The organism is Shewanella waksmanii, from assembly GCF_043643685.1.
Taxonomy (GTDB): Bacteria; Pseudomonadota; Gammaproteobacteria; order Enterobacterales; family Shewanellaceae; genus Shewanella; species Shewanella waksmanii_A.
Window position 1 is genome coordinate 115344 of sequence record NZ_JBHZSN010000011.1, and the last position, 57671, is coordinate 173014.

The 57671-nt window shown below is 44.7% G+C and carries 51 protein-coding genes (2 of these 51 cut by a window edge); 23 read left to right on the forward strand and 28 right to left on the reverse strand.

The annotated features are described in order from the left end of the window. The 3 genes from ACHUFW_RS16530 to ACHUFW_RS16540 all read left to right on the forward strand — a co-directional run. On the forward strand, window positions 1-69 hold the final stretch of the coding sequence (locus ACHUFW_RS16530) for a winged helix-turn-helix domain-containing protein (RefSeq protein ID WP_394204501.1). The gene continues 2166 nt to the left of window position 1, outside the view; only the last 69 of its 2235 coding nucleotides appear in the window; the start codon falls outside the window, past its left edge; its stop codon occupies window positions 67-69. A gap of 345 nt (window positions 70-414) precedes the next feature. Then, on the forward strand, window positions 415-1392 hold the full coding sequence (locus ACHUFW_RS16535) for a DUF1852 domain-containing protein (RefSeq protein ID WP_394204503.1): 978 nt from the start codon (window positions 415-417) through the stop codon (window positions 1390-1392). Between the two features lie 24 nt (window positions 1393-1416). After that, window positions 1417-2457 carry a methionine synthase gene (locus ACHUFW_RS16540; protein ID WP_394204505.1) on the forward strand — a complete coding sequence of 347 codons (1041 nt, stop codon included), beginning with the start codon at window positions 1417-1419 and terminating at the stop codon, window positions 2455-2457. Window positions 2458-2529: 72 nt separating this feature from the next. Here the strand turns inward: ACHUFW_RS16540 and ACHUFW_RS16545 are convergent, their stop codons facing one another. Beyond that, complete coding sequence (locus ACHUFW_RS16545) at window positions 2530-3351, reverse strand: sulfite exporter TauE/SafE family protein (protein WP_394204597.1); 822 nt, start codon at window positions 3349-3351, stop codon at window positions 2530-2532. Window positions 3352-3573: 222 nt separating this feature from the next. Here ACHUFW_RS16545 and ACHUFW_RS16550 point away from each other — a divergent pair, with 222 nt between their 5' ends. Both ACHUFW_RS16550 and ACHUFW_RS16555 read left to right on the forward strand, forming a co-directional pair. Further along, the gene (locus tag ACHUFW_RS16550) at window positions 3574-4458 is read left to right on the forward strand and encodes a LysR family transcriptional regulator (RefSeq protein ID WP_394204507.1); all 885 of its coding nucleotides are present in this window, start codon (window positions 3574-3576) and stop codon (window positions 4456-4458) included. A gap of 155 nt (window positions 4459-4613) precedes the next feature. After that, entirely contained in the window at window positions 4614-6299 is a 1686-nt protein-coding gene (locus ACHUFW_RS16555) for a SulP family inorganic anion transporter (RefSeq protein ID WP_394204508.1), read from the forward strand. A gap of 365 nt (window positions 6300-6664) precedes the next feature. Here the strand turns inward: ACHUFW_RS16555 and ACHUFW_RS16560 are convergent, their stop codons facing one another. The 3 genes from ACHUFW_RS16560 to ACHUFW_RS16570 are packed head-to-tail and all read right to left on the reverse strand — an operon-like array spanning window position 6665 to window position 8805. Further along, a complete protein-coding gene (locus ACHUFW_RS16560; protein ID WP_394204509.1) occupies window positions 6665-7267 on the reverse strand; it encodes a DUF1240 domain-containing protein in 603 nt (200 codons plus the stop codon). A gap of 12 nt (window positions 7268-7279) precedes the next feature. Beyond that, on the reverse strand, window positions 7280-7894 hold the full coding sequence (locus tag ACHUFW_RS16565) for a hypothetical protein (RefSeq protein ID WP_394204511.1): 615 nt from the start codon (window positions 7892-7894) through the stop codon (window positions 7280-7282). Then, entirely contained in the window at window positions 7891-8805 is a 915-nt protein-coding gene (locus ACHUFW_RS16570; RefSeq protein ID WP_394204512.1) for a hypothetical protein, read from the reverse strand. Before ACHUFW_RS16570 ends, ACHUFW_RS16565 begins: the two co-directional genes overlap by 4 nt. A gap of 331 nt (window positions 8806-9136) precedes the next feature. Here ACHUFW_RS16570 and ACHUFW_RS16575 point away from each other — a divergent pair, with 331 nt between their 5' ends. Both ACHUFW_RS16575 and ACHUFW_RS16580 read left to right on the forward strand, forming a co-directional pair. Continuing rightward, window positions 9137-10057 carry a hypothetical protein gene (locus ACHUFW_RS16575; protein WP_394204513.1) on the forward strand — a complete coding sequence of 307 codons (921 nt, stop codon included), beginning with the start codon at window positions 9137-9139 and terminating at the stop codon, window positions 10055-10057. Then, the gene (locus ACHUFW_RS16580; protein WP_394204515.1) at window positions 10057-10689 is read left to right on the forward strand and encodes a hypothetical protein; all 633 of its coding nucleotides are present in this window, start codon (window positions 10057-10059) and stop codon (window positions 10687-10689) included. Before ACHUFW_RS16575 ends, ACHUFW_RS16580 begins: the two co-directional genes overlap by 1 nt. A gap of 116 nt (window positions 10690-10805) precedes the next feature. On the opposite strand, the gene ACHUFW_RS16585 is transcribed toward ACHUFW_RS16580, so the two are convergent. The 5 genes from ACHUFW_RS16585 to ACHUFW_RS16605 form a co-directional block, all read right to left on the reverse strand. After that, the gene (locus ACHUFW_RS16585) at window positions 10806-11204 is read right to left on the reverse strand and encodes a hypothetical protein (protein ID WP_394204516.1); all 399 of its coding nucleotides are present in this window, start codon (window positions 11202-11204) and stop codon (window positions 10806-10808) included. A 280-nt stretch (window positions 11205-11484) separates the two neighbouring features. After that, window positions 11485-12174: a zinc metallopeptidase gene (locus ACHUFW_RS16590; RefSeq protein ID WP_394204518.1), complete on the reverse strand. Its 690-nt coding sequence runs from the start codon at window positions 12172-12174 to the stop codon at window positions 11485-11487. A 208-nt stretch (window positions 12175-12382) separates the two neighbouring features. After that, complete coding sequence (locus ACHUFW_RS16595; protein ID WP_394204520.1) at window positions 12383-12892, reverse strand: hypothetical protein; 510 nt, start codon at window positions 12890-12892, stop codon at window positions 12383-12385. A gap of 316 nt (window positions 12893-13208) precedes the next feature. Next, window positions 13209-13811, reverse strand: a complete 603-nt coding sequence (locus ACHUFW_RS16600) for a DUF1240 domain-containing protein (RefSeq protein WP_394204522.1) — start codon at window positions 13809-13811, stop codon at window positions 13209-13211. Between the two features lie 5 nt (window positions 13812-13816). Further along, complete coding sequence (locus tag ACHUFW_RS16605; RefSeq protein ID WP_394204524.1) at window positions 13817-14740, reverse strand: hypothetical protein; 924 nt, start codon at window positions 14738-14740, stop codon at window positions 13817-13819. Between the two features lie 265 nt (window positions 14741-15005). Between ACHUFW_RS16605 and ACHUFW_RS16610 the strand changes: the two genes are divergently transcribed. From ACHUFW_RS16610 to ACHUFW_RS16620, 3 genes are read left to right on the forward strand one after another with little or no spacing between them, the layout of a single operon-like run. Next, the gene (locus ACHUFW_RS16610) at window positions 15006-16049 is read left to right on the forward strand and encodes a nuclease-related domain-containing protein (protein WP_394204526.1); all 1044 of its coding nucleotides are present in this window, start codon (window positions 15006-15008) and stop codon (window positions 16047-16049) included. 54 nt (window positions 16050-16103) lie between these two features. Then, window positions 16104-17297 (forward strand): hypothetical protein, encoded by a 1194-nt coding sequence (locus ACHUFW_RS16615; RefSeq protein WP_394204527.1) that lies wholly within the window; start codon window positions 16104-16106, stop codon window positions 17295-17297. Then, window positions 17298-19097 carry an ATP-binding protein gene (locus ACHUFW_RS16620; protein WP_394204528.1) on the forward strand — a complete coding sequence of 600 codons (1800 nt, stop codon included), beginning with the start codon at window positions 17298-17300 and terminating at the stop codon, window positions 19095-19097. It begins immediately after the preceding gene. 361 nt (window positions 19098-19458) lie between these two features. Here ACHUFW_RS16620 and groL read toward each other — a convergent pair whose 3' ends face one another. Beyond that, window positions 19459-21114, reverse strand: coding sequence for a chaperonin GroEL (gene groL / locus ACHUFW_RS16625; RefSeq protein WP_394204530.1), 1656 nt, complete (start codon window positions 21112-21114; stop codon window positions 19459-19461). Window positions 21115-21163: 49 nt separating this feature from the next. Continuing rightward, window positions 21164-21454, reverse strand: a complete 291-nt coding sequence (locus tag ACHUFW_RS16630; RefSeq protein WP_394204531.1) for a co-chaperone GroES — start codon at window positions 21452-21454, stop codon at window positions 21164-21166. A gap of 231 nt (window positions 21455-21685) precedes the next feature. Here ACHUFW_RS16630 and ACHUFW_RS16635 point away from each other — a divergent pair, with 231 nt between their 5' ends. Together ACHUFW_RS16635 and ACHUFW_RS16640 are read left to right on the forward strand one after the other, a co-directional pair. Beyond that, window positions 21686-23044, forward strand: a complete 1359-nt coding sequence (locus tag ACHUFW_RS16635; protein WP_394204533.1) for an MATE family efflux transporter — start codon at window positions 21686-21688, stop codon at window positions 23042-23044. 8 nt (window positions 23045-23052) lie between these two features. Beyond that, a complete protein-coding gene (locus ACHUFW_RS16640; RefSeq protein WP_394204535.1) occupies window positions 23053-23706 on the forward strand; it encodes a Qnr family pentapeptide repeat protein in 654 nt (217 codons plus the stop codon). Between the two features lie 200 nt (window positions 23707-23906). Here ACHUFW_RS16640 and ACHUFW_RS16645 read toward each other — a convergent pair whose 3' ends face one another. Then, the gene (locus ACHUFW_RS16645) at window positions 23907-24758 is read right to left on the reverse strand and encodes a polysaccharide deacetylase family protein (protein WP_394204536.1); all 852 of its coding nucleotides are present in this window, start codon (window positions 24756-24758) and stop codon (window positions 23907-23909) included. Window positions 24759-24847: 89 nt separating this feature from the next. Continuing rightward, window positions 24848-25792, reverse strand: a complete 945-nt coding sequence (locus tag ACHUFW_RS16650; RefSeq protein WP_394204538.1) for a LysR family transcriptional regulator — start codon at window positions 25790-25792, stop codon at window positions 24848-24850. A 199-nt stretch (window positions 25793-25991) separates the two neighbouring features. Between ACHUFW_RS16650 and ACHUFW_RS16655 the strand changes: the two genes are divergently transcribed. The 3 genes from ACHUFW_RS16655 to ACHUFW_RS16665 all read left to right on the forward strand — a co-directional run bounded on the left by ACHUFW_RS16655 (window position 25992) and on the right by ACHUFW_RS16665 (window position 31108). Continuing rightward, window positions 25992-27074: an efflux RND transporter periplasmic adaptor subunit gene (locus ACHUFW_RS16655; RefSeq protein ID WP_394204540.1), complete on the forward strand. Its 1083-nt coding sequence runs from the start codon at window positions 25992-25994 to the stop codon at window positions 27072-27074. A gap of 127 nt (window positions 27075-27201) precedes the next feature. Then, the gene (locus tag ACHUFW_RS16660) at window positions 27202-30273 is read left to right on the forward strand and encodes an efflux RND transporter permease subunit (RefSeq protein ID WP_394204542.1); all 3072 of its coding nucleotides are present in this window, start codon (window positions 27202-27204) and stop codon (window positions 30271-30273) included. A 478-nt stretch (window positions 30274-30751) separates the two neighbouring features. Beyond that, a complete protein-coding gene (locus tag ACHUFW_RS16665; RefSeq protein ID WP_394204543.1) occupies window positions 30752-31108 on the forward strand; it encodes a DUF6677 family protein in 357 nt (118 codons plus the stop codon). Window positions 31109-31159: 51 nt separating this feature from the next. Here ACHUFW_RS16665 and ACHUFW_RS16670 read toward each other — a convergent pair whose 3' ends face one another. From ACHUFW_RS16670 to ACHUFW_RS16685, 4 genes are all read right to left on the reverse strand, one after another. Then, window positions 31160-31462, reverse strand: coding sequence for a hypothetical protein (locus ACHUFW_RS16670; protein WP_394204544.1), 303 nt, complete (start codon window positions 31460-31462; stop codon window positions 31160-31162). A gap of 351 nt (window positions 31463-31813) precedes the next feature. Beyond that, window positions 31814-34216, reverse strand: a complete 2403-nt coding sequence (locus ACHUFW_RS16675) for a zinc-dependent metalloprotease (RefSeq protein ID WP_394204546.1) — start codon at window positions 34214-34216, stop codon at window positions 31814-31816. 217 nt (window positions 34217-34433) lie between these two features. Further along, window positions 34434-38129, reverse strand: a complete 3696-nt coding sequence (locus tag ACHUFW_RS16680; protein ID WP_394204547.1) for a response regulator — start codon at window positions 38127-38129, stop codon at window positions 34434-34436. Window positions 38130-38495: 366 nt separating this feature from the next. Beyond that, window positions 38496-39890: a PhoH family protein gene (locus ACHUFW_RS16685; RefSeq protein WP_394204549.1), complete on the reverse strand. Its 1395-nt coding sequence runs from the start codon at window positions 39888-39890 to the stop codon at window positions 38496-38498. A 418-nt stretch (window positions 39891-40308) separates the two neighbouring features. Here ACHUFW_RS16685 and rapA point away from each other — a divergent pair, with 418 nt between their 5' ends. Both rapA and ACHUFW_RS16695 read left to right on the forward strand, forming a co-directional pair. Next, window positions 40309-43215, forward strand: coding sequence for an RNA polymerase-associated protein RapA (gene rapA / locus ACHUFW_RS16690; RefSeq protein ID WP_394204551.1), 2907 nt, complete (start codon window positions 40309-40311; stop codon window positions 43213-43215). Window positions 43216-43342: 127 nt separating this feature from the next. Then, entirely contained in the window at window positions 43343-44194 is an 852-nt protein-coding gene (locus ACHUFW_RS16695; RefSeq protein ID WP_394204553.1) for a DUF3530 family protein, read from the forward strand. A 42-nt stretch (window positions 44195-44236) separates the two neighbouring features. Here the strand turns inward: ACHUFW_RS16695 and ACHUFW_RS16700 are convergent, their stop codons facing one another. Both ACHUFW_RS16700 and ACHUFW_RS16705 read right to left on the reverse strand, forming a co-directional pair. Beyond that, entirely contained in the window at window positions 44237-44737 is a 501-nt protein-coding gene (locus tag ACHUFW_RS16700) for a YqhA family protein (RefSeq protein ID WP_394204555.1), read from the reverse strand. Between the two features lie 70 nt (window positions 44738-44807). Then, a complete protein-coding gene (locus ACHUFW_RS16705; protein ID WP_394204557.1) occupies window positions 44808-45614 on the reverse strand; it encodes a crotonase/enoyl-CoA hydratase family protein in 807 nt (268 codons plus the stop codon). Between the two features lie 363 nt (window positions 45615-45977). Between ACHUFW_RS16705 and ACHUFW_RS16710 the strand changes: the two genes are divergently transcribed. Continuing rightward, the gene (locus ACHUFW_RS16710) at window positions 45978-46973 is read left to right on the forward strand and encodes a response regulator (protein WP_394204558.1); all 996 of its coding nucleotides are present in this window, start codon (window positions 45978-45980) and stop codon (window positions 46971-46973) included. Window positions 46974-46986: 13 nt separating this feature from the next. Then, window positions 46987-47952 (forward strand): GGDEF domain-containing protein, encoded by a 966-nt coding sequence (locus ACHUFW_RS16715; protein ID WP_394204560.1) that lies wholly within the window; start codon window positions 46987-46989, stop codon window positions 47950-47952. A gap of 25 nt (window positions 47953-47977) precedes the next feature. Here the strand turns inward: ACHUFW_RS16715 and rraB are convergent, their stop codons facing one another. The 6 genes from rraB to ACHUFW_RS16745 form a co-directional block, all read right to left on the reverse strand. Next, window positions 47978-48385, reverse strand: a complete 408-nt coding sequence (gene rraB, locus ACHUFW_RS16720; protein WP_394204562.1) for a ribonuclease E inhibitor RraB — start codon at window positions 48383-48385, stop codon at window positions 47978-47980. A gap of 22 nt (window positions 48386-48407) precedes the next feature. Next, on the reverse strand, window positions 48408-49139 hold the full coding sequence (locus ACHUFW_RS16725; protein ID WP_394204563.1) for a 1-acylglycerol-3-phosphate O-acyltransferase: 732 nt from the start codon (window positions 49137-49139) through the stop codon (window positions 48408-48410). 184 nt (window positions 49140-49323) lie between these two features. Next, complete coding sequence (locus ACHUFW_RS16730; RefSeq protein ID WP_394204565.1) at window positions 49324-50115, reverse strand: metal ABC transporter permease; 792 nt, start codon at window positions 50113-50115, stop codon at window positions 49324-49326. Window positions 50116-50168: 53 nt separating this feature from the next. Further along, on the reverse strand, window positions 50169-51083 hold the full coding sequence (locus ACHUFW_RS16735) for a metal ABC transporter solute-binding protein, Zn/Mn family (protein ID WP_394204566.1): 915 nt from the start codon (window positions 51081-51083) through the stop codon (window positions 50169-50171). Continuing rightward, window positions 51067-52272 (reverse strand): hypothetical protein, encoded by a 1206-nt coding sequence (locus tag ACHUFW_RS16740; RefSeq protein ID WP_394204568.1) that lies wholly within the window; start codon window positions 52270-52272, stop codon window positions 51067-51069. Before ACHUFW_RS16740 ends, ACHUFW_RS16735 begins: the two co-directional genes overlap by 17 nt. Before the next feature lie 87 nt (window positions 52273-52359). Further along, a complete protein-coding gene (locus tag ACHUFW_RS16745; RefSeq protein ID WP_394204570.1) occupies window positions 52360-52647 on the reverse strand; it encodes an ABC-type zinc uptake system zinc chaperone in 288 nt (95 codons plus the stop codon). A 286-nt stretch (window positions 52648-52933) separates the two neighbouring features. Between ACHUFW_RS16745 and ACHUFW_RS16750 the strand changes: the two genes are divergently transcribed. Further along, on the forward strand, window positions 52934-53059 hold the full coding sequence (locus ACHUFW_RS16750) for a hypothetical protein (protein WP_256870983.1): 126 nt from the start codon (window positions 52934-52936) through the stop codon (window positions 53057-53059). Between the two features lie 62 nt (window positions 53060-53121). On the opposite strand, the gene ACHUFW_RS16755 is transcribed toward ACHUFW_RS16750, so the two are convergent. Further along, window positions 53122-53271, reverse strand: a complete 150-nt coding sequence (locus ACHUFW_RS16755) for a hypothetical protein (RefSeq protein ID WP_394204572.1) — start codon at window positions 53269-53271, stop codon at window positions 53122-53124. 30 nt (window positions 53272-53301) lie between these two features. Beyond that, the gene (locus ACHUFW_RS16760; RefSeq protein ID WP_394204599.1) at window positions 53302-53637 is read right to left on the reverse strand and encodes a hypothetical protein; all 336 of its coding nucleotides are present in this window, start codon (window positions 53635-53637) and stop codon (window positions 53302-53304) included. 286 nt (window positions 53638-53923) lie between these two features. On the opposite strand from ACHUFW_RS16760, the gene ACHUFW_RS16765 reads away from it, so the two are divergent. Further along, window positions 53924-55528, forward strand: coding sequence for a mechanosensitive ion channel family protein (locus ACHUFW_RS16765; protein WP_394204574.1), 1605 nt, complete (start codon window positions 53924-53926; stop codon window positions 55526-55528). 87 nt (window positions 55529-55615) lie between these two features. Further along, window positions 55616-56503 carry an aldo/keto reductase gene (locus ACHUFW_RS16770; RefSeq protein ID WP_394204576.1) on the forward strand — a complete coding sequence of 296 codons (888 nt, stop codon included), beginning with the start codon at window positions 55616-55618 and terminating at the stop codon, window positions 56501-56503. Between the two features lie 54 nt (window positions 56504-56557). Here ACHUFW_RS16770 and ACHUFW_RS16775 read toward each other — a convergent pair whose 3' ends face one another. Further along, window positions 56558-57394, reverse strand: a complete 837-nt coding sequence (locus tag ACHUFW_RS16775) for a MaoC/PaaZ C-terminal domain-containing protein (protein WP_394204601.1) — start codon at window positions 57392-57394, stop codon at window positions 56558-56560. Window positions 57395-57613: 219 nt separating this feature from the next. On the opposite strand from ACHUFW_RS16775, the gene ACHUFW_RS16780 reads away from it, so the two are divergent. Then, window positions 57614-57671: the start of a methyltransferase domain-containing protein gene (locus tag ACHUFW_RS16780; protein WP_394204577.1), read on the forward strand. Its footprint extends 725 nt past the window's final position; 58 of the gene's 783 nt are visible here — the first part of the coding sequence; the start codon lies at window positions 57614-57616; its stop codon lies beyond the right edge, outside the window.

The window sequence follows — 57671 nt, forward strand, 5'->3', positions numbered from 1 at the left end:
CAACATACCCTGTTAATGACCATGCGAGTAGCAGCGAGAAAAGATGTGGTAGAGCTATCGCTAAAATAAGCTTTAGCGAAAATAAGCTGCGCTGGCCTTCTATTCCTGTACTGCGCTGCCCATCACTTTCTAATCAAAAAAGCCCTAATCCTAAGACCGCCTAAGCCAGCAATAGCCTAAGTCTGGATAGACTAAGCCTAGATAGCCTAACTACAAGATACCCTTCCCTTTTTGGCAGGTTTCGCCTTTATGGCAACATCTGCTAAAAAAGTAATTGATGAACTTTACTCATCAATTGATGAAGTAATATCAATTTTATTCATCTAATTATCCCAGTATAAATTCCCTAAGACGTTTTGTTAGCAGCAAAGCATGAATCTAGATTATATCTAACGGAATTGGATACTGAGCACTATGAATAAAGACTTCAAATTTACTATTAACAACATCTGTTTCGATGAAAACTATCAACCATCAAACAACACTAGAGCCACAACCAATTTCGCCAATTTAGCCAGAGGTGACAGTCGTCAGCAAAACCTGCGCAATGCGTTAAAAATGATTGATAACAGCTTCAATGCCCTCGCCCATTGGGACAACCCCAACGGCGACCGTTATTCTGTAGAGCTAGAAATTATTTCAGTCGATATGAATATAGAAGCACAAGGTCAGTCATTTCCGTCAATTGAGATCCTAAAGACCCACATAGTGGATCATAAAACCAACAAGCGCATTGAAGGCATTGTCGGTAACAACTTCTCATCTTATGTTCGAGATTATGACTTTAGTGTACGTCTATTGGGTCACAACAAAGGCCAGTCATCATTTAGTATCCCAGAAGGATTTGGTGATTTGCATGGCAAGCTGTTTAAGTACTTCGTCAACTCAGAGACTTATCAACAACACTTTAAAAAGTTGCCGGTGATCTGTTTAAGCGTGTCTGATAATAAAATCTACCACCGTACTGAGAACCAACATCCAGTATTGGGCGTAGAGTACCTACCCAATGAGTCATCATTGACTGAGCAATACTTCCAGAAAATGGGCTTGCAGGTACGTTACTTTATGCCACCAAACAGTGTGGCGCCCTTAGCCTTTTATTTCTTTGGTGATCTGCTCGCTGACTACACCAACTTAGAGCTGATAAGCACCATTAGTACCATGGAAACGTTCCAGAAAATCTATCGCCCAGAGATATACAACGCTAATGCCGTGGCTGGGAAGCGCTATCAGCCTAACCTTAAAAACCTCGACCACTCGCTAACACATATCGTGTATGACCGTGAAGAGCGTAGCCAATTAGCCATCGAGCAAGGCAAGTTCGCCGAAGAGCATTTTATCAAACCCCACCAAGCCGTTTTGGAACAGTGGGCAGCAAGCTATAGCGCTTAATGCAATAAATAAACGGAATTGAACATGACAACAGCACTAAAATTACTCCCGACTTCAACCGCAGGTAGCTTGCCTAAACCGACTTGGTTAGCCGAGCCTGAAACCTTGTGGTCACCTTGGAAACTGCAAGCTGACGCACTAGCCTCTGGCAAACAAGATGCGCTACGCATTGCTTTGCAAGAGCAGCAACATGCCAATATCGATATCGTCAGTGACGGAGAGCAAACACGCCAGCACTTTGTCACCACCTTTATTGAGCACCTTAGCGGTGTTGATTTTGAAAACCGCCACACAGTAAGAATTAGAAACCGCTATGACGCCAGCGTGCCGACGGTTGTGGGGCCAGTAAGCCGTCAAAAGCCGGTGTTTGTCGATGATGTAAAGTTTCTCCGCCAGCAAACAAACCAACCAATAAAATGGGCCTTGCCGGGACCGATGACCATGATCGACACCCTTTATGATGCCTATTATCAAAGCCGAGAAAAACTCGCCTGGGAGTTTGCCAAAATTCTTAATCAAGAAGCCAAAGAACTAGAAGCAGCTGGCGTTGATATCATCCAATTTGATGAACCGGCCTTTAACGTCTTTTTTGATGATGTTAATGACTGGGGCATAGCCTGCTTAGAAAGAGCCATAGAGGGACTCAAATGTGAGACCGCGGTACATATCTGTTACGGCTATGGCATTCAAGCCAATACTGATTGGAAAAAGACACTAGGCAGTGAGTGGCGCCAATATGAACAAGTCTTTCCTAAGCTGCAACAATCGAATATCGATATTATCTCACTGGAATGCCACAACTCGCAGGTCCCCATTGAACTGCTTAAGCTAATCCGCGGTAAGAAAGTGATGGTCGGAGCCATCGACGTGGCTAACCACAACATAGAAACCGCCGATGAAGTCGCCAATACCCTAAGAAAAGCCCTACAGTTTGTTGATGCCGACAAGCTTTACCCTTGCACCAACTGTGGCATGGCACCGCTACCAAGGGAAGTTGCTCGCGCTAAGTTAGCCGCGTTAAGTGCAGGTGCAGCGCTGGTTAGGCAGGAACTCTCGCAGCGATAAATTGAAGATAAAACAAAGGGCAAGCACGGTGCTTGCCCTTTGTTTGGGGCCACCAGCGAGACATCATGTTAGCTACAGCACAAATTGCCCCAGCATACGCAGGCCTGTGAATAACAACACACAAGCAAACACTTTTTTCAGTTTAGCGGCATCCAACTTTGATGCTAAAGCCGCACCAACAGGAGCAAACATCACCGTTAATGGCACAATACACACAAAACCAATCACATTAATTAGCCCAATCGTACCAACTGGTGCATCAGTTGGCGTATTGCCCAGCACTAACATGGTCAACGCCCCAGGCACTGAGATAATCAAGCCAATGGCCGCAGCACTGCCCACCGCTTTGTGAGCTGGGTAGTTAAATAATGTCAGCAGAGGCACCGAAATGGTGCCACCACCAATACCGACCATTGCACTAAAAAAACCGGTCGATGTTGCCATGACTCCTTGCCACTTCATGGCTGGTAACTGTGAGAACAGTGCTGACTTGGCCGTTCTAAACAACATATTTAATGCTGATAAAGTGGCGATAATGCCAAACAACATGGCCAACCAACGGCCATCTACCTGCGTCACTAAGCTACTACCTAGCAACACTCCCACAAAAATGAATCCAGCCCAGCGTTTGAGTAATGTCTCATCGACATTGCCTTTAGCCCTATGGGAGCGAATGGCACTCACTGAGGTAGGAATAATCGTCGCAAGCGAGGTTGCAGTGGCAACCAGCATGGCCGACTCTGCCGACACGCCAAAGCCTTGAAATAAGAAAAATAGCACCGGCACAATGACGATTCCGCCGCCAACGCCAAGTAATCCTGCCAAGATTCCGGCAAACACGCCGCTTGCCGCCAGTACCAAGATGGTCTGCAGGTGATTAACGATAAAATCGATGATATGACTATACTCCTGTAGCTAAATTAAACTTGTTTCTAAAGCATCTGCCTTCACCGTTTTGACGATAGCTAATCAACTAATCCGCTAATTTATATAATATTTTAATGCCTCAGATAGCGAAACGTTATTGTAATGACAGTTATTTGATGAATAAAAATGATATAATTTCATTATTTTATGAACACAACTCATCAATAACACTGACGATTGGAGCTGCGGGTGCTAGAACGGATTCACTTGGAAATACTCACCGCCATTAAAGAACATGGCACCCTAACCAAAGCCGCTGATTCATTGCATTTATCCCAATCAGCACTCAGCCACAGTATCAAAAAGCTCGAGGGTCAAGTCGGTACCCCAATTTGGCAAAAAGAAGGCCGTAATTTACGGTTAACCAGTGCCGGCGAGCGCATTCAGACCCTAGCCAGCCGTGTCCTGCCGCAATTTGCGCATACCGAACTCTTGCTCAATCAGATCGCTAAAGGCGAGATGGGCTCGTTACGGATTGGCATGGAATGTCACCCTTGCTACCAATGGTTACTTAGAGTCATTGCCCCCTACCTTGAGCAATGGCGCGATGTCGATATTGACGTTAAACAGGAGTTTCAATTTGGCGCTCTAGGGGCGTTACTCAGTTATGAAATTGATGTGCTGATCACCCCTGACCCACTATTTAAACCCAAAATCGATTACATCCCTGTTTTTAATTACGAACACAGGCTGGTTGTGGCAAGTACTCACCCACTGGCAAACCAGGCATTCGTACTGCCAGAGCAACTTAGCAACGACGTGTTATTCAGCTACCCCGTAGAGCCGATGCGGCTGGACATCTTCAGCCAGTTTCTTAACCCCGCAAAATGTTCGGTAAAACAACATAAGATTATTGAAACCACTGAGATCATGTTGCAAATGGTCGCTGCTGGACGCGGCGTTTGCGCGTTGCCGGGCTGGTTGGTGGATGAATACGCCAAAACCATGCCGGTTAAAAGCCTAGCTTTTGGTGAGCAAGGTATTAATAAACAAATATTTATTGGTATTCGTCGTGGCGAGCAGCAAATTGATTACTTAAACGATTTCATCGAACAAGCAAAGAAAACTAAGTAAACAAACTCGCTCGTTATTCACGACCCAAGCGCCATGGGCGGCAGTAAATACACAGTTAACAAACACAACTGCATTTGTGACATTGATCCCACCCATATAAGCGCTATACAATGCAGCAAATTTTGTGTTGCAAACGTTTTAAGGTGGTAATCGCTTTGTTTAAACAACGCTTTCAAGATGTCAGTCTCAAGGGAGACATATTTGGTGGTGTCACTACTGCCATTATTTCACTACCACTGGCGCTGGCTTTTGGTGTGGCATCTGGTGCCGGAGCTGAAGCGGGTTTATGGGGCGCGATATTAGTCGGTTTTTTTGCAGCACTGTTTGGCGGTTCATCAACACTCATTTCTGAACCCACCGGCCCTATGACGGTGATCATGACGGCCATTTTAACCACCATGGTGGCCAAATACCCAGAATCAGGCGTGGCCATTTCATTCACCATTGTGATGATGGCAGGGGCATTCCAGTTTTTACTCGGCATGCTCAAACTCGGTAAATATGTCACCTTAATGCCCTATAGCGTTGTGTCAGGCTTTATGTCGGGCATTGGTATCATCCTAATTATTCTACAGTTGTCACCACTTTTGGGGCATGCAGCGCCAGCAGGCGGCGTGATGGGTACCCTCAGCGCTTTGCCAGAAACCTTAGCCGATATCGACTTTAAAGAACTGTTTTTGGGCATACTTACGCTGATCACGCTGTTTTTGTTCCCGAAAAAATACCGTAAATATGTGCCCGCACAATTGGTGGCTTTGATCGCCGTTACCCTATTGTCGGTGCTGTTTTTTGACAATGATAGCATTCGCCGTATTGGTGAAATTCCCGCAGGTTTACCATCGCTGGTTGTGCCACACATCAACCTAGAGATCTTCACCACCATGATTATCGATGCGCTGGTGCTAGGAACGCTCGGTTGTATCGATACACTGCTTACCGCTGTGATTGGTGATTCGTTAACTCGAAAAGAGCACGACTCAGACAAAGAGTTACGCGGCCAAGGCCTAGCAAACATGATATCGGGTCTGTTTGGCGCATTACCTGGCGCGGGCGCCACCATGGGGACAGTCACCAACATTCAAGTGGGCGCTCGCTCGCCAGTATCTGGCATGACCCGAGCACTAGTATTAGCGCTAGTGGTATTGGTCGCAGGCGGCTTAACTGAGCCTATTCCTATGGCGGTGCTTGCAGGTATTGCGGTATATGTTGGCTTTAATATTTTGGATTGGAGCTTTATCCAGCGCGCCCATAAAGTCAGCGTGGCAGGCATGGCCATTATGTACGGCGTTATGCTGCTTACAGTATTTGTGGATCTGATTGTTGCCGTTGGTTTAGGGGTGTTTATCTCCAACATCATCATTATTGAACGCCTCAGCCGCGAGCAAGCTCGTCAGGTGAAGGCCATCAGTGATGCCGACCAAAACACGGTACCGCTAACCCAAAGTGAAAGTGACCTGCTGGATCAAGCCAAAGGTAAAGTGTTGTTCTTTTATTTATCTGGGCCAATGATTTTCAGCGTATCAAAAGCAATCTCACGTCAGCACAATAGTATCAATGAATATGAAGCGATGATTTTAGATCTAACCGACGTACCTATGATTGATGTCACCGTTGGCTTAGCGCTAGAAAACGCCATTAAAGATGCCCAAGATGCTCACTGCGAAGTGTTTTTACTCTGCCCTAACCAGCAAACGAAAGAGCAGCTGAAGAAATTCCATGTGATTGACTCATTGCCACAAGAGAACACTTTCTTGTTCCGTTATGAAGCCCTACAAGCAGCCCTTAAACATGTGGGGCAAAGTAAACATCCCACCACTGACCAGCCGTTACTGCGCCAATAATACAGCAGAAATAACAACGCATGCCAACACAACGGGTTGGGTATCAACTAGTCAGGATAGCTTGCTGCTGATTGCGTATCATTTTTACTGCATCGCTCTATCGTCCAGTAAATCATCAACAGATAAAGCCCAACTAAAGTTAACCATTTAACGCTATAAAAAACCGCTGCAGATATTGCCATCATTTACCTCCTTTGCTAGCGCATGGGCCTTACCATGCTGCCACTTATTACAGGTAAACATGCTAAGTGAAATGAACCGATAAACCGATGAATAAGAGATATTCAGATGTGAAAACAAAGCCCTACCTTCACTAAAGTAGCAACCAACTATCATAGTGATTAAATAGGGCCAGTATCGGCGTTTCAACGACCGTGAATGTAATTTTCCCGAACTTGTTTGGTATCAGCAATAAAGGTTTCAAGCTCTTGCAGTGAAGGCTCTATACCTTGTTGGTTATAGCCTTCAAAGAAGTCTTCAATATCACTACGTATTAATGAGCCTGACTGCAAACATAAGCTCTCATTTTTAAGCCATACATCAGGAGCTCGAATTGACGCCCCTGTATACCAGTTACAATAGCTATATCCTGTTTGTTTCAATTTATGCTCAACATAAAGATTCGTAATGAAAATGCCGAGAAAAAACAGCGGCAGCATCAAAGCTGCGCCTTTGATAAAGTACTCGGTAGCAAGTTTAGGACAGAAGTTAATTAACCTCTGAATCGATGCTAGTAAGAAAAAACTGAAAGGGAAAAAAAGAAAAATCAACGGGATTCTTCCACTGTTCTCCTTAATATAAACAACCTCGCCAATACTCTTAAATACACCTAGCTCATTTAGAAATACGTAGACAATAGCAACGCAAAAAGATGCAGGTAACAAAGGAGCCAAAACACATACAGCCAGTTCTTTAAGCTCAAGCTCTAGAAGTTTTTTATCGGCTTGGTTCCATTCAACAATTTTCATCTAATGATACTTCTATCGCTTACCACTTATATAGCCTTCCCTTGCCTGTTTAACGTCAGCAATGAAGGTCTTTAATTCAGTTAAGGTTGGCGAAGTGCCTGACTGATTGTGCTGCTCAAAAAAATCATCAATATCACTGCGAATTAATGAGCCTGACTGCAAACATAAGCTCTCATCTTTAAGCCATACATCAGGAGCGCGAAATGACGCCCCTGTAAACCAGTTACAATAGCTATAGCCTTTAAGCGCTAGATTTGACTGAACAGCCAAATTAACAGGAATTACACCGACAACGAAAACCACAGCAGCAATGATAAAACTCTTTGTCATTTTTTTTATGGACAAGTCTGACTGATAACCAACTAAACGTTGGAAAAAAGCCAATGAGAAATACCCCCATCCGAACACAAAGAGAACTGAAAATAGCCGCCCGCTATTTTCTTTAACATAAATAAAGTCGCCTACATTAAAAAAAAGTAAGTAAAACTCTTCAAGGAAGAAGTAGAGCGATAGGTAAGAAAAAGCTATCCCCATCAAAAAGCAAAGTATAATTGTTGCAACTTCTTTAATTGAAAATTCTTTAATACTTTTCTCTGCTCGATTCCACTTTCCAAATATAGAGATCATCTTATTTCTACCTGCAAATTGGGTATCCCTAAAACTCGCTTAATCTGTCCCATTGGATCTTTTTGGAACTCATACTTGAACTTGCTGACATCTTTTTGAACAACGTCAATTTGGTTAACTAAACTATGCTCGAAATCTTTAAGAATTTTAGCTACTACAGCGAGATATTCGCTTGTATCCTCAAAATACCATGCTGAAAACGCCCCAACAGCTACAACAACTGCCAAAGGAGCAAGAGCTGTTCCAGCAACAATCATACTAATCCCTGCAATGCCAAGTTTCATAGCTGCAAATGTCACACCAACTACTGCCATATCTACTGCTACCCCTGCAACAAAGTGATGCCAAGTGACATCATCATTAAGCACCTGCTCAGCAAAATGAAACGAAGCAGAAAATATAATGCTAACGACAAAGCCGCCTTTCATGGCTTTATTGGCGCTAAGCTTGCCAACGCCAATGGTAAACAGTTTGGGATTACTAGCGAGATAACGTGTGCCGTTTAGATGGGCCTTTAAGCCTGGATAACTGTTAATAATCACCGCTGGGGCATTGCCATATACTTTGACTTTAAATTTGCCAAACACATTGCCCTGTCGCTTCATTTCTACGGCCAATAACGTCAGCGCCTTCACGTCATCTAACACTGGGAACCAGCTGCCCAGAGTTTTAAGACCTTCTTTATGCCGATTCCAGCTAGCTGGAAGGCAGTCATTCTGTGCTAGCAGCTCATCAATTGAATCAACGACCTCAACCCGTGTCATCCCCTGCTTCATTTTCACTGAGATGATGTAATCGACAAACTCCGCAGAGCTCATTTGAACTAGAGTGTGGTTATTGCCTGACAATAGGCTTTTGATCTGATGCTGACGTTGCCGCTCGGCAATCGCCCGACGGGCATAGGCTGACATAATAAAATCCTTTTATATATTCATTCCTTTGAATCAAGGACTCTATTTTACCGTGCTAACCGCATTTGTATATTATCTATAAGAGTAGTTTTTAAACAAGCTACTACCCATAGTAGAAGTCTCGAAATTGCGGTATAAATACCAAATACATGGTAACCCTTTTTATTCCGTCACTAATTTCAGTCAGAAAGTAGTTACGCTAGTTCCTCGATATCCCTGAGTATAAAAACTGTCACTTCACTACTATTTTAGGCATATTGCATATATGGATAATAAAGATACAATCATGCTTCTTTAATGGATTAAATTGCGACGAAAATAAGGATATTTCATGTCAGCATATGCCAACCGGGCTATAAAAGCCTATCAACGAAAAAAACAGATCTCTCAAGCGCTTTCTGAAAATGAACACACCTTAGTGCAAATGAATTCAGAGGAGTTTACCGAGCTTGTGATTAGTCACAAACAGAAGCAAGGCTTAACGAAACAACAAGCGATACGTCAAATCGGCGAACTCATTGCCAACGCATCACCGGCAGCGAAGCAGTACTGGGATAACAACCGAGACGACATAAAAACCGTTAGTGGTTTGATTCCTGTATTTGGTGATGGCATAGCCCTAAGTGCACTCGCCATAGAGATGCAACGTGGTGGTAATGTTTTTAGTCGCTATAAAATCGTTAACTATTCAGGCAAAGCCAACATTATCTTCCAAGGTTATGCGGGGTTAAGAAAAGATCTAACCGGCACCCGATACCTAGCCAGCAACCCTAAAGTTATATCAATGGGGATCGGAAAACTTGGTGCACTCAAGAGCATTACAAAAGGTGGCGTCATTACCTTGCTAATTTCTGCTGGATTCCATGGCTTTGATCAACTGATGAACGATAAAAAAACTTGGCATCACTTTGTTGGTGGCATGGCTGTAGATACCTTAATTGCAGCAGGCGGCATGGTAGCTTCTTGGTCTGCAATAGCTATAGCAGGAGGCATATCAACGGCCGTAATTAGCGGAATGATAATTGTCGTTCTAGCAGGAGCCGTAATAGGTGGCTTAGCATACTTTCTAATTGACACTAAATACTGGTCAGAAAGAATGGCTGAAGCCTTAATGAAAATGGAAGTTCGCTTAGCAAAGGATTGGTCGCAAGCCAAAAGCCAAATTCAAAAAGCAAACCGGCAATACCATGATGACCCTATCTTGTTCTTACACAGACTATTCAACATCCCTTACTATGGAGCAGGTTTCTAATGCCCGGCATCGAGAACTCGGCAGTAGAACAACCACTAAGCAAGTTAAAGCTATATAGCCTTGGTAGCTTTCTGCTTTGTGCGACCGTTTTTGGTCTTTATGCTGCTGTGACCATCTTTATGAGAGAACTGCAAAATATCGACAAAATCGAAAATGGATTTATTTATATTGCCAATAAGGATATGGCGGTTGGTTTTATATTTTCTATTCCGTTTTTAGTCATTTTTGGCTACATGATCTTATTCATTGTCATCGGTAAATTCAGAGAGGAGATAATGAAACTCCTCATAAAAACAGCGGTTGTATGCATGCCTTTGATAATCATTAGCACCATCATGTATAGCTTTTGGATTGGCTCGGAATTGAGGGCACATGGCTATTCACATTGCACTTGGTATGACTCTCCAACCCGCGGTACTCCCGTCATTTGGGTTAAATCTGATAGGTATTGCCAAGAGCGTGCTGTGTATGTTGAATATGATTTACTAAAACAGTTAGATCACTACGACAACATAGGAACTGAGCCCTCGGATGAAGAGCTAGACACCATGATTATTGAGCTACTCGAAAACGACCCCTTTTACCGGCGTGAGCATGGTATATCTGACCTTAAGAAAAGGCAGCCGTTATAGAATCGCAAAAATATGCTAACTAAACTCCATAAAGACCCGAATCGATAAGTCGATTCGGGCTCAGTTTTAGCTGATGAACATAAGAACAACAGTCATGGGCGAAGCGAGTGTCATTGCTAGTGTTCGGTTTGTGCTGCATTCACCTCTTCAAGGACTTCAATCATGTCATGTCTAACCTCCACCAACATAGCAAACCCGCGTCGCTCTCGGTTTGTTAGTTCATCTTGATTAAAGGTCATAAAATAAGTGCCTTTATCAACTAAATACTTTTTCACTTCAGTATGAGAGGCGTTACTAAAAAACACCGTATATTCGCGTAAACCACTCTGCGAGCAAACCTCAGGAGCAACATTATCAGGACAATTTCGGTACTTGAACATCGCTCTTAATGTACTCTCCATCTGCTTCTGTGAGCATTGTTCGCAATACTCCACAAACACCTCTCTTGCGAGGGATACATTTGTATAAAGTAAAGCTGTCATAAAAAGTGAGTAAACGGCGGCTCTAATCCACACAACAAATTCCTTTTCATTATAAAAACCATGACTTCAATAGCCGAAGCTATTAACCGCTCTCTAAACTATCACCCTATCCAGAAGACAACAAAATCATTACCAATTGATTTTTAATATAAAATTTTAAAAAGACGCAAAAAAGAGAACAAATAGATATGTACAAAAACGAAAGGAAACCTACATGCTTAATTGTTTGGGGTGTGGGTGTGGGTGTGGGCAACAGCTAACATAGGGACAGAAAAAAATTAACTCCGCCCCCATTTTTATCAGCGAAAGCTGATTAACGACGCAGCACCGCTATCCAGCGCCCAAGATTGAGCAAGCTTGCAAGCGAACCAGCTACGTAGGTTAGTGCAGCCGCCTTGAGGATCTTTTCTGCGTGTTTAAGATCGCCGTCGTGCAGGTAATGACCGTCTTTAAGCATAGGCAACGCCTTGCCATAACTCGCATCGAACTCTACTGGCAATGTCACCAGGTGCACTAGGGTGCTAAGCCCCATCGACAGCACCCCAATAAAAATGATCAACACGCCAGCCTGTGGTATGCGTGTAAGCATTAGCACTATCGGCGCCGCGACCATCATAATTCCAGCGATACGCTCACCGGCCATTGCAGCTCTCGCAAGCTTCTGCCGCGCGATAAATAAAGATTCACCGCGAGAATCCTGTAACGCATGCCCAACTTCATGGGCGGCTACCGTCACTGCCGTTAGCGAGTAACCTGAAAAGTTATCCGGCGAGAGGCGAACAGCCTTAGCCGCTGGGTCATAATGATCACCGCCGTTAGTCTCTTCAACCTTAACGTCTTTCAGCTCAAAACGATCCAGAAGGTGACGCGCAAGTTCACTACCGTTACCTTGTTGACGATAACGATCAGCAGGCTGGTGATACTTGCGCATAACGTGGTTAACCCACCAACTAGGCAGGAATACACAGCAAGCAATTACGAGAATTAGAATTATCCAAAGCATGACACCAGTATGCCATAAACGGGGAGTTAGCTCGCATACAATAATTATAAGGCCTGAGAATCTAGCGTTCTAACGGACCCCAAGTACTTCTTCAGCAACTGTCTTAAAATTGTTTCTAGTTATAGTTTGTTTAAATCAAAAACCATCAAAAAACATAGAGCAACAAACATAGCCAGCCATTATTAATCACACTTAACCCGAAAAGGTTCTACAGTCCCCATACCCTGTCTACAGCATCGATCAGATTAAATGGCGACTTTAATTCGTCTATTGACTGTAGTTGTGACAAATACTCTTCAGGTAGCTCAGTCACCTCTTTTTCGATAAACAAACTCATATCTGCCACCAACAACGGGCGAATGCGGTCAATCTCATCTCGCAACCGACTATTAGTGGCTAATTCAGAATGACTTTCTATCGACACCAATGTTCTTAACACTTCACTGTACTCATAAAGCGCGCAGCGCTGCAGCGACTTATGATTGACCGCAGCTAGAACCAGCGCAGCCTCTGATGGAAGTGTCTTTAATTGCAGTACGGTATCTTCCGCCAAAACAGTACTACGAGCTAAGTCATCACACTGCGTCATTTTATTCGAGAATTGACTATATCGCTGCTGTAATAGCTCATATCCAAAATCTAAGATAGTTGAATTACTACCTGCAACCACGTTTGAGGCAAAAAACAGAAAAGTTGAAAATATGAAGAGTTTCATCACTGACCTACCTTACATCCGTTATAAATGGCCCCCCAAAACGTTCTCTGTTTTGGGCTGTTACCACTACGTAAATATTGTAAGAACGCAATCTTACTAATTTGGTTGTTAGTGTGGGATTCAATTGCCGAGAAAGTTAAATTCGTAACTTATTTATGAGGTGAAACATTACCTCATGTATAAATGAACTTTGCAGTATGGTATTCGCTATAATCTACAAACCATTGTACAAAGAACCCGGTTAAAACGAACAGTTCAGCCAGTACTCCGCCAATTCATAATGCATAATCCACATAAACACTGCTTCATTTACCATGCGTCAAAGACCATTAATAGCATCCTCACCCACTTGTTTAGTCTCAGTAATAAAACGTTCGAGTTCAGCTAGAGTGGGTTCAGTACCTTGTTGATTGTAGCCTTCGAAAAAATCTTCGATATCACTGCGTATTAATGAGCCAGACTGCAAACATAAGTTCTCATCTTTAAGCCATACATCAGGAGAGCGAAATGACGCCCCTGTATACCAGTTACAATAGCTATATCCTGTTTGTTTCAATTTATGCTCAACATAAAGATTCGTAATGAAAATGCCGATAAAAAACATCGGCAGCATCAAAGCAGCCCCTTTGATAAAGTACTCTGTAGCAAGTTTAGGGCAGAAATTAATTAATCTTTGAATCGATGCCAGTAAGAAAAAACTGAAAGGGAAAAAAAGAAAAATCAACGGGATTCCTCCGCTGTTCTCCTTAATATAAATCGCCTCACCAATACTTGAGGCTACTTTAATTTCATTCACAAAAACGTTAGCTATAGCAATACAAATGAAAGCCACTAAAAACGGAAGTCCAATACACAAAGCAATTTCTTTAGGTAATAGCTCTGAAAGTTTTTTATCGGCTTGCTTCCACTCCATCAGTTTCATATGAACTAGTTCCCTATATTTACCTGTGGAATATTAAAAAATCGGCTCAAGACGCCGTAAGGATCTTTTTGGTATTCTTTAGTAATTTTTATCCACTCATTTCTCTTTCTAGCAAAATCACTATTCAAGTTCTGCTCAATTTGAACCAACTCACCTACAAGAGCATTTTGATATTGCGAGGTATCGGAATAAACATAAGCGAAAGCCCCACCAACCAAGACAACAACAAGTAGAGGCGTAATTGCGGCAGTAGCTAAAGCACTTCCCGTAAAAATTCCAATCCCAGTCATGATGGCTTTACTTGTCACGATAGCTGCACCAACTACTGCCATATCCACCGCTACGCCAGCAACGAAGTGATGCCAAGTGACATCATCATTAAGCACCTGCTCAGCAAAATGAAACCCAACGGAAAACACAATACTAACAACAAAACCGCCTTTAATGGCTTTGTTAGCGCTTAGCTTACCAACGCCAATAGTAAAAATTTTGGGGTTACTGGCAAGATAACGTGTACCGTTTAAATGGGCCTTTAAGCTTGGATAACTGTTAATAATCACCGCTGGGGCATTGCCATAGACTTTAACTTTAAACTTACCAAACACATTGCCCTGTCGCTGCATTTCTGCTGCCAGCACTGTCAATGCAACAACATCGTCCAGCACTGGATAAAGTCCGCCTGCAGTTTTCAACTTATCTTTATGGCGAGCCCACATAGCAGGGCGTGAATTGTGCTGTGCCAATAACTCGTCAATTGAATCGACGGCCTCGACTCGTGTCATTCCCTGCTTCATTTTCACTGAGATGATGTAATCGACAAACTCCGCAGAGCTCATTTGAATTAAAGTGTGATTATTGCCTGACAATAGGCTTTTGATTTGGTGCTGGCGTTGCCGCTCGGCAATCGCCCGACGGGCATAGGCTGACATAATAAAATCCTTTTATATATTCATTCCTTTGATTCAAGGACTTTATTTTACCGTGCTAAACGCATTTGTATATTATCTATAAGAGTAGTTTTTGGTCGAGAATAACTCGATTAGCTGATTCGAAGCCTACAACTTATGTTGAATAACCCCCATAAGTATAATGCTTTACCTAAGCGGTATTTAACTATTATGATTACTAAGACTTTTATCAAACTGCTAGCTTGGCAAAATAACCAAACTAACAGCGAATGGATGCGACTGATAGATGATTCTCAAGACTAAATCCCGCAAAAGTCAGCAGGCACACGCCGCTGACACACCGCAAGCCAAAGCTGGCCTTAAACAGGAACAAGACGTCGCCTTCTTTTTACGTCGCGCTTATAAAGATCATGACGAAGTTATGGTCATCAACGACTTAAAATTCCGATTTAATGATGAAGTCGCCCAAATCGATCATTTGATCGTCTACACCTACGGTTTTGTACTGATTGAATCGAAAAGCATTAAAGGTCACGTCAAAGTTAATCAGCAAGGCGAATGGACCCGTAGTCTGGGGGCTTATCAAGGTAAGCCCAAATGGCAAGGCATGGCATCACCGCTCAAACAAGTTGAACTACAGCAAGCCTTACTGCTTGAACTATTAATGCATCACCGCAGCGAAATACTAGGCAAACTATTGGGCATCAAACAGCAAGGGTTTAAAGGTCGGTGCTGGCACCACCTATGCGCGGTATCTAGCGATTCGGTTATTGACAGAAAAACCATGCCTAAACAGGTTTCAGATAAACTGATCAAAACTGAATTTCTCACCGACAAGCTCGATGAGATCATGAACCTGAAAAGCAAATTCAGCCGCTTCATCAGCACCACAGATACTCGCCCAGACTTCAGGCCTGCCGAGCTTGAATCGGTATGCAACTTTATGATGGAGCAAGACATTGCATCTACTGACGAATCAGCATCCACGAATTCAACCACAGCCAAATACCCAACAACGCCAAGCGACCCACAGCAGATACAAGTACCCACCGCTATCTACCAAGACGAACAGCTAAGCGCAACATCAACATCGATATCAAGTACAGAAAAAGCACCGCGACTTAGCTGCAAACATTGCGGAGAATCAACGAATTACACGCCAATGTATGGCAAATATGGTTATTACATACATTGCAATCAATGCACGAAGAACACACCAATGAAACAACCGTGTCCACAGTGCCAAAGCAAGCAAACCAAGGTACAAAAACGAAAGGAAACCTACACTCTGAATTGTTTGGAATGTGGCAATATCAATCAGGTGATATAGAGCTTAGAGGAAGTATAACCTAATCCATTTATTAACTAGAGGAAACGCCTTCACATGGCAAAGATACCTTTAAACGAAATCTACCAACACAAACTAAATTTTCTTATCGGTGCAGGGGCCTCTAGTGGTCTATTTCCTACCCTATGGCTTCCCCTCAAAGACTCTGATGATGAAGAAAAGAACGAAACAATTGAAACACTCGCAACTAAGCTAGATCATCTTGGAGAACAGTATAAGGATCATCACGCTTTGCTGTTTATGTACTATTACGAAAACATTATCGAACCCGTGTGTAAATTTCAGCTTAGTGATGCCCATATTCCTCATGATGAAGAATGTACAAACAACGATCAGTGTAAGGTCTGTAAAAAAATAGCGCTAAGAAAAGAGACTATCAAAAATTATGAAATCTTCATTGACTCTATTGTAAGGCTGTTACAGCAGAAGAATGACTTTCAAAGACGTTGTAACCTTTTCACTACTAACTACGATGGCTGTGTACCATTAGTAGCTGACAAGCTGATTAAGAAAGGGAGTCTTGAGTTTTGCATCAATGACGGTTCTAGTGGCTTCCTCGAAAGAACTCTATCAGCACGCAACTTCAATAATTATGTGTGTCAATCAGGCGTATTCGAACGAAATTCATCTGATATTCCACAAATCAACTTTATCAATCTGCATGGCTCTGCTTATTGGCGTAAACTAAAAGACACTATCAAGGTAGATTATAATTTCCTTGATATTGCGGTGGTAATTCCAGAAGAAGCCCGTAATAGCCTTAAACAGCTAAGTGATATTCTCAGCGATAAAACTAAAACAACACAAGATTTACTCGCCCTTAACGTGGAACTTAATAAGGACATTCGAACAGAATTTTGGGAATCCTATGACAAACTCCCTATTGTCAACCCAACCAAGTGGAAGTTTCATGAAACTGTCTTTGAAGAGCATTATTACCAAATGCTTCGCTTACTCAGCTATCGCTTGGAAGAGCAAAATTCGATTCTAATTAGTTTCGCTTTTTCGTTTGCTGACGAGCACATCCGCAACTTGATTAAGCGTTCACTGTCCAACTACAAACTACAAGTGTTCATTTGCTGCTTTAATGACAAAGAGCATGACACAATGCATGGGCACTTTGGTGGTTACAAAAACGTCACATTAATCAAATTAGACGGTGAAAATTTAGACTTCACTAAGTTCAACAAAGAAGTATTCAATGCTGATTTACTTAGGGGTGACGACTAAATGAGTATTAATGTTGGTGAAGTCGTTGCGGTTCGAGGTACTCAGGTCACTCTACGCATATATGATGAATCAAGCTTAGAAACTATGTTTCACGATGGAAAGAAGTACAGGGGTGTTTCTATACGTGAATATATTGGCGTTAAGCGTGGTTTTTGCACAATTGTTTGCATCATTGAAGGTGAATATCTGGATGAGAAGCGATTTGAACTAGAAGACAACAAAATTCAATATATCCGCAAGGTAGAAGCCAAACCCATCGGTTACTTTGAACAAAGTAAGTTCAAAGACGGTATTAAGCTAATGCCGATGATCAAAGACAAAGCTTACCTACTCAACGAGAACCAAGTAATTACCGTTTTCAGTCAGGGTATAGATAGAGCATTTAAAATCGGAAAAATGCTAAAAGAGGATCTAACTGTATCACTTCCATGGAACAAGATTTTTAATAGCCACATTGGTATTTTTGGCAACACTGGTAGTGGTAAATCCAACACGCTCACTAGGCTGTATGCGGAGTTATTTTCCAATTTTGAAGAAAAACTTAAAGGTAAAAGTCAGTTTCTCTTGATTGATTTTAACGGTGAATACACTGGTAACCAGCTTATCAAGAACCCTGAAAACAAAAAGTCATTCAACCTAAGCACGGGTAAAAAGGCAGGTGAAAAGTTGCCGTTAGCAAGTGAGCAGCTTTGGAATACTGAAATATTAGCTCTGTTATTTCAGGCAACCGCGAACACGCAGATACCATTTATCAATCGTGTTGTTGAGAAAAGAAAGAAAGATGGTGGTGATGCTGACAAATTAAAAGATAACGTAATTGGGACGTTTTACACATGCCTAGTAAAACTAACGAACAAAGAGTGCTTGATTAAACTTGAGGTGATTGCCGAACACCTCAAAAATGCTCCGCTTATAAACAAACTCTCCAAATTAGAATGGTACGATAGAGATCCAAACAAACCACAATATGTCGTTAAATCCCCACAAAACTGGGAGTTTTTTGGTTCTAAGGAAGGGTTTGATCAGAATCTTAGGCCAATTCTAAATAGACTGGATATAGCCCAGATAGATGCGTTTGACGAATTAATTGTTCGCATTAACATTCAGCTACTTTGGGATCTTTCACAGGGGCATATCCAATTTGAACATATTCAGCCTCTATTGAAGAGGGTTGAAAGTGCTGTGAATGACCTACGAAAAATCTTTAGCGTCAAAGAAAATGTAAATGATGAGTTCAAGCTACTGAATGTTGTTTCATTGAGAGGATGCAATCAAGCGACCAAGAAAATTGTGCCTTTGCTGCTGGCGAAGATGTTTTATCAAGAACACAGAGATAATGTCGATACGCCTCCTCAAAATACGTTGCACTTCATTATTGATGAAGCACATAACATTTTGTCGCAGCAGTCTAATCGTGAGCACGAAATCTGGAAAGATTACAGGCTAGAGATGTTCGAAGAGATCATCAAAGAGGGTCGTAAGTTTGGGATGTTTCTTACACTATCAAGCCAGAGACCAGCAGACATTTCACCAACGATAATGTCTCAGCTTCACAACTTCTTTATCCATAGGCTTGTAAATGACAAGGATTTGTTCTTAATCGACAATACGATTAGTACGTTAGATCGAATGTCGAAAAGCTTGATACCGAACTTATCGAAAGGCGCATGTGTCGTAACTGGCACAGCTTTCGATTTGCCAATTGTGATGCAGGTAGATTACATAGAAAATAAAGACAGTCGTCCCGATAGTGATGACGTAGACCTTGCTAAGCTATGGAACATCAATGATCAAGAATGAATTAGGTCAGATAGGATAAAGAGAGCAAATGTACAAAGCGACAGTGACCATTCACCTCAAAGCCTTTGGATTCCAGCCCATAAGCATTACAGAGTCGACGGTAACCCCCAACCGGGCTCAAACATTGCGGCCGTATTGGTGTAGCTAGCCTCTCATCAAACTCCAGACATAAAAAAGCCGATACGTTAAGTATCGGCTTTCATATTCTTTTTCAAGAAATGGTTCTAAGCTTTTGAGCTAAGACCAGCATCTGTACATAGCGCAGGAAAAATTCCTTTAGAGCAAGGCGCTGCGAGCGACGTGTAGTACGCCTACACGAGCGAGCAGCAACACCGCTATAAAGAATTTTAACCAGCTAAGATTACATCATGCCGCCCATACCGCCCATTCCACCCATACCACCCATACCACCCATATCAGGTGCGCCAGCTGGTGCTTCTTGTGGAATCTCGCCAACCATTGCTTCGGTAGTGATCATTAGACCAGCTACTGATGCGGCAAATTGTAGTGCGCTACGGGTGACTTTAGTTGGGTCTAGGATACCCATCTCTAGCATGTCACCGTAAGTGTCGTTACCTGCGTTGTAACCGTAGTTACCAGAACCGTTCTTGACGTTGTTAGCTACAACTGACGCTTCTTCACCGGCGTTAGTTGAGATTTGACGTAGCGGCGCTTCCATTGCACGTAGTGCGATAGTCACACCGTGCTTTTGGTCTTCGTTGATCACTTCAACATCGCTAATTTTGCTTGCTACGCGAACCAGTGCAACACCACCACCGGCAACCACACCTTCTTCAACCGCTGCGCGAGTTGCATGTAGTGCATCTTCTACGCGAGCTTTTTTCTCTTTCATTTCAACTTCAGTCGCTGCACCTACTTTGATCACTGCAACACCGCCGGCCAATTTAGCCATACGCTCTTGTAGTTTCTCTTTGTCGTAGTCAGAAGTTGACTCTTCAGCTTGCACTTTGATTTGCGCAACGCGTGCTTCAATCTGTGCTTGCTCACCAGTACCGTCGATGATGGTAGTGTCATCTTTAGTGATAACAACGCGCTTAGCTGTACCTAGATCTTCCAGTGTGGCTTTTTCAAGCTCTAGACCAATCTCTTCAGCAATCACAGTACCGCCAGTTAGGATAGCGATATCTTGTAGCATCGCTTTACGACGGTCACCGAAACCTGGTGCTTTAACAGCAGCCACTTTAACGATACCGCGCATGTTGTTCACAACTAGGGTCGCTAGTGCTTCACCTTCAACATCTTCTGCGATAATAAGTAGTGGCTTACCGGTTTTCGCTAGACCTTCAAGGATAGGTAGCAATTCACGGATGTTAGACACTTTCTTGTCAACAAGTAGGATGAATGGGCTTTCTAGCTCAACACTGCCAGTTTCTGGCTTGTTGATGAAGTATGGAGATAGGTAACCACGGTCGAACTGCATACCTTCAACAACATCAAGTTCGTTTTCTAGTGCTTGACCTTCTTCAACAGTGATAACGCCTTCTTTACCTACGCGCTCCATCGCAGTTGCGATGATTTCACCGATTGACTCGTCAGAGTTAGCAGAGATAGTACCCACTTGAGCAATCGCTTTAGTGTCGCTGCACTCTTGAGATAGGGTTTTAAGCTCTGCAACAGCAGCAGTCACGGCTTTGTCGATACCGCGCTTAAGATCCATTGGGTTCATACCCGCAGCAACGGCTTTTAGGCCTTCGTTAACGATAGCTTGAGCAAGTACTGTTGCAGTGGTAGTACCGTCACCGGCGGCATCATTGGCTTTAGAAGCAACTTCTTTCACCATTTGTGCGCCCATGTTTTCGAACTTGTCTTCAAGCTCGATCTCTTTAGCTACTGACACACCATCTTTAGTGATAAGTGGCGCACCAAAGCTTTTGTCTAGTACTACGTTACGACCCTTAGGGCCTAAGGTGACTTTAACTGCATTAGCAAGTACGTTAACGCCCGCAAGCATTTTTACGCGAGCGTCATTTCCAAATAGGACTTCTTTAGCTGACATGTTCTTTTATCCTTTAAATTTAAAATGAAAAATGAATTGCGGTGGACAGTTATTCCACGACAGCCATCAAATCTGACTCAGAAAGGATCAACACTTCTTCACCGTCGATCTTCTCTTTCTTCACACCGTAACCTTCATTAAAAATAACTGTGTCGCCTACTTTTACGTCTAGTGGCTGCACAGTACCATTTTCAAGAATTCGGCCATTGCCTACGGCTAATACTTCTCCGCGAGTTGATTGCTCTGCCGCACTACCAGTAAGTACGATGCCACCGGCAGACTTTGATTCAACTTCTGAACGCTTAACGATGACGCGGTCATGTAATGGACGAATATTCATCTATGGATTCTCCTAATGATTTTCTGGTCCAACAAACGTTGGCGGTTTATCAATGAATGCGACTGGCGATATATGCCAATTTTGCCGCAAGATGTTCGATATATGGGGGTCGGACCGCGGAGATCCAAGGGCTTTACAAAAAAAATCTAAAAAATTTTAACTGTGCTTAAAAATTATGGGGCGAATCCTGCTAGAATTGCCGTCCCGCAGTAGACTAGGCATCACATTCCCATGAAAGACAGACACGGGCTGCTAACCCAGCCAATTGGTCGTGTACTGCTAAATATGAGCCTCCCAAACCTGATTGGTATCTTAACCATTCTTGGGTTCAGTCTCGTTGACACTTTTTTTATTAGCCAGCTAGGTACCGAAGCCTTAGCGGCGATTAGTTTTACCTTTCCGGTGACATTAATTATTTCCAGTGTCGCCATTGGTATTGGCGCTGGGGTTTCCACTAATCTAGGCCGGCTCATTGGTGGCGGCCATGCGCCCAAAGCCAAAGTATTCTTGCATGACGCGCTGCTACTGACGTTTTTGTTAATCGCACTACTGGCGATACTTGGCAGCCTGTTTATTAACCCACTATTTAGCTTACTGGGGGCCAACAGCAGCAGTTTACCGCTGATTAGCGACTATATGCTGGTGTGGTATCTCGGTGCGCCCATCTTGGTATTACTGATGGTAGGCAACCAAGGACTGCGCGCCACTGGCGATACGCGCTCGCCCGCGAAAATTATGGCGTTGGCAGCAATTATTAATGTGATTCTCGATCCGCTACTTATCTTTGGTCTCGGCCCGTTTCCGCGGCTTGAGATCCAAGGCGCCGCCATTGCCAGTGTGATTTCATGGCTTGTGGCATTATCGCTTTCAAGCTACTTGCTGATCGTGAAACGTCACTTAGTTGAGTTTGCGGGTATTTGCCGTAAACGATTAATTTGTAATTGGAAGCAACTTGCTCATATTGCCCAACCTGCGGCATTAATGAACCTACTTAATCCGCTAGCCAATGCCATGATTATGGCGATGCTGGCCCGTATCGATCACAGTGCAGTTGCCGCCTTCGGCGCTGGGATCCGCCTAGAGTCAGTGCTGCTTATTCCGGTAATGGCACTGTCATCGAGCTTAGTGCCTTTTGTGGCGCAAAACTTAGGGGCTGGTCAGTCAGAACGTGCCCACCAAGCGTTAATGCTGTCGCTTAAGTTTGTGTTTGTATTTCAAAGCTTATTGTATCTACCGCTACTGCTGCTGGCGCAACCTATCGCACAGCTATTTAGTAATGATGCCCAGGTCATTGACTGGTTAAGCTTTTACATTTGGGTGCTGCCTGCAGCCTACGGCCCGTTAGGTATCGTCATTTTGGTAGCGACCTGTTTAAACGCTTACCACCGCCCGATGGCGTCGCTAACCCTCAACGTATGTCGGCTGTTTTTAGTCATGCTGCCACTTGCGGCTTTGGGCTCAATTCTTGGCGGCGTAGAAGGGCTACTACTGGCTTTGCCCATCAGTAATACCTTGATTGGTCTTGCCTGTTACTTCTTGGCTAAGCGTATTTCAGAGCCGGAAAAAATTGTAAACCACCACCCGGCATAGGAGCCAGCATGGATGCCCAGCAACAAACCTTTGTCGAACACGATTTCAGTCGCGATGACTTGCAAGGTGCCTACTTTAGCCATTGTCAGTTTTACCGTTGCCGTTTTAGCCGTTGTGACTTAACTGACGCCCAATTTAGCCATTGCCGCTTCATCGAAGCCGGCGATAAAAGTGGTTGTCAGTTCGACTATGCACAACTTGAAAATGCCAGTTTCGAGCATTGTGATTTAGCAATGAGCAGTTTTGTGGGTGCCCAATGTAATGACATCAGCATCATGGATTGCCAGTTACAGGGCGCCGATTTTGCTAGGGCAGATTTTGGGCAAACCTTGGGGGCTGAAACGTTTGTATGCAGTGCCAGCATTGAGCGCTGCAATTTATCCTATTGTAATTTCGAAGATGTGCAGTTAAGCCAATGCCAGTTAACAGGCAACCGTTGGCAAGGGGCAAACTTAATTGGGGCAAACTTTCGCGGCGCCGATCTCAGTGCTGGTGAATTTAGTCCAGAGCAATGGGGAACCTTCGAACTTAGCCATTGTAATTTGGCCGATGTGGATCTAACCGGACTGGATCCTCGTCAGGTAAACTTGCAAGGGGTGATGATTCAAAACTGGCAACAATCACAACTGCTGGAAACCTTGGGGGTAGTAATTACTAACTAATAGTAGTGACTAACACTAGATATTAGCTAACACAAGATACTAGCTAACCATAGTGAGTAATAGTAAATACTCACTAGATTCCCATACCGCATTGCTACATAACAAGACCGTCATGCTGTTCTATTCACTCAGCAAACACGCATCTGCACTCGTTCATCGAAAGGCTCATCAGCCAGCGCAACAATGTTAGCGCACCAATGTTAGTGCGGCTCAGTGGCTAACAAGGTATCTAAACTTACCAATTGGTAACCCTGTGCTTGAAAATGCTTAATGATGACTGGCAAAGCGGTGACCGTAGCACTGCGATCGCCACCATCATCATGCATTAGCGCTATCATCTCAGTATGGCCTTGACCGATGACAGTTTCACTAATGTGTTTTGCGGTAATGGTTTGCTCATCCCAATCGCGAGTATCCACCGACCACAACACGGTTTTCATTCCCTGCTTAGCGAGCATTTTGACCTGCTCATCACTGATTTCACCAAAAGGCGGCCGATAAAAAGCGGGCTTTTGGCTGGTGACTTTACGTAGCGCCTGATTGGTGGGTTGAACTTGCTGCTGCCACAACTGCTCAGCGGTTAAGGTTTTACCGTGGGGGTGAGACCAGCTGTGATTCGCTATAGTATGTCCGGCTTGCTGCGCGCGTTTTACCAGTTGCTGATGACTGGCAATTTTACTGCCCATCCAGAAGAAACTCGCCTTAGCTTGGTGGTTGTCGAGAATATCGAGGATCTGTTGAGTGTAATGAGATGGGCCATCATCAAAGGTTAACGCCACCTGCTTTCGCTTACCCCAACCTTCAATAAAGTAGATATCCACAAACTGGTTGGCTTGCCGTGTCAGTTCACTGTCATTAACCGCCTGCCCTGTGCTGGTATCGCGCAGATAAACATGCGTTTTTTGCGGCTCATCGACGGATGCTGTCGGCTCGGCACTGACCCATTGCACTTGGCTCACCCATAACAATAACGCTAATACCCAAAAAGCCGTGGTTAACTTAGTGATATTTTCGCTTAGAAAGTTTGTATTAGCTTGCGCGAGCTTTGTCATCAATATCCCTATGCTGGTGACATAAATCATGGCCAACAAGCTTAACAAATACACCTGGTTTTATTAGCAGGGATATTGAAAAAGTGTTTTTATTTCCAAGCCTTAATTGAGCCACCTAGGTAAGCTGCACCACGACATAGCTGGGTTTTTTCACACTCTTCAATGGCGGTCATCACATGATCAATAAAGCGCTGACTGGCCATGCTAATAAAGCGCCGTGACGGATACACTAAAAAGCATTTGCCTTCATAGGGCTCAATGTCAGGAAACAACATCTCTAACTCACCACTATCAACATGAGGTTGTGCAAAAGGCAGTGGCATCATTGATACTCCGCGCCCCATGATTGTCGCCTCAAGACAGGTTTCTAAAGCGTTGACACACAAGTTACCTTTCACCGATATGGTGCGGTCTTTACCAAAGGGCACTTCATTAAAAATGCGGCCGTTGGGATAGCGAAATAATATTGAGTTATGTTGCGGCAGCTCTTCTGGGCTTTGTGGTCGACCTTCTCTAGCTAAATAACTGGGGCTAGCGTAAAAATGCACCGTTTCACTAAACAGGTGTCGTGCTACCATTTCATTTTCGTTAAAGGCGTCCTCCAACATAAACGCCAAATCGATGTTATTGCGGATCATATCCTGCGGCTCACTGCTGACAATGATCTCTACCGTCAGCTCAGGGTGCAGATCCATAAAACCAAAGATCGCTTTGGTGATCATCAACAGCTCAGGAATTGGGAAGATTAAAATACGTAAGTGACCACCCACTTCGGCTTGTTGCCCTGTTAATTCAGACATTGTCTGTTCTAAACTTGCTAGCATCGCAGTGGTTTTATCGTAGAAATGACTGCCCGATGCAGTCAAGGTCATCGCCCTACTTTGACGGTGAAACAGTTTGACTCCTAGTTCATCCTCTAGGGTTTGCAAACGTCGGCTTAAAGTTGATTTGGGTAAATTGAGAATGTCGGCGGCCTCGACCAAACTACCGGTTTCTACAATACGATGGAACAGGGCAATATCTTCTGTTTTCATAACAACCTTCTACACACTTTCAACAATCAACCAACCCAGCTAAAACAGTTTGCTCACGCAAATCGACCTAGGTCAAGGGATAATAGTTTCATTAATTGAAACTCATGATTCCACATAATTCCATTTTACACAACATAAGTTGCTGTTAAGGTAGCGCCTCATTAATACATTTAGTTACAGCCAACAAGGGACTCAATTCATGAAGCACTTGCCCACTTGCCTCTCACTTATCGTTATTGCCTCTGTACTAGCGGGTTGCAGCGCCGAGTCGATTGAAACGCCCCCACCGACTGTACGCCCAGTAAAGCTAATTGAAATCAGCGATGCCAATGCGGGTGCTGTTCGCCAATTTCCAGCGAAAGTCGCCGCAACCAAGCAGGCTGACCTTGCATTTAGATTGTCAGGCCACTTAGTGGAGTTTGCGCACCTAGAAGGCCAGCATGTGAAAAAAGGCACGGTATTGGCCAGATTAGACAGCCGCGATGCCCGCAACACGTTACTGAATCGCGAAGCCGACTATGAATTGGCCGCAGCAGACTTTAAACGTAAAGGTGAACTGCTGCGCCGCGAGCTTATCTCTCAAGCGGAATATGACACCGCCCAAGCTCAGTTAAAATCGTCACAGGCCAACCTAGCCAGTGCTCAAGATCAGCTAAGTTACACGCAACTTAAAGCGCCTTTTGACGGCACGATTGCCAAAATTGCCATTGATAACTACCAGATGGTTCAGGCCAATCAAACCATTTTGGTACTGCAAAAAGATCGCAATATTGATGTGGTGATCCAAGTGCCTGAATCACTGGCCAGTACCATTACCAACATCAATTCAAATACCCACACTCAGCCCGTTGTGCGCTTTGCCACTAAACCTGAGCAAGCGTTTGCAGTGACCCTAAAAGAGCATGCTACACAGGTGACACCGGGTACCCAAAGCTATGAAGTAGTATTCACTTTGCCACAGCCTGAAGGCATTACTATTTTACCTGGTATGAGTGCAGAACTGAGCATTGATGTCGCTGACCATAAAGCAGGTAGCACCTTGTCTGTGCTACCGGCCAGCGCCATCAGTAAACGTGACACCGACGGTGAAAGCATTGTTTGGACTTACAACGCCGACAGCGGCAAGGTTCATGCGCAAATTGTCACCTTAGGTAAGGTCACCACTAACGGTATAGAAATCACTCAAGGTATTAAAGCAGGCGATCAAGTCGTGGTTGCTGGTGTGCAGTACCTTGCTGAAGATCTAAAAGTTAAGCCGCTTCGCTGGCAGCGAGGGGTATAGGCTTCAACCCCACTTTTAATTCCCCCGTGACTCACCCTTGTTTACCTGTTTTTGCTAGCGCAACGGCAGCCGGATAAAGCGTGGGTGTTGTCAGCCAAGTCGGCGTTTTGACTAAGAGATTTAACCGATGAATTTTGCAGAGTATTCTATCACCCATAAGGTGATCAGCTGGATGTTTGCCCTTCTCCTATTAGTGGGTGGTTCAGTATCATTTTTGAACTTAGGACAACTTGAGTTTCCTGAATTTACCATCAAACAAGCCTTGGTTGTTACCGCCTATCCAGGTGCGTCACCAGAGCAAGTGGAAGAAGAGGTGACGTTACCTTTAGAAGATACCCTACAACAACTTGAAGGCATCAAACATATCACCTCGGTCAACAGTGCTGGCCTGTCACAAATTGAAATTGAGATGGATGATGTCTACGACGGCAGTCAATTACCTCAGGTTTGGGATGAAGTGCGCCGCAAAGTCAATGACACGATCATTGAGCTACCACCTGGGGTGCAAACCCCAAAAGTGATTGATGACTTTGGCGATGTTTACGGGATATTGCTTAATGTCAGTGGTGATGGCTATAGCGATCGCGAACTACAAAATTACGCTGATTTCTTACGTCGTGAATTAGTGTTAGTTGACGGCATTAAACGAGTGACTATTGCCGGCAAAGTGATGGACCAAGTTGTGGTAGAGATCTCCCAGCAAAAGCTTAACGCTTTGGGGTTAGATCAAGACTATATTTACGGCTTAATTCAAAGCCAAAACGTGGTATCTAATGCTGGTAGCATTCGAGTAGGCGACAATCGTATCCGTATTCACCCCACGGGTGAGTTCGACAAAGTCGAGCAAATGGAACGTTTACTCATTAGTCCACCTGGCAGCGCTAAACTGGTCTACCTGGGTGATATCGCCACCATCTACAAAGACGTAGAAGAAACCCCTGAAAGTATTTATCACGCCGATGGTAAGCGCGCTTTATCCATTGGTATCGCTTTTGCCAGTGGTGTTAACGTGGTAAAAGTCGGCGAAGCGGTCAACGCACGTATGGCGGAGCTACATAACGAGCTTCCCATCGGTATGTCGCTAGATACCGTGTATGACCAAAGCAAGATGGTTGACGATACCGTGAGTGGCTTTTTGGTCAACCTTGCCGAATCAATTGCCATTGTCATCGGTGTACTACTGATCTTTATGGGCGTGCGCTCTGGCTTGCTAATGGGGTTGGTGTTGCTACTGACCATTCTCGGTACTTTCATCGTGATGAATGTGCTCAATATTGAACTACAAATCATCTCGTTGGGCGCATTAATTATCGCACTGGGCATGCTGGTCGATAACGCTATTGTGGTAACAGAGGGGATTTTAATTGGCATTAAACGTGGTAAAACCCGCTTAGAAACCGCCAAGAGCGTGGTTTCACAAACTCAGTGGCCACTGCTTGGTGCGACGATCATCGCGATTATCGCCTTTGCGCCTATTGGCCTATCTGGTGATTCAACCGGTGAATTCTGTGTATCGTTATTCCAAGTATTGCTTATCTCGCTGTTTATCAGTTGGATCACGGCGATGACCCTTACGCCATTTTTCTGCAATATGATGTTTAAAGATGGCGAAGTCAGTGACGATGAAGAAAAAGATCCTTACCAAGGTTGGCTATTTACTCTTTACCGCCACAGCTTAAATCTGGCAATGCGCTTTCGCTCGGTAACTTTGCTGCTAATTATTGCTGCGCTTGTCACCGCAATCGTCGGCTTTGGCCAAGTGAAAAATGTGTTCTTCCCTGCCTCTAACACACCGATGTTCTTTGTTGATGTGTGGATGCCAGAAGGCTCAGATATCAAGGCTACAGAAAAGTTACTGTCTCGCATTGAAGCTGACATCATGCAGCAGCAAGAGAATCATGATATTGGCTTAACCAACCTAACCACGGTTGTCGGTCAAGGTGCGCAGCGATTTGTGCTCTCTTATGTACCGGAAAAGGGCTACAGCGCCTATGGTCAGCTACTGATTGAAATGAGGGACTTAACCACACTCAATCAATATATGCGTAAGCTAGAGACTGAGTTAAGCCGTCGTTACCCAGAAGCCGAATACCGCTTCAAATACATGGAAAATGGCCCAAGCCCTGCTGCAAAAATTGAGGCACGTTTTTATGGTGAAGATCCACAAGTACTTAGACAACTAGCAGCACAAGCTGAAGCAGTGCTTAAAGCCGAACCCACTGCTGTTGGCGTGCGCCATAACTGGCGTAATCAGGTCAATCTGATCCGTCCACAATTGGCATTAGCACAAGCCAGAGAAACCGGCATTAGCAAGCAAGACTTAGATGACTCGTTACTGGTTAACTTCAGCGGTAAGCAGATTGGTACCTACAGAGAAAACAGTCATTTACTGCCGATTATCGCCCGTGCCCCAGCCAGTGAACGCTTAGACGCTGAGAGTATTTGGAAACTACAAATATGGAGCTCTGACAACAATACCTTTGTGCCTATTACCCAAGTAGTCAGTGATTTCACCACTGAATGGGAAGATCCACTGATCATGCGTCGCGATCGTAAACGGGTTATCTCAGTGCTTGCCGATCCGATTAATGGCACAGCAGAAACGGCTGACTCAGTATTTAGAAAAGTGCGTGCAGGAATTGAAGCCATTGAGCTGCCAGCAGGCTATGAGTTGGAATGGGGTGGTGAGTATGAAACATCACTTGAAGCACAGCAGTCGGTATTTAGCTCTATCCCGATGGGGTATTTAGCGATGTTTATGATCACTGTGCTGCTATTTAACTCTGTTAGACAGCCCTTAGTGATTTGGTTTACCGTGCCACTGGCGGTGATAGGCGTAGTCGCGGGACTACTGTTATTTGATGCGCCATTTAGCTTTATGGCAATGCTGGGGATGTTAAGCCTTACCGGCATGATCATTAAAAATGGCATTGTATTGGTGGATCAGATCAACCTTGAGCTCAGTGAAGGTAAGCCACCGTACCAGGCAGTCGTCGACTCTTCGGTAAGTCGTGTGAGACCGGTATTAATGGCTGCTATCACAACTATGCTCGGTATGTTACCTCTGCTATCGGATGCGTTTTTTGGCTCCATGGCAATCACCATCATATTTGGTTTAGGTTTTGCGTCTGTCTTGACCCTGATTGTATTGCCAGTCACCTACACCTTAGCCTTTAGGATCCCCTACCCTAAAGGATAGCCAATTGCTTCCCGGCAAGCCCAACTCCAAGACTTCTTGGATTGGGCAGCTTGCCGAGACAAACATCAAGTAGCAAATACCAGGTACCAAGTAATACCAATCAGTATAAACATTTAGTCACTCAGCGAGAGTTTAGCGGTTCTGAGGCAAGGCACGAGTGAAGAGCATAGTTGTTCTACGGTTAAGCTCGTTAACACAGCATCAGGACTGCTAAAACTCGCCATTCTGGCGCGTTTTTGGCTACCTACTTCTGCGTTGAATAACCTCACAAGGGAGCAACCATTGTTTCAGTTATTCGCCTTGAATTAGTTTGCCAAAAGCGCTCTGAGTAGATCAAATTCTTATACTGATTGGTATAAGAAGTACCAAACACACGTTGAAACACTTCAGTGAACATATGTGCACTGAAGTGATATAATTTACATTCGGCTTAACGTAAAATATCTCTGTATTTTGATTGTCTAGTAGGAAGGAACCTATGCACCGTGCTGCTAAAGCTGCGTTATTATCTGCTTTTATCTGTCCAGGCTCGGGACACTTTTATCTAAGGCGCTACAACAAAGGCACCTTAATCTCTTGCTGTGGCTTATTAGGTGTAGGCTTTCTGTTAGTGCAAGCCGTTCACCAAGCTAAAAATATTGTTAATGAAATAAGCCAAGGCAATATTAGTTTAGATCTTAATGAGATTTACGCCTTAGTGTCGCAATCGAGCAATGTCACCAACACCATGTGGGTGAATGTCGCAACCTTGATGTTTGCCGGTGCTTGGCTTTATGGAGTGATTGATTCCTACCGACTCGGACGTCAGGATGAACAATCTCTCTCTCATATCTAAAACTAAAAAAGCATGCCTAGGCATGCTTTTTTTAATCGATTTTACTGCTAATTAACTTTGTTTTTTAAGCGCTGCTGTTTTTGAAAAGTCATGCTCAAGCGTTTGCTTGGGCTGTACTAATGGCGCTGCATCATTTTGCTCAAATTGATACTGCTGATTTGCAGCCGTCGTTTTAGAAAAATCATGACGGGTTGAGATTTGCTTAACAAAATTAGTTTTAGCCGCAGCATTTTGGCTAAATTGATAGCTAGACTTGGCCGCTGACGTTTTAGAAAAGTCAGGGATATCCGCCAAAGTAGGGCTAGAAATGACGGCAAGTGTTACTGCTAGGGTCGCGCTGGTTAACAACTTCATATACAACTCCAATCTTATTGACCACAAGTAATTAACAACCACTCTAAAGTATTTGACAGTCTCTGTGAAGATTTTCTGCGCAAAACATGCAAATTGATACATCTGTTGCTAATATACCGCGAGTTAGAGACACATAAAAAACTGCCGATACTGCAATAAAACACCCCTTAACCAGAGTTTTATCTGCCAGATAACACCTACGCAGAGAGTTAAACCACTTGCTCAGCATTTAAACAAAAGTGCAAGCAGACGTGTCAAAGGCCCATTTGTTAACAAAAAGTGGTGCTATTTAGCGGTATTTAGCCAATAAAAAAGCCCCAAAATGGGGCTTTAATCGTTAAGGGCAATCCACTAAATCGGTGAACCCGGTGGCATGGCTAATGGCTTGTCTATCATCTTAATCTTGCTATCGGTTAACGCCTTACTTAACCGTTGCTCAAGAAATGCAAAGTGCGCCGCTTCATAAGCACTTGAGCGTTTAACCTTACGAGATAACTGTTTAGATGCATATTTAAGTCGATCATACAGCTGCGCTTTGACTTCGCTGCTGGTATCGGCATGATGGTAACTTGCCAGTAATTGTTCAAACACCACGGTATTGACCCGCATCCACACCCCAAGCTCGGCGCCGGTTGGGATATCGTTATACACAGTCGCGCCCATTAATTGATTGACCAATTTAGGAATAGACAGTTGCTCTTTATCCTGCAGATAGCTTTGATTAACTCGGTTTAGTCGAACCGGCGCAAGTAACTGACTTAAGGTATGGCGGCTTAATACCTCTGCCATCCCTAGCGGATCGTTAACGACTCCCACTCCCGAAGCAAAGCTCTCTCTGGTTGGGTAATAGTTCCCAGACTTAGGGACCAATGTCTCACTTAACCCTGTGGGCAGCACTAATTGTTTAACGTCCAATGTGCTAATTAGGGCATCTACGGCTCCTTGTTGTAACTCTGGGGCTAAATAGTGCCATTCACGACCATCCACTCCATCGGCATATTGATAATCAACACCACCAACAAATTTAGCCGCCGCAGCGATTTGATAGCGAGTTAATAGGTAAATAGGTACAAAACTGTCTCTTAACTCACCTGCGGGTTGCCCCTTCAATAGTACGCTATCTGAGAATTGATTAATCGCCTGCAATCTTACCTTAGCGAGTCGCTGCAGTTCAGCAACCGGATCGCTACCATTGTCCCACAAACTTGCATATGCATGGGCGGCTCCATGGGCGCGAGAATCTGCCTCACCGATGTAACGTAGACCTTGTTGCTGGGCCTGCTCGCGCAACTGAGCTAAATGCTGTTGCTGGCTTTGCTCATCCGCCATCTCGCTGTAACCATAGGCAACCGTATACAGATCCCAGGCCCCTAAACCTTCATCATAAGGTTGGCTAATATCGATATCTTCGCCATTTAGGGTCACCTTCGGATGGGGGTAATCCATCACTGAAGCATTATTGTTGCTTGAAGCGGCAAAATTATGATCAAGGCCCAACGTGTGGCCAATTTCATGGGCTGATAACTGGCGAATACGTGCCAGTGACAGCGCATCTGCTGCTTGTGCTGCTGCCTCTCTATCTTGCCAACCGGCGGTTAACCCACGGGCAATAAGATGGTCTTGGCGCACCCGTTGACTACCTAACGTCACATGGCCTTTGATAATCTCACCCGTGCGAGGGTCAGTAATGGCACTGCCATAAGACCAACCACGCGTCGCTCGGTGTACCCATTGGATCATGTTATAGCGAATATCTTGTGGATCAGCATCTTCTGGTAAAAGCTCCACCTTGAAACCATCGATAAAGCCCGCTTCGGTAAACGCTTGCTCCCACCAGCGAGCCCCATCAAGCAAGGCAGTTCGTATCGGCTCAGGCACGCCGGGGTCGAGATAGTAAGTGATGGGTTTTACAACTTCACTGGGCGCATCACCTGGGGTCACCTTTTGTAAACGGTGGCGTAGTAAATGACGCTGCACAATATCTTGATCAACGGCAACGGCGTAATCCAAATAGCTGTCGGACAGATAACCACTCATTGGATGATATGCACGGGGTTGGTAATTGTCGTCGGGCAGCTCAATAAATGAGTAACGCATACGAATCGACATAAACTGGCCATCTGGCGTCACTTGACGCACATAGTTTCCAGATTTGTCCGCGTTAAAGGTCAATAGCACATCAACATCGCTATTTTTCTCGAATGACTTCACCCCTTCAGGTAACACAAGTGAACGGTTTTTATCTAGGCGGTAACTGCCTTGGTCACGATCTGCAAGTAACTTAGTCACGCCATGTAAATCATTGACCACCAGATCGTTGATTGCCACCAGTGAGCGTTTACCATCGACAATTTTGCCACGCCACAGTACCGACTCAGCAAAGGCTTCTTTTACCGCGCGCTGCTCGGCGAGGTTATCAGTGGTAGCGCGATACTGGGTATTTAACTGCTTTAAAATAAGGTAGGGACCTTGACGTTCAAACTGCACTAAGCGGGTATAACCAAGTTGACCACGATCTAAGCCAATATCATTTGATCCCACCCCGTGAGGTAAACTGGTCAACATTAAAAAAGGTTGATTGAGTTTATTGGCTTCAAGGTATAACTGGCCGTCGGCTTTGGCATAAAACAGGTTTAGAAAACCGCTAGCGGCTTGGCTTTGCTTAATGATTTTGCTGCTAGAGGTCGCAGCGAATGAGTCGACACACGGTGCCGTGGCCAGCACAATTGCCAGCGCAACAGTTGAGAGCTTCATCCAATCTCCTTGTAAGGGCACGGTAATTTACGAGTAGCATTAGCTGTTGTGGTTATCGCTACATGGGTCGGCAAATTACGTTTTCATATTCCGGCTGCACATCAACACTTAAAAAGCATTGATGCGCTAAATTTAACCACTAGCTTAAACAGCTAATGGCTAAGCCTCAAGTGTAAATGTTTCATCTTAACTTGAGGCGAGCCGACAAAGAGGTGTTTTAGCTTTTTTGGTTAATCCAATGGGTTAAGGTGTCAAATAACTCGTTTAACACAATTGGCTTAGTAATATGGGCATTCATACCCGCTGCTAAGCTTTTTTCTCTATCCCCAGACATGGCATGAGCGGTCATGGCAATGATAGGTAGCTCACTGGCACTGTACTGCTTACGCAGCTCTTTAGTGGCCGTTAACCCGTCCATAACTGGCATTTGGATATCCATCAATACTGCATCGTATTGACGTTTAGCAATCATATCGATTGCGATTTGGCCATTGTCGGCCACATCCACTTCATAACCTGCACTTTTCAGTAGCTCGGTCGCCACTTGCTGGTTAATAAAGTTATCTTCCACCAGCAAAATATCACCACTTTGATCGCCCTCACTCTCAGCCGGCAGCTCTTTCACCGGATTTAGCGACGGTTTATCAATAAAGGCGGAGATAATCTCATCGAACAGCGCTGACGCCTTGAAGGGTTTTTGCAACATGGCAAATATGTTGGCGTTGTCCGCATCTTCTTTTAATGGCTCAGAGGCATAAGCGGTCATCATGATAATCACCGGACGTTTTTCAAGGCGTCCGTCAGCCACCATCGCATCCAGCTCTCGAATCACCTCAATGCCGTCCATCTCCGGCATCATCCAATCAAGCAGTAACAGGTCGACCGGCTTTTTGCTTAACTTAAATAACGCTTCGGCACCTGTCGCGGCGGTATCAACATCAAAGTGGAAATCACGTAGCACGGTCGAGTATATCTGCAGTGCAGTGGGGTTATCGTCAACCACTAAGGTGGTCAGATTATCTAACACTTCTGGCACGACTAGCGGCTTGATTTCAGCCTCTTCAGCAATCTCAAAGCTAATGGTGAAACTAAAGGTACTGCCGACACCAATTTCACTTTGTACCTGCATGGTTCCACCCATCATCGACACTAAGTGCTTACTGATAGACAGACCAAGGCCAGTACCACCGTACTTACGTGTCGTTGAGCCATCGGCTTGGGCAAAGGCATCAAACAGGTTCATCTGTTGCTCTTTGCTAATACCAATACCGGTATCCCGCACCCAGAATTTCAACGTAATGCGATGATCGCGCTCACCAACATCTTCACAGCCCAGCTCAATCTCACCACTTTGAGTGAACTTAACCGCGTTGGAGAGCATGTTGATCAGCACCTGACCTAAACGTAGTGGGTCGCCTTCTAGAATAAGTCCAGCTGTTACTGGTGCATAAAGTAGTAGCTCAACACCTTTTTCTTGCGCTTTCAGCGCATTAAGGTCGAGCGCATGATCGAGCACTTTATCCAGTGGGAAAGAAACCCGCTCAAGTTCAAGCTTACCGGCTTCAATCTTAGAGAAGTCGAGAATGTCATTGATAATACGCAACAGCGACTGGGCAGAGAAGCCCGCTTTGTCTAAGTAATCTTGTTGCTGCTGCGTCAAGGAAGTACGCTGAGCTAACTGCAACATACCAATGATCGCGTTCATCGGTGTGCGGATTTCGTGACTCATGTTGGCCAAGAATTCACTCTTATACAAGTTGGCTGATTCAGCATCCTGTTTGGCTTCGAGTAGCGCCACCTCATTACTCTTATGGCGGGTAATATCTTTATGGGTTCCCACCATACGTTTTGGCTGCTTATCGGCAGTAAACTCCACCACACGACCACGGGACAATAACCAGTGATATTGGCCACTCTTACCGCGCATTCTAAACTCTATATCGTAAGCGCCAATGGGGTCAGCTAAATAGGCTTCACGATACTCTTCAACACGGATTCGGTCATCTGGATGAATCAGATCATCCAAGGTGGAAACCAGTGCGGGGAACTCATTACTCTTATAACCAAGCATCGAATAATAAGCTGGGTTACAAATAATTTGCTCTGAGTCTAAATACCAGTCCCACAAACCATCTTCTACCGCATCCATTGCTAAGTGATAGCGCTCTTCTGATAATCGCAGCTGCTCGGCAGACTCATACTCGCGGGTCACATCACGCCATACCGCAATCAAACCTAACAGCTCGCCGCGACGGTTATAGAAAGGCAGTTTCAGGATATCCAACAATACCGGCTTGCCAGCAAGCTCCACTTTTTCTTGATAACGCAGTGGCGTGCGCTCTAACAGTACCCGCTCATCTTCGGCACGTATACGCGCTGATTGCTCATCGCTGGTTAACTTAATCGAGTCTTGTCCGATCATTTCACTTTCGCTGTAACCTAGCATGCGCTCAGCCGACTTGTTACAACCTAAGTATTTGCCCTCTTTATCCTTAAACACAATCGCTTCAGGAATGGAGTCAAGCAGTGAGCGCAGCAAAGCGTATTCTCGTTCGCGACGCTCAGTGGTCTCTTTTAGCCTTTCCGTACGTCTGGCCACCAGCTTATCTAAGCGACGGTTTTGCTCCGCAAGGTGGCGAGTATACTGTTGGTTTTCTTCAAAAATCCGGCTTACCAACTGGAACCACGGTTCCCAACCTTGGGTGATTTTTTCCGGCGGCTTACGGGGCGACTGTGAGCAACTTTCTAAATGGGTAAGCAGCCTTGATGCCGGACTAACAAACGAGCGGCGAGTTTGCCAATGCACAATGGTTACCAGTACCGACAAGGCAATCACGACCAAAATAAAGGTCAGCTCCAGCTTGTCCCATGAATCGCTGAACAGATCGCTCTCTTTTTGTAGATACAGTAACCGCCATGGGGCGTTCTGTAGTGCCACCGAGTGAATGTAGTAACCATTGCGGATAATGCCTTCATGGGCTGAGTAAAGCTCTGACTCTGGTACTGAATGCAACTCAGAGGGGATCTTCTGGCTAATATGGTACACCCGATTAATATCTTCGGTGTCGGTGCCACTGTGAGACAGAATATTATTGCGCTGATCGAGCAAAATCACCGTACCAGGCATTTTGAAATACAGACGCATCTGTTTGGCCAGCGATGCCAAGGTCATATCTAGATTGATCGAGCCAATAAACTCATCTTCTAAATAGATAGGCACACCCAATGTGGTCAACAAGCCCTTATCGGTCGGCTCGACATAGGCTGGACTCCAAAATACTGTTCGCTGTGGGTTCATTGCCGGTGTCGCCAGCTGGAACTGGTTTTTATTGAGTAGCTCTTCTCTAAAACGCTGCTCATCTGATGGCCAAGGGTAATAGGACATGATGCGGCGTTTAGAAATATAGTAGATAGATGAGGCTTTGGGGGCCGCTTCCGTTGCCACTGGAAACGACAGTGACAACTCAAATAACATTTCAAGTTCTTGATAGAACTTATCACTGCGGCCATTGAGGGAACCAGAACCTGTGATACGCCCCATATTGGTAAAGGGCTCGCCACTTTGGGCGTAGCTGGGTTCTAAGGTAAAAAACTGGCCACTTTCATTAAACTTTTCATACTGAGGCAAGCGTTCACTACGCACTAACTCACCGAGACGAAGATGATCAACGGCCACATTGCGTAAGCTCTTTACCGCGCGAATACTCGACTCTAACAGCAGGTCAATCTGTAATACGTGACGCTCGACCAACTCTTCACGCTGCTCCATCATCGTGGTCTTTTGGCGTTCGAAGAAAAACCATGCCGTCAGCAAAGCCATAATGATTACACCTATATAGGTGTAGAACACAGCGCGGTTATAGTTTTTCTGTATCGGCGACTTCAGTTGAAGATCCGGCTCAGTTGATTTCATCAATTACCCTTGAGAACAGCTATGAATACACGGCTGGTCCATGCCATGCTTTAATCAATTCCTCATATAGTATCAGGAACATAGATCAATGGAATACTCTATATTACTCCACAATGACAAATATCAATCTACGACCTAAGCCGCAATAATCATCAATACTTAGCTTACCACCACCCAGCACTTAACGTTGGCGATGACAAAATTTGCCTAATTAGAGACAGTAACGGGCGCATACAAGTTCCCTGACCGCCACTCAGATATTAGTATAAAATCCTGAAAAATAGGAAACAAAAAGGCCACAATAGCTTGTGACCTTCTTTGAGTATGCGATGGTGAGATAGTATCCCGTTAAAGGGTTATGGTCCGCTACAAGTTTTCCTCAGCAAATTCTGCTAGGCGGGAACGCACCACGCCATTGAGGTAGACATTGGCACTGCCTTCAAAGTCTTTGAAGCGCTCAACAATATAGGTCAGACCGGATGTCACTGGCGTCAGATAGTTAGAGTCAATTTGCGCAAGGTTACCTCCGCAAATAAGCTTAGTGCCTTCGCCCATTCGAGTGATCATGGTTTTTATCTGAGAAGCGGTTAGATTTTGGCACTCATCTAAAATGACCACCGAGTTTTGAATCGAGCGACCTCGCATAAAGTTAATCGATTTAAACTGGATATTGGCCTTATCCATAATGTAGTTCATGCTACCCGTTGGGTTAACATCATTTTTATGCAGCACTTCTAAGGTATCGGTGATCGCGGCGAGCCAAGGGGCCATTTTTTCCTCTTCGGTGCCGGGAAGAAAACCTATCGACTCGGCAATTTCAGGCGTATTACGCGTCACAATCACCTTATCGTATAAACCCCTTTCCACCACCATTTCAAGGGCGGCGGCCATGGCCAATAAGGTTTTACCACAACCTGCAGGCCCAGTCAGAATCACCAGATCAATTTCTGGATCGAGCAGGGCTTGTAGCGCCATGCCTTGATAAATGTTCTTAGGACGAATACCCCAAGCATCTAAGTTCAGCAACCTGTCTCGGCCAAGATCTAAAATTTTAAGCTCATCGGTAGGCGGCGTCATCACCCTACCGCAGAAGTTAGAGTCCTCATCAATCAGATATTGATTGGTATAAAAATGCTCTTCGCCCACTTCATCCGTTGGCACAGTATGAATAGTTTGTCTGCCATGACTCTCGGTAGTGACATGCTCTTTACGCGCCCAAAAGTCGCCAGCAAACTTATGGAAGCCTTTGGTTAAGAATCGAATATCATCAATCAGTTGGTCAGTTCGGTAGTCTTCAACATGCTGAATCCCGGCACCTTTGGCTTTCAGGCGCATATTGATATCTTTGGTGACCAATACCACTTTGCGGGGTTGATGCTGTAATTGCAGATGCAGCGCAGTATTAATAATGCAGTTATCGTTATTGTCGCCAGGTAGCGAGCCTAAGGTGTTATCGATTTGATGGTCGGGGAATATAGAGAGTGTGCCGTTGGCATCACTGTGATCTTCTCGGCGTGGTAGTGGCACACCTTTAACAATTTGCTCAGGGGTAATTTGCCCCCCTAAAATATCTTCTAATGCGCGAATGGCTACGCGGGCATCTCGGCTAACATCTCGCTTTCGATCTTTAATCACATCCAGTTCTTCAAGAACTGTCATTGGCACGACTACATCATGTTCCTTAAAGGAATAAATCGCTAAAGGTTCATGCAGTAACACGTTGGTATCCAGTACAAACAACTTTCTGTCGTCTTGTTCCATGGCGCCTCCAAATTGTGCATTATTTTAAATTAACGAAATAAAACGAACTCCTGTCGATGAAAAGTTAAATTGCTGTGGGTTTAATCTCATACTGCCACCATATTTGCCTGTCATCAATCACCTGATTTAAGTTTTTCACCGATACATAAATCAATACGCTGGGCTGATGACAGTTTGATGACCGCTACTGCAATTGACGACCAGTTGCACAAACACTGAACAGATGATGCCATTGCCATTCAATAGCCGTCACCATCATCACTTGGTTGGCACAATAAAATCACAAATATTGATTGGCTAATTTGTAATCTATCGTGTTGGCCATTACGCTAATATTAGCGGGTTCAATTTTCAAAATGCCTGCGATTGGTATAACATACGCGCCCCTTGTGATTCACCCAGTAAATGAGAAATATTGATGCCGTTTTCTTTAGGTCAACGTTGGATAAGTGATACCGAATCAGAGCTTGGTTTGGGTACGGTTGTTGGAATTGAAGGCCGTATGGTCACCCTTATGTTTCCGGCCACAGACGAGAACCGTATGTTCTCGCGTAACGATGCCCCATTAACCCGTGTTATCTACAACCCAGGCGATAGCATTGAAAGCCATGAAGGTTGGAGCCTAACGGTTAGTGAAGTAGAAGAAAAAGATCAGCTAATCATTTACCACGGCACCCATGATGAAACCGGTGAATCGGTGAGTTTGCGAGAAACCTTGCTAAACCACAATATCCGCTTTAATAAACCACAAGACCGTCTATTTGCCGGCCAAATCGATCGCCTCGACCGCTTTGGTGTACGCTATCAATGCCAAATGCTGCGCCATAAATTGGCCACCTCAGATCTACTTGGCCTACAAGGGCCTCGCGTAGGTTTGATCCCGCACCAGCAATGGATCGCCCATGAAGTCGGTCAGCGCTTTGCTCCACGAGTTTTATTAGCAGATGAAGTGGGACTGGGTAAAACCATTGAAGCGGGACTCATTATCCACCAACAACTACTGACCGGACGCGCTGAGCGTATCTTGGTTATTGTGCCTGACACATTACGCCATCAGTGGTTAGTGGAAATGCTACGACGCTTCAACCTACGCTTTTCAGTATTTGACGAAGACCGCTGCGTTGAAGCATATGCCGACCATGACAATCCATTTTATACCGAGCAATTGGTCATTTGCTCACTAGAGTTACTGCGTAAGAAAAAGCGCTTAGATCAAGCGCTAGATGCTGACTGGGACTTGATGGTCGTTGATGAAGCCCACCATTTAGAATGGACCGAAGACGCGCCTAGTCGCGCCTACCGTGTTGTTGAAGCTCTCAGTGAAGTAGTCCCAGGGGTACTATTACTTACCGCAACCCCTGATCAGTTAGGTCACCAAAGTCACTTTGCTCGCCTACGTTTGCTCGATCCAGATCGTTTCTATGACTACCAAGCGTTTTTAGCAGAAGAGCAGAGCTATAAAGAGGTTGCAAGCGCAGCAGATGCGCTTAGCAGCGGTAATGCGTTAAGTGATGACGCTGTCAACAGCCTAACCGAATTGCTCAGTGAAAAAGATATTACGCCGACATTAAGGCTTATTGAAGATAGTAGCTTAGATGTCGACCAACGCAACGCGGCTCGCGATGAGCTGCTACAAGAGCTGCTCGATCGTCACGGTACTGGACGGGTATTATTCCGTAACAGCCGCGCTTCGGTGAAAGGCTTCCCAGTGCGTCATTTCCATCCGCACCCACAAACCATGCCGCAGCAATACATCACTGCAGCGAAAGTGGGCGCCATGATGAACAGTCATTTGGATACTCAAGGTAAAGTCAAACAAGCCTTGAGCCCAGAGAAAATCTATCAAGACTTTGAAAGCTCAAGTGCCAGTTGGTGGAAATTCGATCCCCGCGTAGATTGGTTAATTGACTTTTTGAAGCAACACCGCAGCAAAAAAGTACTGATTATTGCAAGTCAGCCTGAAACCGCACTGAGTCTTGAAGAAGCCCTGCGCACCCGTGAAGGCATCCAAGCAACGGTATTCCATGAAGGCATGTCCATTATCGAGCGTGATAAAGCCGGTGCTTACTTTGCCCAAGAAACGGGTGGTGCTCAGGCGCTTATCTGTAGTGAAATCGGCTCTGAAGGGCGTAACTTCCAGTTTGCCAGTCATTTGGTGTTGTTCGATCTGCCATTAAACCCAGACCTGCTTGAGCAGCGTATCGGTCGCCTCGATCGTATTGGTCAGAATAATGATGTGCAAATCCACTTGCCATACTTAGCGGGTACTGCACAGGAATCCTTAATGCAGTGGTATCACCAAGGGCTAAACGCCTTTGAGCAGACCTGCCCAAGTGGTCATATTCTGTTTAATGAGTTTGCTGATGAACTGCTAAACCAATTGGTTGCACCTGATAGCGACAACATGACGTTACTGCTAAATCACACCCAAACACGCTACAAAGAGCTTAAGCAAGCCATGGAGCAAGGGCGTGACAAACTGCTTGAGATTAACTCTCATGGTGGTGAGCGAGCCAACAAACTTGTTAATGAGTTGGCAGCAAAAGATGAGGATACTCACCTTATCGGTTCGGTGATCCGTTTGTGGGATATTATCGGTGTTGAACAAGAAGACAGTGGAGAGAATGCTATTGTGCTGCACCCGAGTGAGCACATGATGTTCCCAACTTACCCAGGTCTGCCTGAAGATGGCATCACGGTCACTTTCGATCGTAACGTCGCGCTATCCCGTGATGACATAGCCTTGATCACCCAAGAGCATCCTTTGGTGCAAACAGGACTAGATTTAATTACCTCATCAGAAACCGGCACCACCAGTGTCGCGGTGTTAAAGAATAAGGCCTTACCTGCTGGCACCCTGTTTTTAGAGCTTATCTATATGGCAGATGCTTCGGCGCCTAAATCGAGCCAGCTATACCGTTACTTACCGCCTACGCCAGTACGTATTTTACTGGATAAAAATGGCAATAATTTGTCCGACAATGTCAGCTATGACAGTTTTGACAAACAGCTTAGCGCCGTTAATCGTCACATTGCTAGCAAATTGGTCAATGCATCCCAAGCCTTGCTGCACCCGTTATTGAGCACCGCAGCACAGTTTGCCGACAAAGAGCTTAGTACATTGGCTGAAGGTGCTCGCGCGAAAATGACCGAGCAATTGAGTGCTGAGTTAGCGCGACTTGAAGCCCTTAAGGCGGTCAACCCCAATATTCGTGACGAAGAGCTTAGCCATTTAACCGAGCAAATGGCCGAGCTAAATGGCTATATCGATAACTGTCAATTGCAACTTGATGCGATTCGATTGGTATTAGTCAGCCACGCTTAACCTACAGGCTAAGCAGCAAAGTAAACTATCAGCCCCAGCAATGACTGGGGCTTTTTATTTTGTGCATACCAATCAAAGCTTACGGTTGCTATTATATTGATATTGAGTGTTATCAAGCCGATCAACTATGCCGTATTTATTCGTTGTCATTGTGACTGTATGTAGCCTGTTAGCCGCGTCAGCTTCGTTTGCCGAGACAAACCGTTATGACTATTTGGACACGAAAGAGGTCGTCAATCTTAGTGGTGATGAACCTGAGCAGGTACTAGTGCGCCCTTGGCGTGGAAGATATCAGTTCGGCGCGGCAATTATATTGCCAGATTTTGGTGCCCATGCAGATGAGGCCGGTATCGTTCATTATTTACGTCGTGAAATTAACTCGCATGGCTGGGCAAGTATCGCCATTACCCCACCAGCGGCCATTTCGGCAGCCAATTATGCTACCCAAGCTAGTGAAGTAGCCAAAGCCGGTGAAAAGCAGTTAACTGAGCAAAACAATAAACCGCTAAAAAAATATTCCGATGAGCAATGGCAGCAGTTAACCGACGACCAAATTAACCATCTCACCAATACATTGGATCAACTAGACAGTGTGGGCGGTGCCTACCCTGGCAAACGCATGCTGATAACCGCAGATCGCACCGCCGGCGTTGTCATCAGTTTATTAAGCCAAAGCAAGCTACCTAAACCTGATATTTTAGTGGTGATAAACCCCTATCGAGTTCGGGATCAAGAAAACCAGTTACTGGCCGAGCAGCTCGCAGGGCTAGATATTCCAATACTAGATATTCAGTCCACAGATGGCCACCGCGCCTCACTGGCCACGGCATCTGAGCGTAAAGCTTTAGCACCGATGTCAGCTCCCCTGCGTTACGAGCAGCAATCACTTTCGCTCAATATCAATCAAGGAGCCGCATGGCCCGATGTGATGACCACGATAGCAGGCTTTGGTCGACGTATCGATAAAGCCTACCCCTAGCGCAGCTTTGCATAACAGCTGCGCACTAATGCTTGGCATTATTTAGCTTGGTTTATCTTTACTCAGCATTAGGGCTAACGCCACTAGCACCACAATCAGCCCCATATACAGCAGCTCTAGCATGGACGTGGGCTTCATTTCGGTGAAGTAGGAAAACACTTTGATGATAAGCATCATCAAAATCACTTTGCCTAATTTACTTTTAAGGGAATCGATACTACTAATCTTTAAGATCTTGCCGCCGGTTTCACTTTGCTCTGCCGCATTAAGTTTACTGATAAACAACTCGTAAAGACCAAAGGCAAAAATCAGCAATACCGCGCCAAGAAGAAAGGTATCTAGGATCTCCACCACCACCATAACTAACTCGTTACGCACGTCGTAGCTGCCAGTGGATAAATAATGCCATAACAGCTCAATCATATGGACCACATCTTTGACGCCCATAATAAACACAACGAACGCTCCGGCAATACAGGCAAATACGCCTAACATTACCGATAAACGGCTTCCCCATAAAAACCGTTCAAACAAATTTTGCATCAGTTAACTTCCTCGACATCCTTATTAATCCGCGCATGATAACAGCCAAATTACTCGCCGTCACAACAACTTACCACCAAGACTGGCGGGATAGATACGCTTTATCTGGATGTTTGCCTTGGCGTTTTGCAGCGACGACTCGATTCTTGCCAGCAAGTAGGCCAATTTGAAAGCGTGACTCACGACTTAACAAACGCCTTATGCTGGTGGTCCAATTACGGTTAATACTGTGCTTAATAGCCGCATTAGCATCGGGAGAGGTTTGGATTAATTTGGTTGCTAACTGCTGCGCCGCTTCGAGGGGCTTATCATCAACTAAGGTCACTAAACCAAGTGCTTTGGCTTCATCACCTGAATAGATCTCAGCGGTCATGGTCATCAACATAGCTTGATCCTTTCCTACCAGCTCTCGTAAACCGACTAAACCGGCCATATCAGGCACTAGCCCCCACTTGGCTTCCATAATTGACAACCGACTGTTAGGGCTCGCAATACGAAAATCACAACCTAGTGCTATCTGCATCCCGCCGCCATAGCAAATTCCATCGATAGCACAAATAACCGGTACGGGCAGGCGTCGCCAACCAATCGAAACTTGTTGCGCTAAATTGGCGTTTCCTGGCAACCACTTAAACAGCAGTTTGACCGCCTGGGAAGCCGATGACATAACACTTTTTACATCTAGGCCAGAACAAAAGTTGTCACCGTGGCCAAACAACACCACTGCATTCACATCACGGCGCTGACTGATTTTTTTAATGGTTTTTTTTATGCTGGTAAACATCTCAAAACTAAGCGCGTTGTATTTATCAACTCGATTGAGGCCCACCATGGCAATGCCTTGCTGTATTTCCAGTGTCACTAGTGCTTGATTCATCCCTTCCCCTTTAAACTGGTCTGTCCACTAGTTGAGGTTAACACATTTGGCATCATTGGCTAAAAGTTATAACATTGCGTAATAAATTTGACTGACGTCAAAATATCGTCTCACGGATTTCTACCACGGTTTCAATCTGATACTGAGATGATTAACATTATGTTCACGCTATATCGGAACACTTTACGATATAATAATCGACGACATATAGCACAAAAAAGGGAGCCTAGCTGCGGGCTAGCCGCACATTAGGTCGTAAAGTTAAACAAAGAAAATATTTACTCATTTCAGTCATTCAGCGCACCAAAGTTGTATTTAAGTGTTATCTTGAATGTATGGGTAAATTAGGATGTTGATAAGAAAATGTCGATCCCAGTGCTAATTTGTGATGATTCTGCGCTCGCAAGAAAGCAGATGGCCAGAACCCTGCCAAAAGAGTGGGACGTTGAAATTACTTTTGCCAACAACGGTGCAGAAGGCATTGATGCCATCCGTGCAGGCAAAGGCGAAGTGGTGTTTCTCGACCTCAATATGCCAGTTATGGATGGCTATGAGGTATTAGAGATAATTCAAAAAGAAGATTTACCCGCCTTAGTTATCGTGGTCTCCGGTGATATTCAAATTAAAGCCCATGAACGAGTCAAAGCGTTAGGCGCCCTCGATTTTATTCAAAAACCAGTTAGTGCTGATGCCATCAGCAATATCTTGCAAGAATACGGCATTTTAACCATCGCCTTAGGCGAAGACAGTAACGAAAGCCCGATGATCGAAGTGGATCTTCGTGATGCCTGTCAAGAAGTAGCCAACGTGGCAATGGGTCGTGCTGCCGACTTATTGGCAAAGTTACTCGATGTGTTTGTACTTCTGCCTATTCCTAACGTCAACGTATTGGAAGTCAGCGAGCTGACCATGACCCTGAAAGCCACTGAAGAAAGTGGGACTGTGTCAGCATTGTGCCAAGGCTTCATTGGCGCGGGCGTAGCAGGCGAAGCCCTGTTACTATTTCATGACTCGTCGTTCCAAGACATGGCTAAATTAATGGGCTTAGCCAACCCTGAAGATACCAACACAGAAACAGAAGTGATGATTGACACCGGTAATGTGCTGATTGGCGCATTCCTCAGTGGCATATCTGAACAGCTACATATGAAGTTTAGCCAAAGCCACCCGGTAGTTATCGGCCGTCACTGCACCGTGAATGATCTGATCCACGATAACTCAGAAAAATGGGCACGAACTTTAGCCATGGAAATCAACTATCGTATTGAAGACCATGATGTGCAATGTGACCTATTACTGCTGTTTACCGAAGAATCACTACCTACGCTTAACTTTAAGCTAGGCTACTTGTTAGATTAGGCTGGATACTCCCATGGCTCATGATCAAAACGCAATGAACGAACTGCATTGGCTTATCGATATGGTACAGACCATCGAAGTCGGTTTAGTCGTGCTAGATCGTAACTACAACATCCAGTTGTGGAACGGTTTTATGGAAAACCACAGCGGGGTATCGCCTAACTCGATTAAAGGCAAAAACCTGTTTGACCAATTTGATTACCTGCCAGATGAATGGCTAAAGCAAAAAATGGAGTCGGTTTTTTTACTTAAAAACCGTGCATTTATCAGCTGGGAACAACGACCTTATGTATTTAAGTTTGGTAACTACCGCCCCATTACTGGTCGTGCAGACTTCATGTACCAAAACGTGACCTTGTTACCACTGTCATCGCTCACCGGTCAAATCACTCATATCAGTATGATTGTCTATGACGTTACTGACGTGGCAATTAATAAATTGCAGCTAAAGTCTGCCAATGAGCGTTTAGAACACTTAAGTCAAACCGATGGCTTAACCCAATTGCATAACCGCCGTCATTGGCAAGTATGTATGCAACGAGAGTTTGAACGACATAGTCGCTATGGTGATGCCACCACTTTAGTCATGTTTGATATCGACCACTTTAAGCGTATCAACGATACCTATGGTCACGTGGCTGGCGATAAAGTCATCCAGCATATCAGTCACATTCTCAAGCAATCCTTGCGTGAAACAGACTGTGCTGGGCGCTATGGCGGCGAAGAGTTCTCTGTGGTGTTAGCCAACACCAACGCCCAAGATGCGCTCAGTTTTGCCAATCGCCTACGTGAAAAGATTGCCGCTTCTGAAATGCGCTATGAAAATGCAGTGATTAACGTCACCGTCAGTATGGGAATTTGCGATTTAAGCAAACCACTGAGCAATAGTGGCGAATGGTTATCTCGGGCTGACCAAGCCTTATATGATGCCAAAGAAGCCGGCAGAAATTGCTGTATGATTTATCAAGATAAGCAATAAAAAAGCCCCTTACGGGGCTTTTTTATTAATGAAACTGATTTTCTGGCTCTTCTTCATCTTCACGGTATTCTTCACCGTTCTCATCAATGAAATAGGTGCCCCAGCCATCATAGTCAACCTTGAACTTCACCGCTAAGTTCAGCAGCTCTTCGCAGGCTTTATCTAATAAAGGGACTTCCAGCTTGTGATAGGCAATGGCGTCAAAACAGTAAATCACTTTACCATCTTCAAGCTCTAGCTCTTCAGCATCGTTAACCTCAAAGCCAAGCTTAAATAACTCTACTGCCGCTTTTTCGAGGGCATCAAATTTAGCGGCTGAAAAATGATGTTCAATAGTATATTCCGCTTCTGGGTTTGAACCATCAGCGAGTACCGCTTCAACTATCTCTTTGTTTTCTTGCTGTTGCTGTTGCAACAGATGCGCTAAGGACATACTTGCTCCACGAAAAATAAAATTATACCGCTGGTTTAGCCATTAAAGCTTGGGCTTCTTGGTTTAATTGTGCCAATTTATCCGACATTAAACCATGAATGCGTGTTGATAACTCTTTAACTTGTGATTTAGCTAGCCCTTTAGTCTCAATCGGGTCCATCACTTCAATGATCACCACACCATTGTTCCAGCGATTCAAACGGATATGTTCTTGGTTAGACGCCAGTACTGGTACCATTGCCACACCTGCTTCTATGGCAGTATGAAATGCACCAGACTTAAATGGCAATAACCCCTTACCACGAGAGCGTGTTCCTTCTGGGAAAATCCAAATAGACAAACATTTCTCTTTAATTTTTCTCGCGGTATTCGCCATGGTTTCAAACGCACGGCTGCGATTCTTACGGTCAATCAAAATATTGCCCGATAACCAATACATCTGCCCAAAGAAAGGTATCCAAGCTAAGCTCTTTTTACCTAAGCTAACCGTGCCTTTCGGTACCGCAGCAGTATGGGTAAACATATCGAAATTATTTTGATGATTTGCCAAGAAGATACAAGGCTCACTCGCCTCTTTCTTTGGCTTTCTGACAATGACTTTTATCCCCAATACCGGGGCTGCCCATGAAAAGATTTTGGCGAACATATGTACGTTATTTCTGTGGCGTGGTCTGATAAGACAGAACAAACAACCAAACACAAATGCCAGTACTAGCATAATAGCTAAGATCAGAGATCTGAGAATTAATAGCACAACATACTCCTGTGGATTCGGTGGCCGTATTATAGCAGTAAGCCTAAATAACTTACACCTGTAGCCTGAGTTAACATCTAACACGTTGACACTAATCTTAAAGTTAGCATATGAACGGCGGATGACATCATAGCCAATGCCGCCGACATAGCCAGTTAAATCGTGTTAATTAACTCTATTATCGCTAATTTGCTGCTTTGTTCGCCATTAAATCTAACTGATCAGACCTTTTTAACAACAGCCTGAACACCACTGCGCTAACCGCTAACGTCGCGACAATCGCCGCACCACTAGGTAAGTCCCAAGTCGCTGAAACAAGCAGACCCGCGACATAACCAAGCAAGCCAACACAATAGGCAATAGCAAGTTTGGCTTTACCGCTGTACTTGTTCACAGCAAGGGCGGGCAAAATCAGGGTACTGAATACTAAGTAAACCCCCACCAACTCCACCGACAAGGTGATCACCAGTGCAAACAATAAATAAAAACCTAAACCATCAAGTACGCTCGGCCTCACTATCACTAACAGTAGCACTGCAACTGAGACGATAGTCGGTAGCAGTAGCTGTGACCAACTCACCCATAAAATCTGGCCTGACATCAACTGTTTGAGCATCTCTGCGCCGTGAGGGTCATTGGCCAACAATAACATCGCAGCCACCGCCGCTAACACATAGAAACACCCAATGACAGCTTCGAGTTCGTCATGCATGCGTTGAGACAGCCAGGCAATAATCCCGGCGCCGCCCAATGCAAATATCGCAGGCATCCAAAAGTTAACATACGGCAGGTGTTCTAAGTCATGAATCGTGTGGGCAAAAATCGCACCTAGTGCCGCAACTTGAGCGATCGCAAGATCAATAAAGATAATGCCACGCTTAAGCACCTGACGACCTAAAACAACATGGGTAGATATAACCAAAACACCCGCAGCAAGTGCGGGCAATAAGATAGAAAGGAGATCCCAATCAAACATAATGTTATCCCAAAACAGGCTTAGGTAGGCCAACCCCACCTAAGCCGCTAGGTTTATTTTGACATTGTCGCTAACATCATGTCGATGACGCTGTCATAAAACGAGAACAAATCTTGGCTTTGCTCATTACCGCCCACCGACATAGGTAAACGCAACACCGGGATATTGGCGCGCTCACCAAGCCATTTGGCGCCGCGATCGTCTTGGTAAGAAGTAATGATCACTGCGCCAATATCGCCTTTGTTGGCTCTAGACAATAGTTGACTCAAATGACTCGTGCTTGGCGGTAGCCCTGGCTTAGGTTCTAAATCACCCACCTGCTCCATGCCCAACCAGTTAAATAGGTAGCGATAACTGGTATGGTAAGCAATGACCTTTTTGCCTTTAAGTTTAGCAGCCTGCGCTTCCCACTGAGGGATTTTAGCCTGCCAGCGTTTGGCAAAATCAGCATAGCCTTGGCGATATGTGGCTGCATTATTAGCATCCAACTGCGCCATTTTTTCACTTAACGCTTGCGCCACTTTCAGCATGCGGTAAGGATCCAGATGCAAATGCGGATTCCCTTTAGCATGTACATCACCCATAGAGCGATCGACTTGTTTAAGCTGATCCAGTGTCTCTACTTGATCAGCGGCAAAGAACAAGCCTTGGTCAGTCGAGCGAACTTTAGCGTTCGACGACTTCATCTGCAGCATTGGCAACCAGCCAATCTCTAAATCCGCACCGGCACAAACCGCAATATCAGCCTGACGCATTTTAGCGATCAAGCTAGGTCGAGCTTGAACCTGATGAGGATCTTGCATTGCCGTTGTGGCCGAGTAGACATTCGCATCTGGGGCAATTTCTTGCGCCAAGGCCGCATACTCAGGCTCACAAGCAAACACGTTAAGGTCGGCGTGCGCCAACGAGCTTACGCTCATTGCCGCTGCCGGAATGATGACTCTAAGCCATTTAGAATTGATGCGCACCATGAGCCCCCAGAGTCATCACATATTGTAAAGTGATGATGTTGTCATCTTCGAAACCTTCAAAGTTGGTACCACGTTGATTGGTATATTGTAGACGTACGGTAGAGAAATGGCTGTGGTGCCAAGCTAAGCTCACCTCTGTCTCTTTCAACTTTTGACCATGGAAGTGATCTTCATGTAGCTCTTGGGTGTCCACTTCACCATAACGCAGACCCGCAGACCAGTTAGGACTAAATTGGTAAACGCCACTTAGGTACCAACCAGTTAGATCATCTGGGCTACCATGAACGTCATGCTCTTCCTCTTCGTGGTCATGATCTTCTAGCGGTGCAAAGTCAGTGACTTTAAAGTACTCACCACTTAGCGTGAAATGTTGATATTTGTAGTTACCGTCTGGTGCCCATTTATAAACAAAATCGGCAATATAAGTGTTTTCACCTGTGTAACGTGCGGCATGGCTGTGATCATGTCCGTGGCCATCGTCAGCAAGCGCTTCATGTTCACCATGCTCTTCTTCATGGGCCGTTAAACGTCCATTTTCGTTACGTAGGTAACTTAGTCCCACTTGCCATGAACTGCTAGTGCCGATATCACCACCAAATTTGGTGTAAGCGGTATACACGCCAACGTTTTCAAATTCACGCTCACCATGTTCATCTTCGGCACGCATCTCATCGCCTTTAAAGGCTTCAACACCCATTGCCCAATATAGGTCTGTTGGCGCAACATAATCTAGGCGCACACCATCATCAAAGTAGTGGCTACCTAGGAAAGCACGATACGCCGCTGGGCGATCAGAGAATGAATCAGTATGGACATGTTGGTTATTCAAGTAACCGATATCAGAAAGGAATCGACCAGCACGCACCGAAAAACCACCAGGCATGGCTAAAGTTTGAATAAACGCCTCTTCAAGGCCCAGCTCAGTTTCACCATCATGCATTTCTAGAATGGCCGTCACTTTACCGTAAAACATATCATCGATATTGGCACTAATGGCGAACTCAGTATGACCCAAGCCAAAACCTTCAACACGTTCAGCCATTGGGCGCTCGCCGGTTTGGTAATAACCATCAAGTACCGCACTGATGTTAGGATTAGTTAAAGAGGAATCCTGAGCAGAAGCAGATAAAGATACCATAGCGCACGCTACCGCAACCGAAGATAAACGGGTAGTAAGGGTTTTCATATTTTCTCCAAATAACTAGCAGTCCCTTCCAGCTCTCAGCTGAAAGGATATTTATTAATATTTATTGTAAGAACTGAGAACTAGCAGTTATAAAGGAGGGGCACGGCTATCAAAAAAATGGCTATCACTACTTACGCTAGCAAGCAGGATTTCAACTTGAGGAACATAAGACGGTTTACCGAGTGTAAAGCTATGTTCAGAACAGGGGACAATGGTATTGAGCTGCAACTTTTGAATACACAAAGTACAGTCATTCAAAGCACCATGATCGATATGTTCAACACTGTGGGCAGAAGTGGCAACAGACAAGCAAAACAATAGGGCACTTAGCCAAATTGCTACTCCTTGTGTGATTTTCCGCCTCATTGCAAACATTAGACACTGCTCTAAACTAAAATTGGCACCAAGTTTAGGCATCACAAGGATGAAGTCAAGTGACTCTTTTGTTCCAATCTAGGTTTAACTGCTAAAAAAATGTAACCGTTTCTATCAAAATTACCGGTTAATTAGTGCAAAACCATGAGCTTGGTCACTATCGGCTTGATACAATTAAGACTGGCTTAAGATGAAACCAGTAATATGGATTGATAAAATCGTTTTAGCTAAAGTAAACTTAAAACGTGAGTTTACTCATCACATTGACAACACAGGAAACCTGACAATGAAGGAATTTTTTCGCGAGAACTTCAAAATGATCTTCTGGACAACAGTGTTCTTTATCGCTGTTGGTGGTGGAATTTACTACGTAGAAGCCGCGTTAGAAGCACAAGTGCAAGTGATTGACTAACGCTAAGCGTACAGCACACTTAGAGTGACGTTGGCTAACAATACCAACGTCCTCTTGGTGGGTTAATTTAAGCTTGGTCCAATCAGCTTACCTGCATAATACCCCGCCAAAAACATCCCCAACACAAACGCAAATATCCCAATCAATATAAGCAAGGTTTTTTGCGGCACACTGCGGTTTTTCCACCAATTTAATAGCCCTGTAAACATCATCCCCTTCCCTATTGATAGCGCCAATATTCGCTAGCGATACTTTTGACGATGCGCATCGTCATCCTTAACATCGTTAATCGGCGCCTCGATCACCTTAAGGTGGTCCATCATATGACTAACTAACAGCATCATCACCGACAAGATAGCCACTGGCGTTGTCAGCGTGCGCCATTGGCTATAAAAGTACCCCACCACAAGCGCAATCACTGCCAGATAAAATCCTGCAATTTTTAAGTATGACAATATCACGCTTTTGCCTAGCCATGCCGAGCAATGGGGACATTGAACTTGCGCACCAAGTCCCTGCCCTCGCTGAGCATTAATATTATCGACACGAAAAGACTGACTACAATGGGTACACAACACAACAATGACTCCGAATAATGGGAGCGGTATTCTATCAGAAACAGACTGAGGCATGTTGCTCTTCGAGCTGATTTTTACGGCAGTTTGTGGGTTATTTTTACAAGACAGAGGCTTTGATATGTCGTTGCGATACTTGATAACAGTAGTAAAGGAGCCACAAACACTTATACCTTGAATAAAATTTAGCCGCGAAAGCTCGACATGCGCTAATTTCACTGAACTCAATTTACATTTGTCAAAACAAAGGACTATCATAGTCGACTACAAACGTAACAGGATATTACCTATGAACCGTGTCCTCGCAATTGTGTTGCTTACCCTAGCAGCATTGACTGCTTATCCGGCTGCGGCCGATACCACCTATTCTGATATTGCTCAGCTACAAAAAAATATCGTTAAAGATGCCGAAACCCTTAAAACCTCTAGCGGTGAATTTAAAGGGTTTACTGAATATCGCATCAAGGAACATGTGCGCCAACTTGAGGGCAAATTAAAAGGGCTAATGGAGCAGCCATCTCCTGACGCCAAAAAGATGGTGCCTTTATTGAACGACCATTTAGCCTTTTTAGATAAAGTATTACTGTATTTTCGTAATGATATGATGTCCAAAGTGGCGGAGCTGGGCAAAGGTAATGATACTGACATCATGCTCGCGCTGGCCAAACGTGAACGCGAGCGTGATGAAATCTATTTATCTACTCACCACACATTACAGTGGCTAGCTCAATTAGGCCAAGATGTTAGCGCCAAACAAGCCGCTTTCGTTGTCGAGCTTAAAGATCGCGCAGACAACCTAGATAGCTTTGTACGCTACACCCAAGATCAACTCAAAGCCGCCGTTGAAGAAGCTGCAGCAGCCGGAAAAGATGTCAGCGCAGAGCAAACTGCTCGTGTTACTAGACTCAATGAGCGTTTAGGGCTTAGTAACACCACGTTAAGCTCCCTCATTGAACTGCTCGATAGTCTAGGCCAAGACACCACTGAACTTAAGCAAACCCTGTTTAGTGTCTCTGGCGATATTACTCAAGACGTGCTTAATTTCGATGTCGCCACCAGCTTACTGGAAGATTGGGTCAGTACCGCACAAGCACAAATTGTCGAAAATGGCCCAAGCGCCATGTTTAAGCTATTTATTTTCTTACTAATAATTTTCTTAGCCAGTCTAGTCGGCAAAGGCGTCCAACGCATTGTTAAAACGGCCGTGAGCAATTCGAAGTTACGCTTTAGCCACTTACTCCAAGACTTCTTTATTTCACTGTCAGGCAAAGCCGTAATGACCTTAGGTGTGTTAATTGCCTTGTCGCAATTAGGCTTCGAGTTAGGCCCACTACTTGCTGGTTTTGGTGTTGCGGGTGTGATCATTGGTTTTGCCCTACAAGATACCTTATCTAACTTCGCCTCAGGCATGATGATCTTAATCTATCGTCCCTACGATGTAGGTGATTTAATTAATGCCGGTGGAGTGACAGGTAAAGTCAGCCATATGAGCTTAGTATCAACCACCATTAAGACCTTAGATAACCAACGTTTGATTATTCCAAACAATAAGATTTGGGGCGACACCATCAACAACATCACTGTCGAGCACCAACGCCGTGTCGATATGACATTTGGTATTGGTTACAGTGACGATATTGAAAAAGCAGAACGTGTGTTAACGGCGATTGTTGATAAGCATCCTAAAGTGCTACGGGATCCTGAGCCAACCGTTAAGCTACATACACTGGGTGAATCATCGGTCGACTTTATCGTCCGCCCATGGGCTAAGCCAGAAGATTATTGGGATGTATATTGGGATATTACGCGTGAAGTGAAAATGCGCTTTGACGCTGAAAATATCTCTATTCCGTTCCCGCAGCGGGATGTACATATTTACCAAACTACCGACTAATACTGATGGGGCTTTCCCCATGTTGATGCAAAAGGGCTTATGATTAAGCCCTTTTTTATTCCGCAAAAACAAACAATAGGGATTATTATGACAGCATCGTTATCACTCTCGCGCTTTATTGCTGGTTTTTGGCGACTTTGTGATTGGGAGTATACCCCGCAACAAACTCTGAAGTTGATCGAGCATTACCTTGAACAGGGTGTGACCAGCATGGACCATGCCGACATTTATGGCCAATACCAATGTGAACAAGCCTTCGGACAAGCACTAGCATTGCAACCCCATTTGCGTGAACAGATGCAATTGATCAGTAAATGCGGTATAAAACCGGCGTTTCCAACCACACCTAAGCGCTATATCAATCATTATGATACTTGCGCCCAGCACATCATCACCAGTGCTGAGAATTCTTTAACAGCGCTTAATACTGATCGCCTAGATATGTTAATGATTCATCGGCCAGATCCATTAATGGATGCAGACGAAATTGCTAAGGCATTTAGTCAATTAAAACAACAAGGCAAAGTGTTGCACTTTGGGGTCTCTAATTTTACCCCTGCACAATTTGAATTACTGCAATCACGATTGGACACACCGCTGGTCACTAACCAAGTGGAAATCTCCCCACTGAATATGACCACCCTTGAAGATGGCACCTTAGATCAACTGCAAAGATTGCGCTGTTCGCCAATGGCATGGTCTTGTTTAGGGGGCGGAGAGCTGTTTTCATCAACATTAGCCCAGGCTCAGCGATTACAGCAAGTATTAACAACCATCGCCGAACAACACAATACCGATGACATCAGCCAAATTGTTTATGCTTGGGTACTTGCCCTGCCTTCTCGCCCACATCCTATTATTGGTTCAGGTAAATCTGAGCGCATTAATAAAGCCATTGCCAGCCAGCAGATAAAATTAGATCGTCAACAATGGTTTAGCATCTGGCAAGCATCGAAAGGCCACAGTGTGCCCTGATGTTACAATGTAGAGTGAGTTATAAAAAACCGAAGCAAATGCTTCGGTTTTTTATTAAAGGTACTGAATACTACCTGTTAAGTGCGGCCGACGGCCCCGGCTATCTCTGAGCTCAAAGCGAAGGTTGCCATCTTCGGCTAGCTCATGACCAAACTTAACATCTGCAGGCAATAACAGCGGCAGTTTAAACGCTACATCCACAGTACATGGCTTATCAGCGAGGTGCTCACTCAGTGCAGCAACAGCACGCGCTTTTGACCACATGCCATGGGCCAGCACCCGATCAAAACCAAAGCGCTTTGAAACGATTGGATGTAGATGAATAAGGTTATAGTCGCCAGAAGCTTTTGCGTAACGACGGCCTAAGTCATCCTGCAATTGCCATTGCGCTGGGTCTTCCCAAACCATAGGGCTAGCTTTAGGTGGTCTAACACGGCGGCCACCACTTTCTATGCGATACAAGTATGTCGACAGCGATTCCCAAACTAACTCACCACCCACATAGGCTTTCGATACTAAGGTAAACTCAAGACCCGCATCAGTTTGCTGGCTCCCGGTTAACGCACAATCTAAATCAAATGACTCATCAACGGTCACAGCGCGGTATTGGGTAATGCTATTTTTCAGATGAATCATACCGAGCAATGGAAAAGTGATCGCTTTATGGGTAAAAATCACTGCATGCAGACGAAACGCCATCACATAAAGATAGGTCAATGGCAGTTTGTCACCATCAAATTCAAAACCACAAACCTGGGCATACTGAGTCACTTTGTCGCGACTTAAGCTAACACTTGGGCATGTAACCTCAATTTGGGGTAAAGCTTGTTGATCCCAGCCAGGTTTACGACCTAAAAAGATCTTTCGATAAAGCGAAAACAATGACGGCATCGCCTTTAAATCAACCGATATTTTATTTTCCACGCGCTTTAGACCTTTTAAAAAACATACCACTGAAAATTTTAAGAGCGCGAGTATACCCAAAAATACCTTTGAAAGCTAAATTCAACGGATATGAAGCTAAATAATGCCAGCGACTAGGTGTTTATTTTCGCTATTGTGGCAAAATAGCGCCGCTGCAATCAGCTGTTATTTTTGGAGAGTTCCTAGGTGCAAGATAAAAATTTCGATGCATTAGCCCATAAATTTGCCAACAATATCTATGGCT

Coding starts and splice junctions, on each gene's coding strand:
- ACHUFW_RS16640 (WP_394204535.1), top strand. CDS start 23,053: ATGGATGCCCAGCAACAAACCTTTGTCGAACACGATTTCAGTCGCGAT.
- ACHUFW_RS16775 (WP_394204601.1), bottom strand. CDS start 57,394: ATGCCGTCATTGTTTTCGCTTTATCGAAAGATCTTTTTAGGTCGTAAA.
- ACHUFW_RS16670 (WP_394204544.1), bottom strand. CDS start 31,462: ATGAAGTTGTTAACCAGCGCGACCCTAGCAGTAACACTTGCCGTCATT.
- ACHUFW_RS16700 (WP_394204555.1), bottom strand. CDS start 44,737: ATGCAAAATTTGTTTGAACGGTTTTTATGGGGAAGCCGTTTATCGGTA.
- ACHUFW_RS16685 (WP_394204549.1), bottom strand. CDS start 39,890: ATGGAACAAGACGACAGAAAGTTGTTTGTACTGGATACCAACGTGTTA.
- ACHUFW_RS16665 (WP_394204543.1), top strand. CDS start 30,752: ATGCACCGTGCTGCTAAAGCTGCGTTATTATCTGCTTTTATCTGTCCA.
- ACHUFW_RS16635 (WP_394204533.1), top strand. CDS start 21,686: ATGAAAGACAGACACGGGCTGCTAACCCAGCCAATTGGTCGTGTACTG.
- ACHUFW_RS16745 (WP_394204570.1), bottom strand. CDS start 52,647: ATGTTTGCAATGAGGCGGAAAATCACACAAGGAGTAGCAATTTGGCTA.
- ACHUFW_RS16630 (WP_394204531.1), bottom strand. CDS start 21,454: ATGAATATTCGTCCATTACATGACCGCGTCATCGTTAAGCGTTCAGAA.
- ACHUFW_RS16600 (WP_394204522.1), bottom strand. CDS start 13,811: ATGAAACTGATGGAGTGGAAGCAAGCCGATAAAAAACTTTCAGAGCTA.
- ACHUFW_RS16730 (WP_394204565.1), bottom strand. CDS start 50,115: ATGTTTGATTGGGATCTCCTTTCTATCTTATTGCCCGCACTTGCTGCG.
- ACHUFW_RS16695 (WP_394204553.1), top strand. CDS start 43,343: ATGCCGTATTTATTCGTTGTCATTGTGACTGTATGTAGCCTGTTAGCC.
- ACHUFW_RS16655 (WP_394204540.1), top strand. CDS start 25,992: ATGAAGCACTTGCCCACTTGCCTCTCACTTATCGTTATTGCCTCTGTA.
- ACHUFW_RS16710 (WP_394204558.1), top strand. CDS start 45,978: ATGTCGATCCCAGTGCTAATTTGTGATGATTCTGCGCTCGCAAGAAAG.
- ACHUFW_RS16750 (WP_256870983.1), top strand. CDS start 52,934: ATGAAGGAATTTTTTCGCGAGAACTTCAAAATGATCTTCTGGACAACA.
- ACHUFW_RS16650 (WP_394204538.1), bottom strand. CDS start 25,792: ATGAAAACAGAAGATATTGCCCTGTTCCATCGTATTGTAGAAACCGGT.
- ACHUFW_RS16610 (WP_394204526.1), top strand. CDS start 15,006: ATGATTCTCAAGACTAAATCCCGCAAAAGTCAGCAGGCACACGCCGCT.
- ACHUFW_RS16770 (WP_394204576.1), top strand. CDS start 55,616: ATGACAGCATCGTTATCACTCTCGCGCTTTATTGCTGGTTTTTGGCGA.
- ACHUFW_RS16705 (WP_394204557.1), bottom strand. CDS start 45,614: ATGAATCAAGCACTAGTGACACTGGAAATACAGCAAGGCATTGCCATG.
- ACHUFW_RS16645 (WP_394204536.1), bottom strand. CDS start 24,758: ATGACAAAGCTCGCGCAAGCTAATACAAACTTTCTAAGCGAAAATATC.
- ACHUFW_RS16765 (WP_394204574.1), top strand. CDS start 53,924: ATGAACCGTGTCCTCGCAATTGTGTTGCTTACCCTAGCAGCATTGACT.
- ACHUFW_RS16605 (WP_394204524.1), bottom strand. CDS start 14,740: ATGTCAGCCTATGCCCGTCGGGCGATTGCCGAGCGGCAACGCCAGCAC.
- ACHUFW_RS16560 (WP_394204509.1), bottom strand. CDS start 7,267: ATGAAAATTGTTGAATGGAACCAAGCCGATAAAAAACTTCTAGAGCTT.
- groL (WP_394204530.1), bottom strand. CDS start 21,114: ATGTCAGCTAAAGAAGTCCTATTTGGAAATGACGCTCGCGTAAAAATG.
- ACHUFW_RS16755 (WP_394204572.1), bottom strand. CDS start 53,271: ATGATGTTTACAGGGCTATTAAATTGGTGGAAAAACCGCAGTGTGCCG.
- rapA (WP_394204551.1), top strand. CDS start 40,309: ATGCCGTTTTCTTTAGGTCAACGTTGGATAAGTGATACCGAATCAGAG.
- ACHUFW_RS16565 (WP_394204511.1), bottom strand. CDS start 7,894: ATGATCTCTATATTTGGAAAGTGGAATCGAGCAGAGAAAAGTATTAAA.
- ACHUFW_RS16535 (WP_394204503.1), top strand. CDS start 415: ATGAATAAAGACTTCAAATTTACTATTAACAACATCTGTTTCGATGAA.
- ACHUFW_RS16580 (WP_394204515.1), top strand. CDS start 10,057: ATGCCCGGCATCGAGAACTCGGCAGTAGAACAACCACTAAGCAAGTTA.
- rraB (WP_394204562.1), bottom strand. CDS start 48,385: ATGTCCTTAGCGCATCTGTTGCAACAGCAACAGCAAGAAAACAAAGAG.
- ACHUFW_RS16570 (WP_394204512.1), bottom strand. CDS start 8,805: ATGTCAGCCTATGCCCGTCGGGCGATTGCCGAGCGGCAACGTCAGCAT.
- ACHUFW_RS16540 (WP_394204505.1), top strand. CDS start 1,417: ATGACAACAGCACTAAAATTACTCCCGACTTCAACCGCAGGTAGCTTG.
- ACHUFW_RS16590 (WP_394204518.1), bottom strand. CDS start 12,174: ATGCTTTGGATAATTCTAATTCTCGTAATTGCTTGCTGTGTATTCCTG.
- ACHUFW_RS16620 (WP_394204528.1), top strand. CDS start 17,298: ATGAGTATTAATGTTGGTGAAGTCGTTGCGGTTCGAGGTACTCAGGTC.
- ACHUFW_RS16575 (WP_394204513.1), top strand. CDS start 9,137: ATGTCAGCATATGCCAACCGGGCTATAAAAGCCTATCAACGAAAAAAA.
- ACHUFW_RS16740 (WP_394204568.1), bottom strand. CDS start 52,272: ATGAAAACCCTTACTACCCGTTTATCTTCGGTTGCGGTAGCGTGCGCT.
- ACHUFW_RS16715 (WP_394204560.1), top strand. CDS start 46,987: ATGGCTCATGATCAAAACGCAATGAACGAACTGCATTGGCTTATCGAT.
- ACHUFW_RS16675 (WP_394204546.1), bottom strand. CDS start 34,216: ATGAAGCTCTCAACTGTTGCGCTGGCAATTGTGCTGGCCACGGCACCG.
- ACHUFW_RS16660 (WP_394204542.1), top strand. CDS start 27,202: ATGAATTTTGCAGAGTATTCTATCACCCATAAGGTGATCAGCTGGATG.
- ACHUFW_RS16680 (WP_394204547.1), bottom strand. CDS start 38,129: ATGAAATCAACTGAGCCGGATCTTCAACTGAAGTCGCCGATACAGAAA.
- ACHUFW_RS16615 (WP_394204527.1), top strand. CDS start 16,104: ATGGCAAAGATACCTTTAAACGAAATCTACCAACACAAACTAAATTTT.